Here is a 57,671-nt window from a genome sequence, read left to right on the forward strand (position 1 = left end):
TCGAGATGCACGAATGCCGGTCGGCACGCCAGCTGACCGGTGTGGTGAGCAGGCTGCTTCCGGTCTAGGCCGCGAGGAGGGATAGCGCACCGTTTGCCCGGGACCATCAGCGGCTGTTAAGCGCTTTCCAAGGCGGGCCGTCGATCATTCGCGCGTGCCGTGCCCATCGGGGGAGTTCGCCGACGAAATCCCCGTCGACCAGCCGAGCGCCCCTGCGGCGCAACGACATCCCCACGACCGGGATGCCGAGCCCCCCGAGTTACCCGATGGCGGGCCCCCCGATCCTGAGCGATCCGGCTCCGAACCGGCTGCGTCCGAATGCCCGGCATCCGCATCGGACGAGCCGGCGCCGGGAGATCTCCGGCTGCGGGCACGGGAACTGACCGAGACCGCGACCGCCCTGCTCGGCACCAGCCCTGCCGTGGCCGAACGAATGTTGTTGCAGGCTCTGCACTGTGGCACGGGCGTTCTCTCCGGTGAACAACGCGCGCGGCTGTGCTCGCTGGTGGTGACCGCGGTCGCCAACCAGCCGGGCCGTGAGCACGACCTGGCGGACGCGGCGGCCGCCGCGGCCGCGAGCTGGACCGGTATCTCCGCTGCCGACGCTGCCCATCACACGCTGCTCGCCGCCCGCGTCCACTACCGCCGCGGTCACCACCGCCGCGCGGCCACCCTGTACGCCGAGGCCCTCGGCTGCGATGCGCTGCCCTATCCGCCGGAAGAAATCGCGGTGCTGTACGAGCAGCTCGGACGCTGCTTGGGACGGTGCCACCGCCACCGTGCCGCGGCGCGGGCCTACACAGCGGGTGCGGCCGCCGTCGCCGGCCGGCCCCAGTGGGACGAACTGCACCGCGACCTGATCGAGGCCGCGACCCGGTCCCGGCGCGCGGCGCGCAACCCGGCCGCGATGGTGCGGGCGTATCTGTCGGCGCGGCGGGCGCGGTGAGCTCATCAGCATCGGATCGCCGACGAGACCCACCCCCGCCCGGGCCCGCCCAGTAAGCTCGGCATTCGTGCAAAACACAGGCCGGCGCAAACTGGGCGTGATGGGCGGTACGTTCGATCCGATCCATCACGGGCATCTGGTTGCCGCCAGTGAGGTCGCCAACCGGTTCGACCTCGATGAAGTGATCTTCGTACCCACCGGGCAGCCGTGGCAGAAGTCCTCACGCCAGGTCTCCCCGGCGGAGGACCGCTATCTGATGACGGTCATCGCCACCGCATCCAATCCGCGGTTCACGGTCAGTCGCGCCGACATCGACCGGGAGAAGGCCACCTACACCGTAGACACCCTTCGTGACCTGCAGAATCAGCATCCGGACGCCGATCTGTACTTCATCACGGGTGCGGACGCGCTGGCCAGCATCCTGACATGGCAGGATTGGGCGGAACTGTTCGAGCTGGCGAAGTTCGTCGGGGTGAGCCGTCCGGGGTACGAATTGAATGTCGACCACCTCGAGGAACATCTGCGGAATCAGCCGGCCGATGCGGTCACCGTCATCGAGATCCCGGCCCTGGCGATCTCGTCGAGCGAATGCCGTCGCCGCGCCGCCGAGGGGCGTCCGGTGTGGTACCTCGTTCCCGACGGCGTCGTGCAGTACATATCGAAACGGCACCTGTACGTGCCGGGAGGGAACGGGAAGGTGAGCCAATGACGGCATCGGCACAGGCGGTGGAGATGGCGCAGGTCGCCGCGCGGGCCGCCGACGAGAAGCTGGCGACCGACGTCGTCGTCCTCGATGTCTCCGATCAGCTGGTGATCACCGACTGCTTCGTCATCGCCTCCGCGCCGAACGAGCGTCAGGTCAACGCGATCGTCGACAACGTCGAGGAGAAGTTGCGTCTCGCCGGGCACAAGCCGGTCCGCCGCGAGGGCACTCGTGAAGGTCGCTGGGTGCTGCTGGACTACGTCGACGTCGTGGTGCACATCCAGCACAGCGACGAGCGCAATTTCTATGCGCTGGAACGGTTGTGGAAGGACTGCCCGCAGGTCGAGGTGCCGGGTCTGGCGGCTCCCGCGCAGGCTCCGGCGAGTGGTAGCGGGGACCCCGCGTGAACCGCAGGCCCGAAGGCGACACCGCGCGTGAACCCGAAGAGGCCGGCGAGCGCGGCATCGAATCCGGTGGGAGCGACGCGGCCGAAGGCGTTGCGGCGGCGGCCGGCTCGCGGGCGACGAAGTATCCGGGGGTGCGCCGGCTGATCCTGCTGCGACACGGACAGACGGAATGGAACGCCGCCGACCGGATGCAGGGCCAGATCGACACCGAGCTCAGCGAGTTGGGCCGGCGCCAGGCGAAAGACGCTGCGCGCGAGCTCGTTTCCCAGGACGCCGTCGCGATCGTCTCCTCGGATCTGCGCCGCGCCTACGACACCGCACTCGCCCTGGCCGAACACAGCGGACTCGAGGTCGTGCGGGATGCGCGGCTGCGGGAGACCAGCCTCGGCGACTGGGAAGGTCTCGACCATCTCGAGGTGGATGCGCGGTATCCGGGTGCGCGCAAGGCGTGGCGGCTGGATCCCACCGTGACCCCGCCGGGCGGGGAGAGCAAACTCGAGGTCGGCGCGCGGGCGCTGCCGGTGGTTCGCGAGCTGTTCGCCGAGCGTGCGGACTGGCCCGGCCGTACCATCATCCTGGTCGCGCACGGCGGGCTGATCGCGGCCCTGACCGCCGCGCTGCTGGAGCTGCCCGAGCACAAATGGCCGATCCTGGGCGGATTGGCCAATACCAGCTGGGTGCAGCTGAGCAGCCACGGTCCGGGCATCGAGCAGCCGGGTTGGCGGCTGGATGTGTGGAATGCGGCGGCGAAGGTAGCTCCTGATGTCCTCTGAACGCTCCTCCGACGACCGGGACGAACCGGTCCGGCAGGTATCCGACGAACTGTTGCGCAAGGCCTCCGAAGGGCCCGTCCGGCGGCTGCCGGACGCGCTGTTCGGCGGTCCGGTCGCGCCGGTGGAACCGGCCGGGGAATCCGATGCGGCTTCCGAATCGGACGCGGACGACGACGGCGGATCGACCGGTCCGCCGGCCGTTCTCGCGGATGTGCCCACCGAGGCAGAGGAGAATGCGGAACCGGCCGCGGACGCGCGGGAAGACAGCGTGCCCGGCGGTTCCGAGGCGACGCCGTCCACCGAGGCGGCAACTACGCACGCTGTATCCGGCGACGCGGCGGTAGCCGATGACGCCGACGCGGCGCTCGATGCGCACGGGAAGTCCGACACCGGTTCCGGCGCGGCAACTTCCGGCGAGCGGACCGTGTCGAGCGCGGCCGTCGACGCCGTATCGGGAATCGACGACGCGGTCTCCGCGGATGCGCAGCCGAGCATCGGCGACGCGGCCGGCACACCCGAGGCTCCGGCGCGCCCCGTGCTGGTCGTGATCGCGGATTCGCTGTCGTACTTCGGGCCCAAAGGCGGCCTGCCCGCTGACCATCCGCGCATCTGGCCGAATCTGGTTGCCGCGGAACTCGATTGGGACGTCGAATTGGTGGCGCGCATCGGCTGGACCTGTCGCGACGCCTATTGGGCACTCATCGGCGATCCCCGCGTGTGGGCCGCGGTGCCGCGCGCGGGAGCGGTCGTCCTGGCCACGGGCGGGATGGACACGCTGCCGTCGCCGCTACCGACGGCGCTGCGCGAATTGATCCGGTATCTGCGCCCGCCGGTGCTGCGCCGGCGGGTGCGTACCGGCTACCAGTGGCTGCAACCGCGGCTGTCGAAACTCGGTCGCCCCGTGGCGCTTCCGCCGCATGTGAGCATCGACTACCTGGAACAGTCACGGCATGCGCTGGCCCAGTTGCGGCCGGATCTGCCGGTGGTCTCGGTACTGCCCTCGGTGCACGATTGCGAGGCCTACGGCCGGGTCCACACCGGGCGTGCGCCCGCCGTGCGTGCGCTGCTGGAGTGGTCGGCGAAATCCGGTGTGCCGCTGGTGGATCTGGGCGAAGCCGTGCGCGACGACATCTTCTCGGGCGAGGCGAATCCGGACGGGATCCACTGGGGCTGGGAGGGACATGCCGCGGTGGCACGGGCCATGGTGAAGGTGCTGTCGGAGGTGCGTTCGGTCGAGGCCGGTGCATGAATCGGTTCGGATAGCCGATGACCGTCGTGGTGGTCACGGATTCGGCGGCGAGCGTTCCCGCCGAACTGGTAGCGGAGTTGGGCATCGTGGTGGTGCCGCTGCATGTGCTGGTCGACGATCGTGCGATCGCCGAGGGCGTCGACGAATGCGAGATCGACTACGGCGCGTCCACGGTGACGACCTCGTCCGCCTCCCCGGGTGAATTGCGCGCCGCCTATGAGCGCGCCCTGGAGCTCAGCGAGGGTGACGGTGTTGTGGCCGTGCATATTTCGCGTCAGCTCTCGGCGACCTGGGAAGCCGGGCGCCAAGCCGTGCAGGATATGGATGCCGCCGCTCGGGTGCGACTGGTGGATTCGCTGAGCGCGGGCCTGGGCACGGGGCTGCCCGTACTCGCCGCGGCCCGTCGCGCGAAGTCGGGTGCGGCGCTGGATGTCGTCTACGACACCGCGGTCGCCGCCGCCGGGCGATCTCGCACGTTCATCGTCGTCAATCGGACCGAGCAGCTGCGTCGCGGCGGGCGGCTCAGCACCGCGGCCATGTTCTTCGGCACCGAACTGGTGACCAAGCCGATACTGCAGATCGTCGACGGCAAACTGGAGCTGCGGGAAAAGGCGCGGACGCGATCCAAAGCCTTCGCGAAACTCGTTGCGGCAGCGGTCGATGCGGCCGGTGACGACGGGGCGGCGGTGGCGGTTCAGCATCTCGGTGCCGCCGCGGCGGCGGCCACGATCGCCGGACAGCTCGGCGAACTCATTCCCGGTATGCGGGAGCTCATGACCGCCGAATTCGGCCCGACACTCGGCGTGCACGTGGGCACCGGAGCGGTCGGCGTCCTGGTGGTCCCCGGCGGCTGCGGCTGAGCGCCTACCACCGCCGGCCGACGAGTTCCGCCCCCGCACCGGGGGTTGTCCACAGCTCGGACGCTGTCCCCAGACATTCCGAAACCCCAGTTCGCGCACCGAGTCACGGCCCGCCGCGCACATACGGTCACCGTCATGGCGCGACACGAGGATCGGACCCTACTGCGGCAGCGACTGCACGACGTATCACCCAGGCCGGCAACGCTCGGCACCCTGGCCCCCGGCCCGGGTGACCCGACCCACGACGGGCTGTGGGACCTCGCCCGATCACCCGCGGACTCGCCCGAACAGCGCCGTGCCCCCTCGGGCGGTCCCTCTGGGAGCCGGGATTTCGGCCCGCGCGGTAGCGAATCGGGTCCGCCCGCCGAACCGGTGAGCGGCTCCGACGGCGGCCGAACCATGGTCGCAACGCGACCGGGTGTGGACGTCGGCCTGGACGAGGATGCCGCCGGTGGGCGGGTCGGCGTACACGGCGGGACATGGCCGAAGCGGCCGCATTCGCCCAGCCGTATCCGGCAGAGTCGCGACGATGCCGCGGCGCGTCCTGGTAGTGCGGGAGCCCTCGACCGACGCGACGGTGACGGCCGGGACGGGGACGAAGGTCCCGCGGCGACTGGCGCGGCGGTGACCTTTTCCGAGGCGCCGGAGAGTCCGCGAATTCCGCAGTGGCTCAGCGAACCGGTGGGATCAGTGACGATCTGGCAGCGGCTGGTTCCGGAGCGATTCCGGGGAGTTCGCGTGGATCCCGGGCGCAAAGGAGTGTGGGTGCTGGCCGGTGCCGGCGTGGCGGCGGTAATCGTGGCGGCGGCCGCCGCGCATCGAGACGATCCGGTGGCAGCGCCGGTGGCGCCGCTACCGGCCGTGCATACGGCTGCCGAAACCTCGGCGGTCCCCGCACCGGCGGATGGCCCCGGACTGGCCGTGCGATCGGATCCGCCGAGCCGGGCGACGCCGTCGTCGGCTCCCGGCGGCGATCTGGTGGTCAGCGTCATCGGTTTGGTCGAACATCCGGGACTGTTGCATCTCGCACCGGGAACGCGGGTCGCCGACGCCGTCGCGGCGGCCGTCGCGCGGGACGGTGCGGACCTCGCGGGGCTGAATCTCGCCCAGCGGCTCGCCGACGGAGACCAGATCGTCGTCGGCGCGCCCGCTCCCGCGAGCGGCCCGCGCCTCGGCAGTGTGGTCGTTCCGGGGGGACCGCATCCGGCCTCGACATCGGGCGCCGTCGCGCCACCAGGACACAAGGTCAACCTCAACACGGCGACGGAACAGGATCTCGACTCTCTCACCGGGGTGGGGCCCACCACCGCCGCGGCCATCATCGGCTGGCGCACTCAGCACGGCCGCTTCACCAGCATCGACCAGCTCGCCGAAGTCACCGGCATCGGTCCCGCCAAGCTCAACCGTCTCCGCGATCAGGTCACCCTGTGAACCGCGGCGGATCGAACGGCGGTCGAATCCGGCCCGAGCGGGCCTCGCACTCCGCCCGCGGCGGTGCGGAACGGGGGATGGCCGGTCCCGGTGGCACTGCAGGGGACGCGCGGCTGCTTCCCGCGGCGCTGGGGTGCTGGGGCGTGACCGTTGCGGGCATATCGCTGGGGTGGCGAGCCGGTGTGTGGGTGTGCGCCGGGCTCGCAATCTCGGCGGCCGGAGCCGGAATCCTCCTGGCACGTAGCCGTTTTCGGGTACCGCATCGAGCGGTGTGGTGGGTGGTGCTGGCCGCGTTGCTGGCGTCCGCCGGGTTCGGGGTGGCGGCGTCGTGGGACGCGTATCGGGTGAGTGCGCACCCCCTCGGGCGGCTGGCGGCGGGCAGTGTGGTGACGGGCGAGATGGTGGCGGGGGATCCGAAACCCCTCCCGGCCCGTTCCTTCGGTGGACGGCAATGGACGATGCGCGCGACGGTGCGCGAATTCCGTTACGGCGCAACATCGGTGCACGGCGATGCGGCGGTGACGGTGATCATGCCGGAGCGGGTCTGGTCGGATCTGGTGCCGGGGCAGCACGTCACGTTCCGGGCACGGCTGGATCGCCCGTGGCGGCGGGATCTGACGGTCGCCGTACTGCGGGCCCAGGGTCCGCCGACCCGCGTCGGCCCGTGCCCGTGGTGGCAGTCGGCGGCCGCGACGGTGCGGGAGAATCTTTCCGAGGCAGCCCGGCGTGCACTGCCACCGGACGCGGCCGGAGTGCTGCCGGGGCTGATCGACGGCGACATCTCCCGGCTGCCGGATCACGTGCGAGAGGACTTCCGGGCGGTCGACCTCACCCATCTGGTCGCCGTGTCCGGAACCAATGTGTCGATCGTCCTGGCCGCCGTGCTGCTCGCGACCCGCGCTCTGACACTCGACCCGCGCTGGGGCGCGGTACTCGCCGGCCTGGCCCTCATCGGATTCGTCATTCTGGCGCGCCCGTCGCCGTCGGTATTGCGGGCGGCGGTGATGGGTGCGATCGCGGTGCTGGCAATGGTGACGGGACGCCGGAAACAGGCGCTCCCCGCCCTGTGCGCCGCGGTGATCGTGTTGATCGCGTTCTCGCCGCACCTGGCGGTCGATCTCGGCTTCGCCCTGTCGGTGCTGGCGACCGCGGGTCTGATCCTGCTGGCGCCGATCTGGTCGGAGTGGCTCGAACAGCGCGGCTGGCCCCCGCTGGTGGCCGAGGCGTTCGGTGTCGCGGCGGCGGCCTTCGCGGTCACCACGCCGATCATCACCGCGCTCACCGGCCATGTCAGCGGTGTGGCGATCGTGGCGAATGTGCTGGTCGAGCCCGTCGTCGCGCCGATCACGCTGCTCGGTGTCGGCGCGGCCGCCCTGTCCTGCTGCTGGCAACCGGCGGCGATCGTGGTGCTGAACCTGGCCGAGCCGCCGCTGTGGTGGTTGCTCTTCGTCGCCGAACGCGGGGCGGCGCTGGGGATTTCGCTGCCGTTGCCCGCGGGTGCGACGGGCGCGGCACTGGCAGGAGCGCTCATCGGCTGTGGTGTCGCCGTGCTCGCCCGGCTCGGCTCGCGCCGCACTCGCACACATGCGGGCCCGGCGCCGCCACCCGCACCCGGCGACGGGTCGGTGAACCTGTCACCGGCCACCCGTAGGATCGTGCCGTGACCGATCACCTGGCTGCCTTACATCTGGTACTCGGTGAGGAGGAACTGCTCATCGAACGGGCGGTCGCCTCGATCGTGGCGCAGGCGCGGGCCGCGACCAACAATCCCGACGCGATGCCGGTGGATCGGCTACGGGCGGGGGATGCGAGTGCCGCCGAACTGGCCGAACTGCTGAGCCCCTCGCTGTTCGCCGAGGATCGGGTGATCGTGCTCGAGGCCGCCGCGGAGGCCGGTAAGGACGCGGTGGCGCTGGTCACCGCGGCCGCCGGTGATCTGCCCGAGGGAGTTGTGCTCGTGGTTCTGCATTCCGGCGGCGGCCGGGCCAAGGCGCTTGCGCCGGCTTTGCAGAAACAGGGCGCCGAGGTGCACAACTGCGCCAAGATCGGTAAGGCTAACGAGCGAAACGAATTCGTGCGCAACGAGTTTCGCACCGCCGGCGTGCGAGTTTCGGGTGACGTGGTGCAGGCCGTGGTGGAGGCGATCGGATCGGATCTACGAGAGCTGGCCGCGGCCTGTTCCCAGCTGGCCGCCGATACCGGCGGCAAGGTGGATGTCGACGCGGTGCGCCGGTACTACTCCGGTCGTGCCGAGGTCACCGGATTCGAGGTCGCCGATCTGGCCGTAGCCGGTGACCGCCCCGCGGCCATGGAGGCATTGCGCTGGGCGACCGACCGTGGCGTTCCCGCCGTTCTGCTCGCCGACGCGCTCGCCGATTCCGTGCACACCATCGCGAGGGTCGGATCCGCCGGACGTGGCGATCCGTTCGCGCTGGCCTCGCAACTCGGCATGCCGCCCTGGAAGGTGAAGAAGGCGCAGACCCAGGCGCGCGGCTGGACCGCCGCCACCATCGGCAGCGCCCTGCACGTGGTGGCCGCCCTCAATGCCGACGTCAAAGGCGGTGCGGCCGATACGGATTACGCGCTCGAACACGCCCTGGCCGCGATCCTGGATCTGCACGCCGCCTCGCACTGAGCCGCCGCGGCCGCCGCGCTCGTGCGGTGCGCTGTCCGGATCTAGCGGTGGTTGTGCGCGATGATCTCGCCGACCAGTGCGGGCCCCGGGAAGTCGGTCATCACGACGCCGGTCGCCGTGCCGGGACGGGAGCGGAGATAGTCGAGTGCGCGCTGATTCTCGTATTCGGCGTAGCGGTGGGGAAATTTCGCCGGGTCCGGCACCCCGGAGGCCGACAGGAAGTCCATCGACAGGGCGTGGGCGCCGATGGCCGGGGCCTGCGCGAGGTGGCCGGCGACGGCCGCCCATTTGTCCTCGCGCGTGGGTTTGTCCCACCGGTCCTGTGCGTCGATCGGCAGACCGCGGTCGTCGATTCCGTCGGCCCGGATGACGACGATGGCGCCGCGCACCTCACCCAGCCGGGGAAGCGCGACCGGTCCGGTCGCTGCCGGTCGCCACACCCGCGGATGCGCGTTCAGGTACCGATCCAGCAGCGGTGGGTCGGGCGGTAGCCCACCCGCGTCCTCGCACTGGAACGTCATGTCCTCGTTCGTGCATTCGGCCTTCACCCGCATCAGGATCGTCTCGCGCGGATGCCGATTCAGGAATTGCTCGCCGGCCCGCAGCACGTCGTCGAGACCGGCCTGCTGATAGAAGCTGCCGTGCTGTACGCCGAGATTGCCGGCCTCGTCCCGCCGGACACGGATGTCGAGCGCCCGGATGCCGGCCTCGAGCTGGGTGCTCAGGGTTCGTTGCGAGGCGCAGGTCGGCTCGGCGCAACCGGTATCGAATTTCTCCTGGGTGACCACGGCCGGTCCGGCCTTACCGCCGTGGATCGAGAGCGTGTCGTGGGTGCCGGGAACGGACATCTCGCCGAGCGAGGTGCTGTCGGGCAGTGCGCCCATCCAGTCCGGATTGCTCGCGGAGTCGAGGTGATCGATTGCGCCGGCGGTGGCTGCTCGGGGCATCCCGGCGGCCTCGGTGCCCGGCGCGGCCGATGCCGACCGCGTCGCGGCGGCGGATCGTGCGGTCGGCACCGATTGATCACACCCGGTCAGCAGCGCGCTCGACACCGCCGCCACCGCGAGGAAAAGGCCCGTGCTTCTGCGAATCTCCCCACCCCACACCCGCACCACGCTAGCGGACCCGAATCAACGACAAAAGCCGCCGTGGTCATCTGCGATGCAGATCCTCTGCCACGGCGGCGTTGCGAATGCTGTTGTGCGGCAAAATCAGCCGCGTCGGTTCCGGCCGCGGCCGGAACCCGGGAAAATCAGCCCAGCTTGTTGAAGGCCAGCGAGAGGGCCGACTTCTTGTTGGCGGCCTGGTTGGCGTGGATGACGCCCTTCGAGGCGGCCTTGTCCAGGCTGCGGCTCGCCGAACGCATCAGCTCGAGCGCCTTGTCCTTCTCGCCCGCCGCAGCGGCCTCGCGGAACTTGCGGATCGAGGTGCGCAGCGCGGACTTCACCGACTGGTTGCGCACCCGCGCCGCCTCGTTGGTGCGGATCCGCTTCATCTGGGACTTGATGTTGGCCACGCCTGTTCCTCTGATTCCTTCTCGTCAGTTGATGTGCTCTTGATGTTCGTGAAAAGTCTCTGGGCGCACTACACCGAAACGGGTAGCGCCGCGCCGACGATCGAGGTTACCAGCTGAGGCGGTGTGAAGTGAAATCGCTGTACCTGCCCAGGTGGTCCGGCAATAGGCCCGAGTCTGCGCGGACCGCCCGCGGCATGCGAAGAGACGCCGTTGTGATCCGTCGGCCGCTGCCGTAACGTCCGAACTGGACGACCGTACCGGTTGTTCTGCGTTATTCCTGAATCTCCGCGTAGTACCGGCTCGAAGCACAGCTCGACAAAGGGAAGGTGGCAGATGTCTCCGACTGCTCAGGAAGTGCTGGAAGATGTGGTCGAGCAGCGGAAAGTACCGCTGGCTCGAAAATTGGGGGCCGAGCTGATCGGCACATTCGTCTTGGTCTTCGGCGGCGTCGGTACCGCCGTCTTCGCCGGAAGCCGGGTAGGGGCGCTGGGAATCGCGCTCGCCTTCGGCTTCAGTCTTTTGTTCCTGGTGTATGCGATCGGCCCGATTTCGGGAGCGCATGTCAATCCGGCGGTGACCATCGGTCAGTTGGTGATGGGCAGAATCAGCTGGCTGACCGCCGGCTGCTATTGGATCGCGCAACTGGTGGGCGCGTTCGTCGCCGGTGCGGTGATCTTCGCCATCGCCCAGGATCTGCCGTCCTACGACCGCGCCTCCGACGGTCTGGCCGCCAACGGCTGGGGTGCGCACAGCCCGTCGAGCGTGCAGATGCGCGGACCGATGGCGACGGTCACGCGCGAGGGGTACGGCCTGGCGGCTGCCATCACCGTTGAGGTGGTTCTCACCGCGCTGCTGGTCTTCGTGGTCCTGGCGTCGACCGACCGGATCTCGCATGTGCGGATGTCGGGGCTCAGCATCGGTATCACCCTCGCGGTGATCCACTTGATCTCGATACCGATCGACAACACCTCCGTGAACCCGGCCCGCAGCCTCGCGGTCGCGCCCTATCAGGACGGCGCCCTCGCGCAGGTCTGGGTCTTCGTGGTGTTCCCACTGGTCGGCGGTCTGCTGGGCGCGCTGATCTACCGCACGCTGTTCGGCCGCACCCGGCATCTCACCGACTGATTCGCCGCCGACGGGGACGACCGGTGGCTGCGGGCCGGAGTCCTCGGCGGCGGGAGCTCAACCCCAGTTGTACTCCGCGCACAGCCGGTGCGCGACGAGATCGAAGGTCTTCCGCGGCAGGATGGCCCCCTCACGGCGAATCCCCGCCTCGGGCACATCGAGTACGCGATCCAGCCGGACCCAGCTGTCACGCCCCTCGTAATCCCAAGGGCCCGAACCGATTCCGATCCAATTGTGCTCTGCGCCGCGCGCCGGATTCGAGGAGAGCATCAGCCCCAGCAGAGTCTTGCGCTCCCGGCCCACGACCAGCACGGGGCGGTCCTTGCCGTTGGCCGGATCCTCCTCGTACGGCACCCAGGTCCACACGATCTCGCCCGGATCGGCGCGGCCGTCGAGCTGGGGGCAGTAGACGATCTGGCGGGCACGTTCCCGGGTGGGCACCGGAGTCGAGGCCGCCGGCCGCACCGCGACCGTGTCCTTGCGGCGGCCGCCGAGAGCGCGGTCCCACATCGAGGAGCGCTGCATCCGGTCGACGAGCTTCGGCGCCTGCTTCTTGACGATCCTGGGCCCCTGCTCTTTGGCAATGGTCCCCAACTGCTTGCCCAGAGAGCTCCATGTGCTGGCCATATCGGCAGAGCTTAACGGCGAACCGCGCTCGGCTCATCCCTGCCGGATTCGCCTGTGCCAGGCGGGGAATCGAGTGTGCCGCCGCTCACATCCGGGTCGCCGGCCCCGGGAACTGCGTCGTTGCCGCCGATGCCGGCCCGCCGGTGCGTGCACGACCACGCGGTATGCGCACGTAGACTGCCGCATGGCGACTTATCGACTTGTTCACGGGTAGGAGTGTCCCATCAGCACGTTTGCCGACACGACGTTCACCGATCCCTCGCGGATCCGGAACTTCTGCATCATCGCGCATATCGACCACGGCAAGTCCACGCTGGCCGACCGCATGCTGCAGTTGACCGGGGTGGTCGAGGAACGGCAGATGCGTGCGCAGTATCTGGACCGGATGGATATCGAGCGCGAGCGCGGGATCACCATCAAGGCCCAGAATGTGCGGCTGCCCTGGAACGTCGATGGCACCGACTACGTCCTGCACCTGATCGACACCCCCGGCCACGTGGACTTCACCTACGAGGTCTCGCGGGCGCTCGAGGCGTGTGAGGGTGCGATTCTGCTGGTCGACGCGGCCCAGGGCATCGAGGCGCAGACGCTGGCCAACCTGTATCTGGCACTGGACAAGGATCTCGAGGTCATCCCGGTGCTGAACAAGATCGACCTGCCCGCGGCCGATCCGGACCGCTACGCCGCCGAGCTGGCCCATATCGTCGGCTGCGAACCGGAGGACGTGCTGCGCGTATCCGGCAAGACCGGCGTCGGCGTGCCCGAACTGCTCAACAAGGTGATCGAGACGGTCCCGCCGCCGGTCGGCGAGGCCGATGCCCCGGCCCGCGCGCTGATCTTCGACTCGGTCTACGACACCTACCGCGGTGTCGTCACCTACGTGCGTGTGGTGGACGGCAAGCTCACCCCGCGCCAGAAGATCAAAATGATGTCCACCGGCGCCACCCACGAACTGCTGGAGATCGGCATCGTCTCCCCCGAGCCCAAGCCCACCCAGGGCCTCGGCGTGGGTGAGGTGGGCTATCTCATCACCGGTGTGAAGGACGTCCGGCAGTCGAAGGTCGGTGACACCGTCACCACCGCCCGCGACGGCGCCACCGAGGCGCTGACCGGCTATCGCGAGCCGCGTCCGATGGTGTACTCCGGTCTCTATCCGGTCGACGGTTCGGACTATCCGGACCTACGTGACGCGTTGGACAAACTGCAGCTCAACGATGCCGCGCTCACCTACGTGCCGGAGACCTCGGTCGCGCTGGGCTTCGGTTTCCGCTGTGGCTTCCTCGGACTGCTGCATATGGAGATCACCCGGGAGCGGTTGCAGCGCGAATTCAACCTGGATCTCATCTCCACCGCGCCCAACGTGATCTATCGCGTGATCATGGAGGACGGCACCGAACACGTCGTCACCAACCCGTCGTTCTGGCCCGAGGGCAAGGTGCGCCAGATCTTCGAACCGGTGACCAAGTGCACGATCATTGCGCCGAGTGAGTTCGTCGGCACCATCATGGAGCTGTGCCAGTCGCGCCGCGGTGAACTGCTCGGCATGGACTATCTGTCCGAGACCCGCGTCGAGATGCGGTACACCCTGCCGATGGCGGAGATCATCTTCGACTTCTTCGATTCGCTGAAGTCGCGCACGCGCGGTTACGCCTCGCTGGACTACGAGGAGGCGGGCGAGCAGGAGGCCGCGCTGGTCAAGGTCGACATCCTGTTGCAGGGCGAGGCCGTGGACGCCTTCTCGGCCATCGTGCACAAGGACGCCGCCCAGGCCTACGGCCACAAGATGACCACCAAACTGCGCGAGCTCATTCCGCGGCAGCAGTTCGAGGTGCCGATCCAGGCGGCCATCGGCTCGAAGGTCATCGCCCGCGAGAACATTCGCGCGATCCGCAAGGACGTGCTGGCCAAGTGCTACGGCGGCGATATCTCGCGTAAGCGCAAGCTGCTCGAGAAGCAGAAGGAGGGCAAGAAGCGGATGAAGACCATCGGCCGGGTCGACGTTCCGCAGGAGGCCTTCGTCGCCGCGCTCTCGACCGATTCGTCATCGGACAAGCCGAAGAGGTAGTCTCCAAGGTTCCGTGAGATCAGTTGGACCGTTGACCGAGTCAACTGCCGGTTGATCTTGGGGCTTTCCGGTCACGACCGCCGGTGGCAAGCTCAGAAAGTACCGCTGTGGCCTGTCATCTGTCCGCCTGAAAGAAACCTGAAGGATGTGACAGGCAAGTTTTCCGGAAATAAGGTGTAAAAAGACCCAAATTCGGTAACACCCCGTTCGGTTTCGCCAGCCGAACGCTGAGAGCGGAGTTTGTATGACGCGTGAGCTGCCCTTCGACGATGATGCGGACGCGGGCGATCATGCGAACGATGCCGCATATCGCGTGGCGACCGGTGTCGCGCGGGTGGCTCGGGCCGGTGCGTACGTCACCGGCGGCGCGCTGATCGCCTCCAACGGGTCGCCCGCACCGGAGAACGAATCGCACAACAGCCACATCACCGGCTGGTCCACCGCCGATCCGCATCCCGATGTGCCGAGTCCGGTGGTGACCTATCCGGATCCGTCACCGGACTCCGTCCCGCCGACCCTCGGGAACTCCGCGCCGCACGCCCCGGCCGCACCCGCGCCGGGACTGGCGCTGCCGGAACAGCACGGCACGGATGCCTATCCGGGGCTGCAATTGCCCTTCGCCGACGGTGGCCAGCCCGCGCCCGGTATCGGTGGCCTGCCCGGCTCGCCCGACGGCGGGTCGACCGCACCGCCCTTCTCGATTCCCGGTTCCCCCTCGCACCCGGGCAATCCGCATTCGGACCACGGTGGTTTCAGCAATCCGGGATTCGGTGGGGGACAAGGCTTTGCGATTCCCGGGACGCACCATGCCAGTGCCCCGGCCGGTTTCGGCCTGCCCGGTGTGCCGGAATCGGAGACCTCGGGAGGCTTCGGATTACCGGGTCAGTCCCACGCGTCGGGGGCCTTCGGGCTGCCCGGTGCCGAGGACGAGGTGGATCAGCGGCAGGCCGATGTCGACACGGCCGGCGCCGATCCCTACCCCACCGCGCCGCTGTCCGGGCACGGACTGGGCCTGCCCGGCACCAACGGACTCCATCTGCCCGGGATGAACGGGTTCGGCCCCGGCGGGTTCGGCGGTCTGTCGGATCCGCACGACGGTCTGTCGGATCCGCATCCCGGTGCCTTCGACGGCATCGGTGACGGCGGTAATCCCGGCATCTTCCTCGGCACCGAGATGAAGATCGACGCGCACGTCGGATTCGACGGAATCTGGGTGACAACCGAGACCAAGGTCGATTTCGCCGTCGGCGACGTCGGGCACCAGCTCGACGACTACGGGCAGTGGCTCGGCAGCGGCACCCACCAGATTCCCACTGGCGCAAGCGAATCGGACGCCTCCGGCTGGGCCGGCCAATTCGGTGGCCCGACCTCGAGCGCCCACGCGTCCGGTAGTGCGGCCGACGGTGTGGCCCCGGGTGCGGCGGTGGCGTCCCCCGGTGCGGCCACGGCCGCGGCGACGCATGCCGGAGCCGCGAACGGTCCCGCGGGCGCGGCGGTGAACGGACCCGCCGGCGCCACCCCGAACGGACCCGGCGCCGCGGTGCCGGGCTCGTCGGCGTTCGCGCCGCAATCCGGGCCGATCGCCACATCGGCCGCCCCCGGCTCGACGCCGTTCGCCACCGCTCAAGCGTCCGCGCCGGTGACGAATGTCGCGGCGCCGCAACCGGTTTCGACCGCACCGGTCGTGGCCGCGCCGGCACCGGTCGCACCCGCTCCGGCGCCCGCGCTCGTCCAACCGGTCTCGGCGACGCCCCTGCAGACCACGATTCAGCCCGAGGCCGCTACCCACCCGATCGCGAACGTGATCACCACGCATGCGGGACCGTCCCCGCTGACCGCGCCCGCGGTGGCCGTTCCGGCGCTGTTCGACGATCGGCCCCGCCATGCCGGTACCGATGCCGGACTGCCGGGCGGTGCCGACGATCCGTCGGAATCGGGCGCCGGTCGGACCACCACCCACGCGCCGACCACCACATCGCACGGCACCACCACGACCCACGACGCCGATGCGACGAAGACGCCGACCGCGCCGAGCACCTCGCACGCGCCGGGGACCACGCCCGGCGGCGAGCACACCACCACTCGTCCGGGTACCTCGACCGATCACGATTCCGTCGACCGGCCCACGCCGACCGTGACGGTGCCTCGCGACACCGATTCCGGCCATCCCACCCGCACCCCCGGTACGACGCCGTCGGATACCGACAGCGACTCCGGGCCGTCGACCTCCGCCGGCGCGGACGCGTCGACGCCGGGCCATACCGCGACGCATACACCGGGTACCTCCTCGGGGGCGGACACCTCCGCCACCGGCAACGCCGACGATCCGACCGCGCCGTCACGAGGTTCCCAGGTGCCGACCCACGATCCGGATTCCGTACCGACGCAGCAGGTTCCTACCCAGCAGGTACCGACCCAGCATGCGACGCCGCCGAGCCACGACCAGACCCTCCCGACACACGAACCGACCGTGCCGACCGCGCAGCACACCGCACCCGTGGAGCCGCCGACCGTGATCAAACCGCCGACCACCATCGATCCCGCGCCGAATGCGCACGTTCCGGTGAAACCTGTTGCGGCCGTGACCGATTTGTACGACACCTCGCTGTGGACCGACCCTGGCCACGGCCTGACGAGTGTGTCCGCCGCCGGACTGTCCGGCGGTCTGCACGAAACCACCTTTGCCGAGATGCACCATCCGGTGGACCACCCTGTCGTCGATTTCCACGTGCTTCCGCTGTGACGGCGGTGGAGTCGCCGGGTGCCAAACACCCCGACGAGATGGCCCCGCTGCTCGCGCAGCTCGACGAATTGCTCGACCTGACCCGCGCCGCGGGCCGGGCCGATCTCACCGCACGACTGGGGATGTCGCGGGCTCGGGTGGCCGATCCGCGCGTGCGGCTGGTGGTCGTCGGCGAACCCAAGAACGGGATGAGCACGCTGGTCAACGGCCTGGTCGGCAGCGTGGTGAGCGCGACCGGCAGTCCGGTCAGCGTTCCGGTGATCGCGGAGTACGGCCCGGAGGCGACCGCCACGCTGGTGCGCTCGCTGCCCGGCGGCCGCACCGAACGCCAGCCCGTCGACCCGCTGAACCCCGGTCCGGCGCTGAGCGCGGCCGGCGTGATCCGAGCCGAATTCACCGACCCGAGCCCGCTGCTGGCCGAGGGGTTCGTAGTGATGGACGCGCCCGGCGCCCCCGCCGACGCGCCGACCACCTGGTCGCTGATCGCCGCCGCCGACGCCGTGCTCTACGTCAGCGACGCGGCCGCGGAATACACCCCCGAGCAGATCGCCCTGCTGCAGCGCATCCGGCAGGTGTGCCCGACGGTCGTCTGTGTGCTGAACAAGATCGATCGCTACAGCCATTGGAGCCGGGTGCAGCAGCGCAATCGCGAGCTGCTCGACGCCGCCGGCCTGGGTTTCGCGGTGGCCCCGATCTCCGCCGAGCTGCATCTGCGTGCCGGTGACGATCACCGCCGCGATATCGAATCCGGTGTGCCGCAACTGATCGACCATCTGCGCGGATACGTCCTCGCCCGCGCCGACGCCGTCGCCCGGGAAGCGGCGCTGCGCGACATCCGCACCATCACCGATCATCTGGGGCTGGCCCTGCGCAGTGAGGCCGAAACCCTGCGCGACCCGCAGCGCTACACCGCGATCACCGATCAACTGCGCACCGCGCGGGCCGAGGCCGACGATCTGCGCCACCGCAGCGCCAACTGGCAGGTCACCCTCGCCGACGGCTGTTCGGAACTGATGGCCGATATCGAACACGATCTGCGGCACCGGCTGCGCGTACTGGTCCGCCACGCCGAATCGGAGATCGCCAAGCGCGATCCGGCTCGCAGCTGGGACGAATTCGGCGCCGATCTGGATTCCCGGATCTGCGAGGCGGTCGAGGAGAACTTCGTCGTCGCCCACTATCGGGCGGTGGAACTGGCCGAGCAGGTCACCGCGAAGTTCCCCGCCGACTCGCGCGATGTGCCGCTGCCCGATCTGCGGCTCGAGGATCCGGGAGACGTCCTCGAACCGGTGGCGTCGCTGGAGCCGCTGGATACCGCGAAGGTGGGTTTCACCTCGTCGCTGCTGAACGTGATGCGCGGCTCCTACGGTGGCCTGCTGATGGTCGGGTTGCTCACCAGTTTGCTGAAAATGCCGCTGGTGAACTGGTATTCGGGTGCGGCGGCCGCCCTGCTGGGTATCAACGCCCTGTGGGAGGACCGCAAGCTGCGCCGTGAGCGCCGCCAGTCCGAGGCCAAGGTGGCGGTGGCTCGCCTGATGGACGATGTGATCTTCCAGGTCGGCAAGGAATCACGGCAGCGGCTGCGGGCCATGCAACGCATGTTGCGCGACCACTTCACCGATCTGGCCGATCAGACGCTGCGATCGGTGGACGAATCGCTGCGCGCGGCCGAGGAGGCGGCGGCGATCAACTCGCCGGAGAGTCGCGAAAGGCGTCTCACCGAAATCGAGCGATCGATGGTGCGGTTGCGGGAGATCCGCGAAAACGCCGACGTGCCTTAACGTTCGTGCTGTGCGCATTCGTGGCGGGTGGTCCGGGGCACACCGGACCACCCGCTTCTTCGTCAGCCCGCGGGATGAGCCGGATGGAATTCACCTGCGCCGGTGGAGTGTTCGGCCCGGATCACGTGCATCACCGCGTTGATCAATGCCAGGTGGGTGAACGCCTGCGGGAAGTTACCGAGATGCCGTCCGGTGTAGGGGTCGATCTCCTCGGCGTAGAGCTTGAGCGGGCTGGCGTATCCGAGCAGCCGTTCCAGCAGATGCCGCGCCCGGCGCACCTCGCCGATCTCGACCAGCGCCGACACCAGCCAGAACGAGCAGATGGTGAATGTGCCCTCCGCGCCGGACAATCCGTCGTCGGTGGTGTCGGTGCGGTAGCGCAGCACCAGACCGTGCTGGGTCAGGTCGGAGGCGATGGCCAGGACCGTCGCGCGCACCCGCGGATCGGTCGGCGGCAGGAAGCGCAGGAGTACGACCAGCAGCAGTGAGGCGTCGAGGCTGTCGCCACCGTAGGTCTGGGTGAAGACGCCCTTGTCGTTCACCCCGTGGGCGAGTACATCGGCGCGGATCTCTTCGGCCAGCGCGGCCCACTTCTCGGCATAGTCGGTCTCGCCGTGCAATTCGGCGAGTTTCGCGCCGCGGTCCAGCGCGACCCAGCACATCACCTTGGACGAGGTGAAATGCTGCGGTTCGCCGCGCACCTCCCAGATGCCGCGGTCGGGTTTGCGCCAGTTCTCGATCGCCGCCTCGACCTGCCGCTTCAACATCGGCCACAACGTTTCCGGGACTTGCTGGCGTGATTTCACGTGCAGATAGACCGAATCCAGGATGGTGCCCCAGATGTCGTGCTGCTGTTGCTGAAACGCGCCGTTGCCGATGCGGACCGGCTTGGCGCCGTCGTAACCGTGCAGGTGCGGGATCTCGGACTCGTCCAGATCGCGTTCCCCGCCGATGCCGTACATCACCTGAAGCGGTTGCGCCTCACCGTCTTTCGCGGTCGCGACATCGTGCAGGAAGGCGAAGAAGTCGTCGGCCTCCCGGTTGAGGCCCAGCGTGTAGAGGCCCCACAGAGCGAAGGTGGAGTCGCGCACCCAGCTGTAGCGGTAGTCCCAGTTGCGTTCGCCGCCCGGCGTTTCCGGCAGCGAGGTGGTGGCTGCCGCCATCAGGGCGCCGCTCGGGGAGTAGATCAGGCCCTTGAGCGTGAGCGCGCTGCGCTGCAGATAGCCGCGCCACGGATGATCCGGGAACTTGCCCAGAGTGATCCACTGCCGCCAGCATTCGGTGGTCTGCCACATCTTCTGCGCCGCTTCGGCGAAGGTGCGCGGGGCCGGCAGCGGCGACCAGGACAGGGCCACGAACAATTCGTCGCCCTCGCGCATGCGGGTGCGGGCGCGTGCCTCGCGCCCCTCCAGCCCCAGCCGCATATCCGTGGTGAGAACCAGTTCGCCGCAGGGCAATTCGTCGTGGGCGCAAGTCGCGGTGGCGGTGGCGCGTTCGTAGACCTCGCCGGTGTATTCCCAATTCACGGGCGCCCGGTGATAGTCGAAGGCCGGTTCGCAGCTCATCTCCAGTTCGACCACGCCGCTGACACATTTCACCGTGCGCAGCAGGATGTGCTCGGCGTCCCAGTCCTCCGGGGTGCGGCGGTAGGTCCGGCTGCGCCGGTCGGTGTTGTGCCAGGGGCCCAGGACCAGCGCATCGCGGACGATGATCCAGCCGGTGTCGGTCTGCCAGGTCGTCTCCACGATCATGCCCCCGGGCAGATAGCGCCGCGCCGCGGGCACGTTCACGCCGTAGGGGCCGAGCCGGAAGTGGCCGGCGCTGCGGTCCAGCATGGCGCCGAACACACTGGGCGAATCCGGCCGCGGCAGGCACATCCACTCGACCGCACCGTTGCGCGCGATGAGGCAGCAGGTCTCGCAATCGGAGAGAAAGGCGTAGTCGTCGATCGGCGGATACGACGACTTGTGCACGACGCCCGCCGAAATGGGCAGGTAGTTCGCCGAGATCTCGGCATCGGAGATATCGGCCAGGGCATCGCGCGGCGGCGACATGTCGTCGAGCGTCTCGATGAGCGGTTGTTCGGTGATCGGTTCGTCGTAGGACGCCATACAGCCATCATGGTGGATTCCGGTCCCGTTCGCCGGGACTGTCGACACCTCGCGACAGCCGGTCGGCATGCCCTGCGGCCGGCGCACCCGTGACCTACTAGGCTGGTGGTTGTGCATCATGTCGCGGGCTGGTGGGACGGCTTCGAGTTGTGGGTGGCCGGATTACCGTTCATCCCGCAGTTCGTCGTGGTTCTGGTCGGGGCGGTGCCGGTCAGTTTCCTGATCGCCTACCTGCTCGATCGTGGATTGCGGATCGTGCTGCGGCTGCTCGGCCGCGACCGCTCGGCCGTCGCCGAGACCGACATCGTCGCCGGCGACGCGGCCTCCGAGATCGCGCCCGATGCGGCGACCATCGCACCGCCCGAACCGGCGCTGGCCGGCGCCTCGATGCGTGTTCCGGGTCCGATGCCGAAGGAAGCGATCTGATGCCACGCTCACGGGTCCAGTTGGCGCTGATCGCACTGCTCGTGCTGATCGTCGTCGCCTGGTTGCTGACGCGATAATCCCCCGCTGTCGGAGGTTGCAGGTACTGTGCTGCCCATGCCAACCGATGAGGAATTCGTCGACCTCGAGCAGCTTCTGGAGATCGAGGACGGACCCCGACTGATCGCGACCCACTACACCACCGCCGACGAGGCGATCGAGATGGTGCGCGCCGCGCAAATGCTCGGCCTGGGCGTGCGGCTGCAGAACCGGCTGCGCGCCGACGAGCCCGACGAGGACGGTGAGGACACCGCCGTCGAGGAGTGGGTGCTCGACCTCTACGAAAGCCCGCCCGAGTCCGCCGACGAGGAGTAGACCGGCCACCGATCGGCTGGTGCCGGAACGCACGCACCGGGGTCCGGGCGACTGTGGTCTTCACCACGGTTCGCCCGGACCCCGGTGGTCGTTCCGGTGTCGGCGCGGTGGCGGTCGGGAATCCGAAATATGAATACTTCCCGCCGGTCATGGGCGGTTTTCTCGAATATCGGGATCTTCGGTGGATTCCGCTTCGACCGATTCGCGCGGTTCCGGGTGCTCTGTTAGAGTCTGCCCGTGTCATCGAGCGTTGTTCCGCAGGTCCGCCATGAGTTGGCGTTGATCGCGGTCGGCTGTCTCGTCGTCGCGGACATTCACTGTCGTCGATAGCTGATCGGACACGCTGCGCCCTTTCCATGGGACCGGCGCACATCTTTTCCGCAGCGTCTCCGCCCCTCGCGGCTCAGCCGCACGCGCCTGTCTCCGGTATTCACCGGACAGATCTACCGCTCAATCACAGTTACTTCCGACCCGGCAGCAGTGTGCGCCGGGGGCGGGCGGCAGGAAAGGTCAGTTCCATGTCTCGCAGATCGTCCAGCAGATCCTGGTTCTCGGTGCGCCGAGGACGCATCGCCGTCGCGCTCACCGCGCTGGCGGCCGTGGGACTGACCGCCGCCTGCAGCGGTGGCTCGAGCGACACCGTCGGCGGCGACGCCCACAGTGGTGGCGGGCAGCTGACACTGTTCGCCTACTCGGTCGCCAAGCCGGGCTACGACAAGGTGATCGGTGAATTCAACAAGACCGAGGCCGGCAAGGGCGCGCAGATCCAGCAGTCCTACGGCGCCTCCGGCGACCAGTCCCGCAAGGTCAAGGACGGAGCCCAGGCCGACGTCGTCAGCTTCTCGGTCGAACCCGACATCACCCGGCTGGTGGATGCCGGGCTGGTCGACTCGACCTGGAATGCCGACGCCAACAAGGGGGTGCCGTTCGGTTCGGTCGTCGTGATCGCCGTCCGCAAGGGCAACCCGAAGGGCATCCACGACTGGAACGATCTGCTGAAGCCCGGCGTCGAGGTGGTGACGCCCAATCCGTTCAGCTCCGGCTCGGCCAAGTGGAACCTGCTGGCGCCCTACGCCGCGGAGAGCGACGGCGGCAAGAATCCGCAGGCGGGCCTGGACTACCTGGGCAAGCTGATCTCCAAGGACCACATCAAGGTGCAGCCGAAGTCGGGCCGGGAGGCGACCGAGACCTTCCTGCAGGGCACCGGGGACGTACTGCTCAGCTACGAGAACGAGGCGATCTTCTCCGAGCGCAGCGGGGATCCGATCGAGCACGTCATCCCGCCGACCACCTTCAAGATCGAGAATCCGGTGGCGGTGACGAAGAACGCCAAGAATCCCACCACCGCCGTGGCGTTCAAGGACTTCCTGTACTCGCAGGCCGGCCAGAAGGCATGGGCGGAGGCCGGTTTCCGTCCGGTCGATCCGCAGGTCGCCGCGCAGTACACCAAGGATTTCCCGGCGCCGCAGAAGCTGTGGACGATCGCCGATCTGGGTGGGTGGAAGCAGGTCGACAAGGATCTGTTCACCCCCAATACCGGCAGCGTCGCGGTGCTCTACGACAAAGCCACCAAGTAAGCCGGTGGCTCGGAGCGCACGGAATACTGGGCAACTGTGACTGACACCCGTACGAAGGCCGACACCGGCGGGAGTATCGACGCCGGGACCACCACCGGTCCCGGCGTCGTCCGGCAGCGGTCCGCCGGACCGGCCTGGCGGTCGCGCCTCACCGGATCGGCCGGCTCGCTCGGTCTGGCGATCACGGTGCTGTGGCTGAGCATCATCGTCTTGCTGCCGCTGGCCGCATTGACGGTCCATTCCTTCGACGACGGGTGGTCCGGCTTCTGGGATGCGGTCACCGCGCCCGCGGCACTGGACGCGTTGCGGGTGACGGTTCTCGTATCGGTGGTCGTCGCCGTGATCAACGTCGTCATGGGCACCGTGGTGGCGTGGGTGCTGGTGCGCGACGATTTCCCGGGCAAGAGCTTCGTCAACGCCCTGATCGATCTGCCGTTCGCGCTTCCGACGATCGTGGCGAGCATCGTGCTGCTGTCGCTGTACGGGCCGCAGAGCCCGGTCGGTATCCACCTCAACGCCACCCAGCCGGGACTCGTGGTGGCGCTGGCATTCGTGACACTGCCGTTCGTCGTGCGCTCGGTGCAGCCGGTGCTGATCGAAGCGGATAAAGAAGTCGAGCAGGCCGCGGCCTCACTGGGCGCGAACAACTTGACCATCTTCCGGCGCGTGGTGCTGCCGTCGCTCGCGCCGGCCATCATCTCCGGCGGTGGCCTCGCCTTCGCGCGCGCCATCGGCGAATACGGGTCGGTGGTCCTGATCGGCGGCAACATTCCGCGCCGCACTCAGGTCGCGTCGCAGTACATCCAGCAGCAGATCGAGGTGGACCGTCCGGTGAACGCGGCGGCGGTTTCGGTGGCGCTGCTGGCGATTTCCTTCGCCACCCTGCTGATCCTGCGCATCTTCTCCGAACGCACCGCCCGCAAGGAACAGGCGAGCCGATGAAACTGTCCGCCCCGTCCCGGATTTCGTTGCGCGTGATCGCGCTCGCGTATCTGATCGTGTTGTTGGTCGCTCCGCTGGTGATCATTCTCTGGCGCAGCTTCGAGCACGGGATCGGCGCGTTCCTCGATTCGATCACCACACCCGCCGCGATCTCGGCGTTCAATCTGTCGCTGTTGATCGTCGCGATCGTGGTGCCGCTCAATGTGGTCTTCGGAGTCATCACCGCCATCGCCCTGGTGCGCGGAAACTTCCGCGGGCGCACGCTGATTCAGGGTGTGGTGGATCTGCCGTTCGCGGTCTCGCCGGTGGTGGTCGGCGTATCGCTGATCATGCTGTGGGGTGTCGGTGGCTGGTTCGGCGGCCTCGACAGCTTCGGCTTCCGGGTGATCTTCGGCCTGCCGGGCATGGTGATCGCCACGCTCTTCGTCACGCTGCCCTTCGTGGTCAGTGAGGTCGTCCCGGTCCTGCACGAGATCGGCGACGATCAGGAGCAGGCCGCGGCGACGCTGGGCGCCAGTCGGTGGCAGACCTTCTGGCGCATCACCCTGCCGGCCATCCGGTGGGGCCTGACCTACGGCATCGTGCTCACCGTCGCCCGCGCCCTCGGCGAATTCGGCGCCGTGATCATGGTGTCGTCCGGACTGCCCGGCATTTCTCAGACCCTGACGCTGCTGGTGCACGGTCGTTATATCAACGACCACAACACCTTCGGCGCCTACTGCGCGGCGACCCTGCTCATGGCCATGGCGCTCGTCACCCTCGTCCTGATGACCCTTCTCGAACGCAAGCGGGGCACTGCCAAATGATTACCGTCACCGACGCGAACAAGCGTTATGGTTCGTTCGCCGCCCTCGACAACGTCAGCCTGGACATCCCCTCCGGTGAGCTGACCGCGCTGCTGGGGCCCTCCGGTTCCGGGAAATCGACGCTGCTGCGTTCGATCGCCGGCTTGGAATCGTTGGATTCGGGCATCGTGACCATCGCCGACCGCGACGTCACCCGGGTCTCGCCGCAGAAGCGCGATATCGGCTTCGTCTTCCAGCACTACGCGGCGTTCAAACATATGACCGTGCGCGACAACGTGGCGTTCGGGCTGAAGATTCGCAAGCGCCCGAAGAACGAAATCCGCAAGCGCGTCGACGAACTGCTCGGCATCGTGGGCCTGGACGGTTTCCAGCATCGCTATCCGGCGCAACTGTCGGGTGGTCAGCGGCAGCGCATGGCGCTGGCCCGGGCGCTGGCCGTCGACCCGCAGGTGCTCTTGCTCGACGAACCCTTCGGCGCCCTCGACGCCAAGGTGCGTCACGACCTGCGCACCTGGTTGCGTCGCCTGCACGAGGAAGTGCACGTGACCACCGTGCTGGTCACTCACGATCAGGAGGAGGCGCTCGACGTGGCCGACCGGATCGCGGTGATGAATGCCGGTCGCATCGAACAGGTCGGAACGCCCGAAGACGTATACGACCGTCCCGCCAACGAATTCGTCATGTCCTTCCTCGGTGCGGTGGCCAAGTTGAACGGACATCTGGTGCGCCCGCACGACATTCGCATCGGCCGCGATCCGGGTATGGCCCTGGCCGAACACGAGGGCACCGCGGAGTCGGCGGGTGTCACCCGCGCGACCGTCGAGCGCGTCGTCCGCCTGGGTTTCGAGGTTCGCCTCGAATTGCGCAATGCGGCCACCGGCGACCTGTTCACCGCGCAGGTCACTCGCGGTGATGCGGAGGCTTTGCGGTTGGCGGAGGGTGAGACCGTCTTCGCCCGCGCCACCCGCATCCCGGAACTGCCGGCGGCCTGATCTTCCCTGCCGGCAGGCTGATCTCTCCCTGCCGGCGGTGCCGGTCGCTCGTGCGGCGTTGGGGGAGTAAGTGTTTCGCCGGATGCGCCACCGTTGCCGGATCGCCGGTATACGGTGTCCGAGGATATTCGGACGATTGCTGGCAAACCCGTACCGGTCGGTCGGTGTCGCGAAATGTCCACTGCGCGTATGAATTGCCTGATTTGTTACCGCAGGTGAAGGGGTATATCTGCGGTATCGGCGGCGTCGTCGCGGAGTGCGGCGGTTGAGCGGACAACCGATTGTCCGGTGCTTGGCAAGTTCTCAGCACAGTGGTTGCCTGATGCCGGATCGAGACATGTCAGCGAACGTACGCTCGTCGATCGAGGGGAATTGTGATGACGGTTGGGCTCGGAGTGAGTATCGGCACGGTCAACACGGTGTGCGCCATCGATACTGCTGAGAGCGGAAAGAACGCGCGTGGCCGCGGGCGCAGCGCGGCCGGCGAATTCGGTGGGCGCGCGGCGACCGGCCGGCGCAAGCGGGCCTCGGGCCCGAAATCCGCGCTGTCGCAGCAGCGCACCGCGCCGGGAACCTGGCGCACGACACTCACTTTCGACAGCAGCGGCACCGCGCGGGTCGGCCGGATCCCGCGCCACGGCCGCGCCGTGACCGACTTCGCCGATCTGACCGAGCCTGGCCGGAGCGCCCGCGTACGTCATCGGTCGCTGTCCGCGGCCGATCTGGTGGCGACGGTCGCGCGCACCGTGGTCGCGGACGTGTCCGCCCACGTGGTGGCCACCGCCGAGGGCCGCAGTCCGGAAACCGCTGTCGCGGTGACACATCCGGTGAGTTACGGCGAGGAGCGTGTGCTCGAACTGCGCGAGGCCCTCGATTCGATCGGACTGTCCCATGCCGCCCTGGTGGCCGAACCGGTGGCAGCCGCGGCGTGGCTGTCGGTGGCGCACGGTCCGCTGCTGCCGGGCCTGGCGCTGGTCTACGACCTCGGCGGATCGGGGCTGACCGTCACCCTGGTGCGCATCGGCCCCGGTACTCCGGCCCGGCCGGTGTTCGGGGAACCGTTGCGCTCCAACGCTTTCGGTGGCCGCGCCTTCGGTGCGAAGATGGCCGCGCAGCACAACTGGCGCGCCGGTGCTTCGTCGGCCGCCGACTCCGACGCCGCGATCACGGCTTTGCGCACCGCGCACATCCGCGAGTCGCTCGATGTGGTGTACGAATGCCTCGGACGAGCCCGCGTCACGATGGCCGATGTCGACTGTGTGCTGGTCGTCGGCGGCGCCGCTCGTCCGCCCGAAGTCGCCGCGGTCCTGGCCGCGGCACTGGCGCGGCCGGTGATCGTCGCCCCGGATCCGGAGCGCACGATCGCCGAGGGTGCGGCCGTCTTCGCGCGCCGCGCCGCCGAATCGGTCCGGGAGAGCGAGGTCGCCGAGGCGCCCGAGCCACCCGAGCCGCCGCGCGTGCTGCGCCGCCGGCTGACCCGGGTCGCGGTCACCGTCGCGGTCGCGGCCGGTGGCGCGCTGTTCGCGGCGACTGCCGTGGTGGGGGACGAAGCGGGAGCGCAATCCATGGGCGCCGGGATCGTGCACGTACAGCACTGACGGCGTGCCGCGCAGGCGGACCACCAACCCCGCGACTGCGCCCGCCCGCAGCGGGTGCAGTCGCGAGGCGCGTTGTATGCCCGGCCCGCGATGTCGCGGGTCCAGGTGAGATGTCGCGGCCGCACGGCGGCTTTCGCCGGCCGCCCCGCCCTGCCCGACTCGACCTATCGGCTGATCCGCTGCTCGACGGCAGTCTCGCTGTCCGGATCGCGATAGTTGTTGAGTACCACCGCGAGACATCCGAGGGCGATGACCGCGCCGGCCGCGAACATCACCGGATAGCCGATGCGCACGGCGTTGTGCAGCAGCGACAGCAGCGCCGGTGAACCGAATCCGAGGTAGCTCACCGAATAGAACACCGCGGTCAGCCCGGCCAGATCGTCCGGCCGGGCGATCCGCTCGATCTCCTGCAGTCCCGCGACCATCCCGATGCCGAATCCGAAGCCGAGCACGGCAGCGGTCGCGACGACCGCCCACAGCTGTAGCGATGCGGCCGCGTAGACGGATGCGGCCATGCCTGCCGTGGTGAGGATCAGCGACAGGGCCGCGATCCGCGCGGTACCCGGCAGGTCGATCCGCCGCGCCACCGACTGGATGGCGAAACCACATCCCAGCGTGATCACCGTGATCAGCGCGGAGAAGGCGATCGGGGTTCCGGCGATGCGGTCGGCGGCCAGCGTCGGCAGGATCGCGTATGCGGTCGCGGCGGAGGTGAACAGCCACAGCGCCAGCGGCAGTGCGATGCGGCGGAAACGCCGGTGGCCGGCCGCCGGAATCCGCAGATCCTCACGCAGTGGCTTGCGAATCGGTTGCGGTGCCACGGTTTCCGGTGCGCGTAGCACCCAGACGGCCGCGATCAGGCACAGTGCCACATTGATGAGATAGGCCAAAGTCGCGGGCCACGGCGCCCACTGCGCCAGCACCCCGGCCACGCCGGCTCCGATGGCGAAACCGCCGGTGAGGCTCATCGCCGAGCGGCGAGCGCCGGTGCCGGGAGCCGACACGGGCCCGAACGGCGGCTGCGACAGCTCCTTCAACCAACTGCTGCCCACGGCCATCGCCAGCCCGAGACCGACTCCGCACAGCACGCGCCCGATCGACAACATCGGCACCACGCCGGAACCGAAGGCCAGCAGCGTCGATCCGGCCGCGGTGATCAGCGGTGCGGGCCGCATCAGCCGCTGCCTGCCGTAGCGATCCGACAGCGGCCCGCCGATCAGCAGCGCGGGCACGATGCCCAGGACGTATTCGAACAGCAACAGATCGACCGTGGTGACCGGCAGGCCGTCGTTCTTGTACATCACCAGCAGCGGGGTGAATTCGTTTCCGCCCCAGGCGATCGCGAAGACCGCCGCGGCCACGCCCCACCACACGCGCGGGATGGTGGCGACCCGTGCCGGGCGGATGTCGACGGCGCTCGGCGCGGTCATCACAGTCCTCTCAGTTCGAGCTGGTGCACACCCGAAAGGTGTTCGGCCAGTGCGGTATCGAAGCCCGCGGTATCGCCGGCGGCGATCAGATCGGTCAGCTGCGCATGCTGTTCCACGATCCGGGCGGTATTCATCGGCGCGCGATGCAGAGCGACGCTGTTCATCCGCCGCTGGCGTTCGCGCAGCGAGTCGTAGAACCCGGTGAGCAGCGGGTTGCCCGCGGCGACCACATAGCCGCGATGGAAGTCGGTGTCCTCGGTGGCGAAGTGGGACAGCGCCCGGCCGTCGGACGCGGCGAGGTTCGCGACGAGTTCGCGCTGGCGGGTCAGCGAGTCGCGCAGGGCGTCGATCAGCGCCGGCCGGTCGTCGGCGGTGAGGGCGCGCACCGCCGCGGTCTCCACGACATAGCGAGCATGTGCGACGTGTTCGGCCTCGTGTGAGGGAATAGGTACCACCAGCGCGCCGCGTTTGGGATACAGCCGCATCCAGCCCTCGGTCTCCAACCGCAGGAACGCCTCCCGGACCGGAGTGCGTGAGGTGCCCAGATCGGTCGCGATCTCACCCTCGCTGATCAGCTCTCCGCCGGGCAGTGCCCCGGTCAGGATGCGCTCCTTGATCTCCCGATAGGCGCGCTCCGCGGCTGAATACGTCTTAGACATAAGTTGTAGCTTAGCGGGAACATGGGATGAATTGCCATGTGGGTGCCGACACGTACGACCGGCCTCGGGTGTGGGTGGTGACGGCCTTCTCGCCGATGTGACGCCCCGCACAGTACTTCCCGGTAATGCCGTTTCGGTTGCTGCTGAGCTGGGAATTCGGCGGACTATCGGCGAGGTTGCGCGATGGTGCCCGGCGCGGCCGGTCGCCGGTGTTGACCTCCGCCGCTATAGGTGTAACTATGGGAAACAGTTACCCATGCGAGATGGAGAGGCTGTGACGACGATGTCCGTTGCCGCGACGCCGGAAGTAGACCCTGTGGTCGCCGAGGCCATGGAATACGCCCAGAAGCTGCTCCTGCTGTCCGAGGGTTCGGTCAACAAGCACTTCGATCCGTTCACCGACATCGATTGGGACAACCCCGACTTCGCCGCGACCGCCGGCGAGAAGCGGTGGATCCTTCCGGAATCCGCCGACCCGCTGGGACGTCACCCCTGGTACCAGGCGCTGTCGGACGAGCAGAAGATCGCCATCGGCAAGTACCGCCAGGCCAATGTCGCCAAGGTCGGCCTGCAGTTCGAGTCGATCCTGATCAGCGGCATGGTCACGCACAACTTCAGCCTGCCCAACGGCTCGCCCGAATTCCGGTACTGCTCCCACGAGATGATCGAGGAGCACAACCACACCCTGATGTTCCAGGAGATGGTCAACCGGATCGGCATCGATGTGCCGGGGATGGGCCCGCTGGTCCGTAAGTTCCGCTACATCGCCGCGCCGGTCGCCGCCCGGTTCCCGAATCTGTTCTTCATGGCGGTGCTCGCCGGTGAGGAGCCGATCGACCACATCCAGAAGCAGATCCTGCGCTCCGGCGAGGAAGTGCATCCGATCATGCGCGGCGTCATGGCGATTCACGTCGCCGAGGAGGCGCGCCACATCTCCTTTGCGCACGAATTCCTGAAGAAGCATGTGCCCGAGTCGAATCCGGCCGCGAAGTTCGTGCTGTCGCTGGCCATGCCGATCGTGATGTGGATCCTCGGCCGGTCCATCGCGACCCCGCCGAAGTCCTTCTTCGAGGAATTCGACATCCCGGAGGAGGTGCGCAAGGAACTGTTCTACGGCTCCGCCGAGGCGCAGCAGACCTTCGCCGACTACTTCATCGACGTGCGGGCCCTGGCCAAGGAGCTGGGCCTGATGAACCCGATCTCGAAGAACGTCTGGAAGCTGCTGAAGATCGACGGCCCGGCCAGCCGGTACCGCTCCGAGCCGCAGCGCGCCAAGACCAAAGCCGCCTGAAGGGTATCCATACAGTGCCGTATGTAGTCACCCAGTCGTGCTGCAGCGACGCCTCCTGCGTTTACGCATGCCCGGTCAACTGCATCCATCCCACGCCCGACGAACCGGATTTTCTGACGGCGGAGATGCTGTACGTCGACCCCGCGGCATGCGTGGACTGCGGCGCCTGTGCCACGGCCTGTCCGGTGGACGCCATCACCTCCTCGAAGAAGCTCACCGCGGAGCAGAAGCCGTTCATCGAGATCAACGCCGACTTCTATCGCCAGGCGCGGCCGCGTCCACTGCTGGCCAAGCCGTTGCCGGCCGCCGAGGTGGACACCGAGCGCGGCCCGATGCGCGTCGCCATCGTGGGTTCGGGCCCCTCGGCGATGTACGCCGCGGACGAGCTGCTCACCCAGCCCGAGGTGACGGTGACGGTCTTCGACCGGTTGCCGGTGCCCTACGGCCTGGCCCGCCACGGCGTCGCGCCCGACCACACCCGGACCCGGCAGGTGAGCCGGTTGTTCGATGTGATCTCCGCGCAGCCCGGATTCGGGTCGTACCTGAATGTGGCGGTGGGTGCGGACATCTCGCACGCCGAACTGCTGGACCATTTCGATGCCGTGATCTACGCCGTGGGCGCCTCCTCCGACCGCAAGCTCGGTATCCCCGGCGAGGGTCTGCCCGGCAGCCTGTCCGCGACCGAGTTCGTGGCGTGGTACAACGGCCATCCCGACTTCGCGCAGCGCAGTTTCGATCTGTCGCAGCGGCGCGCGGTGATCGTCGGCAACGGCAATGTCGCGCTCGACGTGGCCCGGATTCTCACCATGGATCCCGAACTGCTCGATGCCACCGAGGTGTCGCCGACGGCGCTGGCGGCACTGCGGCGCAGCAAGATCGAGGAAGTGGTGATCGTGGGCCGCCGCGGTCCCGCCGAATCCGCCTTCACCGTCCCCGAATTCGTGGGCCTGCTCGGATCCGATCTCGACATCGTGGTGGAAGCTGATGTGCCGGAACCGACTCCGGATATGCCGCAGAAGGTGGAGCAGAAACTGAAGCTGCTGCGCAGCGTGGCCGACCGTCCGGTGGGCGCGCGCAAGCGCATCGTCTTCCGCTATCTCTCCTCGCCGGTGGCGCTGGTCGGCACCGACCGGGTGACCGGAATCGAGTTGGTGCGCAACGAACTCGTGACCGACGAGGCCGGTATCACCCGCGCTGTCGCGACGGACGAAACCGAAACCCTGGATACCGCACTGGTTCTGGCTTCGGTGGGTTACCGCGGCGTGGCCGTGCCGGGGGTGCCGTTCGACGAGCGCGCCGGCGTCATCCCGAACGCCGACGGCCGGGTGCTCGAATCCGCCGGCGGCGCGGTGGTTCCGGGAACCTATGTGACCGGCTGGATCAAGCGTGGTCCGACGGGCTTCATCGGCACCAACAAGTCCTGCGCCCAGCAGACGGTGCGACAGTTGGTCGACGACTTCAACGCCGGGCGTCTGCGCCGGCCCACCGTCGACGCCACCGATTTCGATCGGCTGGTCCAGCGCCGACGCCCCGATGCGGTGCGCGGCGGCGCCACGGCCCAGCCGTGGTGGAAGCGAAAGCTGCTCGCTCGCGCCTGAGCCGGATCTTTCGACCGAATGCCCCGATCCGCCCGGATCGGGGCATTCGGCGTTTCGGCAACCATCCAGTCATTCGGAACGGCCGCGCGGATTTCAGTCTCGTGAATGTCATTGTCGCAATTCCATAGAAAACCGGTCGGTATTCCGCGTGATCAACTGTGAAATGGCCAGTTTTGCCAGCTATTCTCGTGCAGTAGCCGAATTCGGCCTTTCGAACTTGCCGAAGATCGAGGTCTATCAGGTGTTTTGATCGATCGAGCGGTGGGTGTGAAAGCTTTTCCGCCCATTCGGTTTCCGTGATCGAGACCGACCAGCTAACCTGTGTTCGCTATTTGGTAAACGACCGCGACCACATGGTTGAACCACCTGGGGCCGTGGTCTCGGTGCGTTGACGGGATGGCAATGACGGTTGGCTTCGGCATGAGCATCGGCACAGTGAATTCCGTGTGGGCGGCAACTGCCGGTGATCGCGGCCGTCCGGCGGTCCGCGTGCGTCGCACCGCGGTCACCTTCGACCGCTCCGGCGATGTCCGAGTCGGGGTAGTGTCTCGATTCGCGCCGGTGGTCACGGATTTCGCCGATCTCACCCGCCCGCGCGAGCCGGTGTCGCCGGGCGGCCGGATCCGGTCCTCGGCCGACCTGGTCGCTTCGGTCGCCACCTGCCTGATCGAGGGCAGCGATCCCGAAGCCGGGCCGGTCCTCACCTATCCCGCCTGTTACACCGACCGGCAGATCGCATCGCTGCAGTACGCGCTGCACCGCTGCGGCGCCTTCGACGTGATTCTGATGCCCGAACCGGTGGCCGCGGTGGAATGGCTGGACGACGAATACGGTGTTTCCGCAAGCTGTTCCACACTCGTCTACGACCTGGGCGCCAACAACCTGGACGTCGCGGTGGTCCGGACCGAGGCCGAATGGAATCAGCGCGGAGTGCTCGGCTCGGCCCTGCGATCCGATGCCTTCGGCGGCCGGCCGCTGGGTGCCGTCCTGGCGCGCTACGCACGGACGCTGGCTCCGGACGTGCCGGCACCGGTGTCGACGGTGGTGCCGGCCGAGGACACCCGCCGCTTGCGCGCCTGGCATGTCCGCAATTCCCTTCGGGTGGTGCGCGATTGCCTGCAACGTGCGCGGGTGACCATCGACGACATCGATCGCGTGCTACTGATCGGTGGCGCCGCGCGACCGGTCGAGGTGGCGGAGGTGCTGGCCGAGTTGGGTCCTCCGGTGATCGTCCCGCCGGATCCGGCGCATACGGTCGCGACCGGAGCCGCCATCGCCTCGGCTCGATTCGCCACGAGCAACAGCAGTGCCGGGCGATACGCCCGGGGCGCCGCGGTCGTATCCTCCGCCGCGGTCGTCTCCGCCCTCGCGATGTCGGCGGCGACCATGATCGGCGGTGGCCCGCTCGGTACCGACGGCCCGATCATGGAATTCGCCCCCGTGCTGGCCGGCCCGGCGGATGCGTTGCGCGAACAGGTCGGCGACCTGCCGCAGACACCCGGCTTCGGTGTCGGATTCGCTGCGCTGGCGGCCCGCGCCGACACTTTGATGGGCACCCCGCTGTCCGGAATGCGCGGCGACGCCGGTGCGGCGCACGACTTTTCGCATGCCATGACCGATCGGGTCGAGAACGCGCTGCGCGACTACGGCGCCGTCAGGCCCTGCGTGCCGCCCCGCGCCCGGACCTACTCCGATCCGGCACGTTTCACCAACCCCATGCCGTTCGTGAACTCGGGTGCGGCGGCGCTCCTGGCCGCCGGCGCCGCCGCCCGCAACCTGCCCGGCACGGGGCATCCCGGTCAGCCGGGATCCGGTGATCAGGGCACCCCGCCCGGCGGCGGCTCCACACCCGGGGACTCGTCGAAGCCCGGAAATCCGGCGCCGAAACCGGACGGTTCGAGTACACCCGCATCCGGCACGAACCCCGCGCCCGCCGACAAGACGACCGCGGCTCCCGGTGCGTCGTCCGGGAATTCGCATAACGGCGATGCCGCGTCCACTGCGCGGCCCGGGCACTCGAGCGGCACCGCGGACAGCGGTGACGGCTCGGGTACCACGTCTGCCGAGTCGAATTCGGCCGGTGCGACCGGCGGGTCGAGTGCGTCCTCCCATGGCTCGGACTCCGACAGCCCCGATACGCACGGCTCGCACGCCGACGACTCCGCGAACTCCAGTGGTACGAACTCGGATCCGGCGAAACCGGGGGCGGCGAACTCGGGCCCGGCGCACTCCGGCGACGCCACGAACTCCGACACCGGACCCGATGCCGGTGGTACGACGAATTCGGGCGACGGTTCCCACTCGAGCGACTCCGCGAATTCGAACGGCGCTGCCAATTCGAACGGCACTGCGAACGCCGGGAACAACGCGAAGCCCGGCACCTCCGCCCCCGCCGGTGGCGGCACCGATTCCGCGCCGACCGGTGGTGCCCGATCCGCCCCGGGCACAACGTCTTCCGATACCGCTCCGGGTGCCGGAACCGCCCGTACTCCCGGCCTCGGGGGCAGCACGGCCACACCTCCCGGCGGCGCTACCCGCCCCGGTGGGACGAACCCCGCACCGGTCGCCCCCGCCCACCCCGGCGCTGTCGCGCCGAGCCACCCCGGCCTCGGCGCCACCCCCGGTGGCGGCTTCCATGGGGGTGGCCTGGGCGGCGGCTTCCACAGCGGTGGTTTCGGCGGTTTCGGGCGCTGACCGGGGTCACCGACAGGGCTCGGCCCCGATATCGCGCCGAACCGGCGAGGACGAGTCCCGACGGCTGTCCAGGACGTCGAGGTAGTGCTGGTTGGACATGATGCCGAGCAGATTGCCGAAGGGGTCGACCACCGAGGCGGTGACGAAGCCCGGACCGCGTTCGGTGACGGGTTGGTGTTCGGCCGCACCGAGTTCGCGGAGCCGCTGCAGCGCGGCGTCGAGATCGTCGACGTGCCAGTACAGCAGTGCGCCGCCGGGGTCGTGGGCGGGGTCCGGGCAGTAGCGGCGATCGATGATGCCGAGTTCGTGCCGGTAGTCGCCGATCCGGAACTCGATATACCCGGGAATCTCGAAATACGGTGTGATATCCAGCAATTCGCTGTACCAGCGCTTGGCGGCCGCCAGGTCGTCGGCATAGTAGGACACGGTCGTCATTCCACGCAGCATCGGTCTCTCCTCGTTCGTTGCGGTCTTCGATACGATCCTCGCGCCCAAAGTGCTCACCGAATGAGCACTTTTTTCGGCAGAATTTCCGTATGCGCGCCGACCGTCTGATTGCCACGCTGCTCCTCATGCAGGCGAGGGGTCGAGTCACCGCCGCCGAGCTCGCCAGGGAACTCGAGGTGTCCGTGGCGACCGCGCGTCGCGACCTCGAGGCGCTGTCGTCGGCAGGGGTTCCCGTCTACCCGCAGCCCGGCCGGGGCGGGGGCTGGGCGCTGATCGGTGGTGCCCGGACCGACCTCAGCGGAATGACGGCCGACGAGGCGCGGGCGCTGTTCCTGCTGCTCGGTCCGGCGGCCTCGGGCTCGCCCGCCACCCGCTCGGCGCTGCGAAAGTTGTTGCGAGCCTTGCCGGAGACGTTCCGCGAACAAGCCCTGGCCGCCTCGGCGGCGACGCTGATCGATCCGGTCGGCTGGGGCCGGCGGCCGCGATCCGAACCGGCGGAGGTCGAGTTGCTGCAACAGGCCGTCGCCCGGCGACGGCCGGTCCGCTTCCGCTACGGCTCGGCCGGTCGTGAGCGAGCCGTCGATCCGTGGGGCGTCGTCGACAAGGACGCCGTGTGGTATCTGATCGCCGGGACCGACCGCGGGCGCCGGACCTATCGCGTCGACCGGATGAGCGAGCTGACCGTCGAAGACGGCGTCGCCGACGTCCCGGCGGATTTCGATCTGGCGCAGGCGTGGTCGGAGATCGTCGAACAGATGGAACATCGCCGCGGCGAGGTGTCGGCGATCGTGCACGCCGATCCCGGGATCGTGCCGGTCCTGCGCGATCGGCTGGGCAGGCACTGCGCCGAGGACGGTCCGGTCGACGGCGGCCGGGTGCGGCTGCGGATCAGCGCCCATCTGCCGCGCGCGATCGCCGAACAGCTCGCCGGATTCGGGGGACGCCTCGAAGTCGTTGCTCCCGAATCGATTCGGCGTGAGCTGGCCGCGCTGGCGGCCGAGCTCACCGCCATCTACCGCTGATCCGCGTTACCGAGCGGTGAAACCGCCGTCGACCGCGACCGCCGCGCCGGTGACGAAGCTCGCCTCGTCGGAGAGGAGGTAGGCGCACAGCGAGGCGATTTCCTCCGCGCGGGCGATTCGGCCGAGCGGATGCAGCGCCGCGATCGCCGCCTCGCCTTCGGGTGTCGCACCCATCGACGCGCGAAACGCCGGGGTGTCCACCGCGCCCGAAACCAGCGCGTTGACCCGCACACCGGCGGCGGCCGTCTCCAGCGCGACCGCGCGGGTCAGGCCGACCACGCCGTGTTTGGCCGCGACGTAGGGAGCGACCGAGCCCATACCGACCACGCCGAGGTTGGAGGCGTTGTTGAGGATCGCCCCGCCGCCGGACTCCAGCAGCGCCGGCACCTGCGACCGCAGGCCGAAGTACACGCCGGTGAGGTTGAGTTCCAGATCTGCGCGCCAACCGGCTTCGTCGATGTCCTGCACCGGGCCGAAGGAGTTGACCGCTCCGGCGTTGTTGAAGGCCGCGTCCAGCCGGCCGAATTCGTCGATCGCGGCGTGGGTGAGCCGATCCACGTCCTCGGCCACGGTGACGTCGGTCGGGACGAAGACGGCCCGGCCGCCCCCGGCGCGGATATCCGCGGCGATCCGGTCCCCGGCCTCCTTACCCCGGGCGCCCAGCACCACCGCGGCGCCCTCCGCCGCCACTCGCCGGGCCACGGCCGCGCCGACCCCGCTGCTGGCGCCGGTGATCAGTACGACCTTCGATTCGAAGCGGTGGTGCACCGTCGTGTCCATCTCTGCTGCCCTCTCCATATCCGTTGTCTGCCACGCGATCTCGTGACAGGTGCCAGTCAAGTCGCGCGAAACCGGCAAAGCTGGCGGGATTCGGACCTGTAGTTGATGTGTCATCTAGCCGTGTGAGGGGCATACCGCCGGGTAATGGCGGCGGGGCTGTAAGCGCAGATGCACGATCGGTGACAATGATCAGGTGAACAGTCCTCGACTGATTGCCCTGGATGTGGACGGGACCATCCTGCAGGCGGGTGCGCCGATGAGCCCGCGGGTGCGTGCGGCGGTGCGTGCCGCGGTCGACGCGGGCGCCCATGTGGTGATCACGACCGGCCGCACGCTACTCGCCACCCGGCTCGTGATGGAGGAGCTGGGACTCGAGGAGGGCCAGGCGCTGTGCTCGAACGGCGCTGTGCACGTGGACATTTCGAACTGGGAGCCACTGGCGGTCCATACCTTCGACCCGGAGCCCGCGGTCGCGACACTGCGTTCGCTGCTGCCCGATATGGTGCTGTCGGTGGAGAAGGTGGGGGTGGGTACCTGGGCCACCGGCTACTACCCCGGCAGCTTCCGGCTCGGCGAATTCCGCTTCGTCGACGATGCCGAACTGAGCCTGGAGCCCACCACGCGGCTGAACGGCTGGTGGCCCGGCGGCAGCCTCGACGAAATGATCGACGCCGTCGGCGAACTCGACCTCCCCGGCGCCGGCTGGGTGCACGGCGAGGACGAACCGTGGTTGGTGGCCTCCAAACAGGGAGTGTCCAAAGGCTGGGCGCTGGAACAACTTCGCCTGGCCCTCGACATCCCGCTCGAGCAGACCCTGGCCATCGGCGACGGCTACAACGATATCGACATGCTTACCTGGGCAGGGCATTCCGTCGCCATGGGCAACGCGGTCCCCCCGGTCCACGAGCTTGCCGACGAAACGACCGCCGATATCAGTGAGGACGGGGCGGCCCTGGTGCTGGAGCGCTGGTTCGCGGGATGAACCGCGAAGCCGGCACGACCCACGTGGGTCCGGGCCGGGCCGAGACTGCCGGAAGGGCAGGCGGAATCAGGCCGAGAGATCGAGGGTCAGCCGGTCGGCTGCCTGATAACGCTCGAGCGCGACCTCGGTGAGGAACCGGTGCGGCCCGATCGCAGGTGCGTGCACGAGGCCGGGTTCGGCGACCGCCAGACGATCGATGAGCAACCCCGGGGCCAGGAACCACGGGGCGACCATCACCCGGCGGGCTCCCCGGCCGCGCAGATCCGAGACCGCCCGGCTCAGCGACGGCTGCGTGGTCGCGAAGCAGATCGCGGACCGCCAGCGGGTGCCGTGCGTGAGCGCCACGGCGACCTCGGCCGTGATCCGGTTGGCGGCCGCGGACGAGGATCCGACGGCCGCGACCGCGATACCCAGCTCGGCATCGTCGCGGTCGGCGCCCGCGTGCAGCGCTCGGTCCCGCAGCGCCGCCACCAGTCGTTCGTCGGTCCCGAGCACATCGGCCTGCGTGATCCGCAGCAGCGGATGCCGATGGCGGGCAGCCGCGAGCATGCCGGGCAGATCCACCCGGGCGTGAAACGCACTGCCCAGCAGCAACGGAACGACAACGGCCTCGGTATGTCCCTGTGCCGCAACGGCATCGATGACCTGTTCCACCGAAGGGGTGTTCAGGTCCAGGAATGCCAGGCGCACGTCGACATCCGGACGTTGTCCGGCGATCTCGGCCACCACGGCCGACATCGTCGCGGCGGACCGCGGATCACGGCTGCCGTGTGCCACCGCGATCAATGCCGGGGCGCGGCCGGTGGTGATACCGGCGAGCGACCGCTCGCCGTTCACGAACATCCCACCGGCCGAACCCATCTCAGCTGCCGACCTCGACGGAGGTCAGTACGTCGCCCACCAGACCCGCGGCCAGCGTGTTACCGCCCGCCGGGTCGATGAGCAGGAAGCTGCCCGTGTACCGGTTGACACGATAGTCGTCGGCCGCGATCGGCTCCGCGACGCGCACCGAGATGCGGCCGATATCGTTGAGCGCCAACGACTCCGGATTCGGATCGGCGGCCAGGTTCTGCTCGTCGAACCGCTCGATCAGCGCGCCGACGATGGCCTGCGTGGTCCGGGTGCCGTGCTTGAGCAGCAGGCGGGCGCCGGGCCGCAGCGGCTTGTCGCCGAGCCAGCAGACGGTGGCGTCGAACGCATCGATCGGTTCGGGCGCATCGGCGGCCGCGACGATGGTGTCGCCGCGGGAGATGTCGACATCATCGGTGAGCAGCAGGGTCACACTGCGTCCTGGCTGGGCGGAGGGCAGTTCGCCGTCGGCGGTGTCGATGCGCTCGACCGTGGTCCGGATGCCGGAGGGCAGCACCACGACTTCGTCACCCTTCGACACCACGCCCGCGGCGACCTGTCCGGCATACCCGCGGTAGTCCGGGTACTCCGCGGTCCGCGGGCGGATCACGTACTGGACCGGGAAGCGCAGGCCCACCTGATGGCGGCCGGTGCTGTCGGCATCGACCGGCACCGACTCCAGATGCTCGATCAGGGAGGGACCGTCGTAGAACGGGGTGTTCTCCGAGCGCGACGCGATGTTGTCACCGTGCAGCGCCGAGACCGGGATCTCCACGATGTCCTCGGCGGCCCAGCCGAGTTTGCTAGTCAGCTCGGTGAACTCGGCCACGATCTGCGCGAAGACCGCTTCCGCGTCGTCGACCAGATCGATCTTGTTCACCGCCAGCACCAGCTTCGGCACACCCAGCAGCGCCATCACGGCGGCGTGGCGCCGGGTCTGCTCGATGACGCCCTTGCGGGCATCGACCAGCAGGATTACCAACTGTGCCGTCGACGCGCCCGAGACGGTGTTGCGGGTGTACTGCACGTGGCCCGGGGTGTCGGCGAGCACGAAGGACCGCTTCGGCGTCGCGAAGTACCGGTAGGCCACATCGATGGTGATGCCCTGTTCGCGTTCGGCGCGCAGCCCGTCGACCAGCAGCGAGAGATCGGGGGTGGCCAGGCCCTTGTCGACCGAGGCCCGGGTGACGGCGTCGATCTGGTCGGCCAGTACCGATTTCGTGTCGTAGAGCAGGCGTCCGACCAGTGTGGACTTGCCGTCGTCGACACTGCCGGCGGTGGCCAGTCTCAGTAGGTCGGACATCAGAAGTAACCCTCTCGCTTGCGGTCTTCCATGGCGGCCTCGGAGACGCGGTCGTCGCCGCGGGTCGCGCCACGTTCGGTAAGTCGCGACGCGGCGACCTCGGCGAGGATGTCGTCGTTGGTCGCGGCATCGGAAAGTATTGCGCCGGTGGTGGATCCGTCGCCGACGGTGCGGTAACGCACCGACTTGACGACCAACTCCTCGTCCTCGCGCGGACCACCCCAGGAGCCCGGGGTCATCCACATGCCGTCGCGCTGGTACACGGGCCGCTCGTGCGCGTAGTAGATGGTCGCGAGCTCGACGTTCTCGCGCGCGATGTAGCGCCAGATGTCGAGTTCGGTCCAGTTGCTCAGCGGGAACACCCGCACATGCTCACCGGGCGCATGCCGGCCGTTGTACAGGTTCCACAGTTCCGGGCGCTGCCGCTTCGGGTCCCAGCGGCCGAAGGCGTCGCGCAGCGAGAAGATCCGCTCCTTGGCTCGCGACCGCTCCTCGTCGCGCCGTCCGCCGCCGAAGACCGCGTCGAAGCGGTTCTCGGTGATGGCGTCCAGCAGCGGCACGGTCTGCAGCGGGTTGCGGATACCGTCGGGCCGCTCGGTGAGCCGGCCGTCGGCCAGATACTCCTCGACGCTGGCGACGTGCAGCCGTAGCCCGTACTTCTCGACCACGTGGTCGCGGAAGGCCAGCACCTCGTCGAGGTTGTGGCCGGTGTCCACGTGCAGCAGCGAGAACGGCAGCGGCGCGGGCCAGAAGGCCTTGAGCGCCAGGTGCAGCAGGACCGTGGAGTCCTTCCCGCCGGAGAACAGGATCACCGGACGCTCGAATTCGCCTGCCACCTCACGGAAAATGTGGATGGCTTCGCTCTCGAGGGCGGCAAGGGTATCGAATTGTGTCTCGGTCACCGTTGAAGTCATGAGGCGTGCAACCCGCATTCGGTCTTGGCGAGGCCGGCCCAGCGGCCGCTTCGCGGATCGGATCCCGGTTCCGGCTTCCGCGTGCACGGAGCGCAACCGATGGACGGATATCCCTCCTCGACAAGGGGATTGACGAGAATGCCGTGCTGGTCGATATACGCGGCCATCTCGTCGTCGGACCAGGCGGCGATCGGATTGATCTTCACCAGGCCGAAGCCCTCGTCGAAGGAGATCAGGGGGGCGTTGGCCCGGGTGGGGGCCTCCACGCGCCGGATGCCGGTCACCCACGCGTTGTAGGGGGCCAGCGAATTCTGCAGCGGCACCACCTTGCGCAGCCGGCAGCATTCACCCGCATCGCGCGCGAACAGATCCTTGCCCAGCAGCTGATCCTGTTCGGCGACAGTGTGTTCGGGCCGCACATTGAGGATGTTCACGCCGTAGACGGTTTCGACCGCGTCCCGGGTGCCGATGGTTTCGGCGAAGTGGTAGCCGGTGTCGAGGAAGAGGACCTCGACCCCGGGCCGCACCTGCGCGGCCAGGTGCACCAGCACCGCATCCTGCATATTCGAGGCGACGATGTAGCTCGAACCGAAGGTGTCCTCGGTCCACTGCAGCAGCTCGGTGGCCGAGGCGTCCGGGCCCAGCTGCGCCGCGCCGTCCTCGGCGATCCTGCGCAGCTCGGCTTCGCTCAGCTTCGCCAAAGTGGTTGCCATACTGAATCTCCCGTTACCGAAGGTCGGCCTCGTCGGCGCGGACAGCCCATTGCGCGAACCGCTCACCGTCGTTGCGGTTCTTGACGAAATTGCGGACGACACGCTCGATATAGTCGCCGAGCTCCTCGCTGGTCACCTTGTGCTGGCGCAGCTTGCGGCCGAAGCCGCTGTCGAGCCCGAGGCTGCCACCGAGGTGAACCTGATAGCCCTCCACCTGATTCCCGTCGCCGTCGTCGACGAGCTGGCCCTTGAAACCGATATCGGCGATCTGCGAACGGCCGCAGGAGTTGGGGCAGCCGTTGATGTTGATCGTGACCGGCACGTCGAGCTGGGCGTTGATATCGGCCAGGCGCTGGTCGAGTTCGGGCGCCAGGACCTGCGAACGCTTGCGCGTCTCCACGAACGAGAGCTTGCAGAACTCGATACCACTGCAGGCCAGCAGGTTTCGCCGCCAGGCCGACGGCCGGGCCTGCAGGCCCAGCGGTTCCAGTTCGGCGATCAGTTCCTCGACCTTGTCGTCGGGGACGTCGAGCACGACGACCTTCTGATACGGGGTGAACCGGATCCGGTCCGCGCCGACCCGTTCGACGGCGTCGGCGACCTGCGTCAGAATCGTGCCCGAGACACGGCCGGCGATCGGGGAGAAGCCGATCGCGTTGAGACCGTTGCGCAGCCGCTGCACGCCCACATGGTCGATGGGCCGGGCCGGCTTCTCGGGCGCGGGGCCGTCGTTGAGCTTGCGCTGCAGGTACTTCTCCTCGAGAACTTCTCTGAATTTCTCGATGCCCCAGTCCTTGATGAGGAACTTCAACCGCGCCTTGGTCCGCAGCCGGCGGTAACCGTAGTCACGGAACAGCGAGACGACGGCTTCCCACACATCCGGCACTTCCTCCAGCGGCACCCACGCACCGACTCGCTGCGCGAGCATGGGGTTGGTGGACAGGCCGCCGCCGACCCACAGGTCGAAACCGGGGCCGTGCTCGGGATGTTCTACGCCGACGAACGCGACGTCGTTGATCTCGTGGACCACATCCTGCTGACCGGAGATCGCCGTCTTGAACTTGCGGGGAAGGTTCGAGTACTCCTTCTTGCCGATGTAGCGCCGGGTGATCTCCTCGACGGCCCAGCTGCCGTCGACGACCTCGTCCAGCGACTCACCGGCCAGGGGGGAGCCGAGGACCACGCGCGGGCAGTCGCCGCAGGCCTCGGTGGTCTGCAATCCGACCGCCTCGATGCGCCGCCAGATCTCCGGGACGTTCTCGATCTCGATCCAGTGGTACTGCAGGTTCTCGCGGTCGGACAGATCGGCGGTATCCCGGGCGAACTCGGTGGAGATCTGGCCGAGGGTGCGCACCTGCTCGACGTTGAGCGCGCCGCCGTCGCAGCGGATGCGCATCATGAAGTACTTGGCCTCGAGCAGGTCGATGTTCTCGTCACCGGTCCACGTGCCGTCGTAGCCCTGCTCACGCTGGGTGTAGAGGCCCCACCAGCGGAAGCGGCCGCGCAGATCGCTCTTGTCGATCGAGTCGAATCCGCCCTTGGCGTAGATGTTCTCGATGCGCGCACGGACGTTGAGCGGATTGTCGTCCTTCTTGCTCTGCTCGTTCGCGTTCAGCGGTTCCCGGTAACCGAGGGCCCACTGGCCCTCGGACTTGCGGCGGACCGGCTTGCCGGTGCGTTCGCGCGGGCCGGAAGCCTCCGGGCGGGGCCGGGCACGACGCTCCCGGGCGAGGCGTTCACGATCCGCGCGAACGGACTCGGGGGTGGGACCGGCGTCGGTACTCGACGTCATAGGGTCGCTCCTGAAGAAGATGGATCAGGCCTTGCGGCAGGCGGGAGGGGCTGGCTCGCGCCTTCGGAGTTCAGCGAATCGGACCGATGGGCATCGCGACGGATGCCGGGAATCGGGGAGAGGGGAGGCCGAGCTACCGGAGGCGATCCGGCAGACAACTGGCGCTGCAGACGCGCTTGAAGTCGACATGGCGGCGCGCCACGAGTCGTACTCCAAGTCCGGTCATGGAAGTCATTGTGCCATGTCAGGTGGGTCTTTCCGACCGGTGGGTCATATTCTCCGCAAAAAAGCGGGAAATTCCCTGGACGGCCGTCCTAATTTGTGAGATGCGTCATAGATCAAGCGGATTCGCCGATCCGATGCCGCCGGGGCCGTCCCGGCGGGCGCCGACGGGTCGGCTAAGGCACGATGACGAGCTTTCCGGTCGCCTCGGCGTTCTGCATCCGGCGGTGAGCCGCGACCACGTCGTCCAGTGTGAGGACGCGGTCGACATTCGGACGCAAGGCACCCGTTTCGACGGCGTCGACGAGGCGCTGCACAGACCGCCGCACGCATCGTCGTCCCACTCATGCGTTCACTGTCGTGGGCGACCGGGGCGGCCGACCACCGATAGAATGCCGATTCATGCCCGTTCGCCGCCAACCTGCCGAGGCGGCTTCTACGTCGCGGCTGTGGCCGTCCGGGGGCGTTCACCAGTGGGCGTCGGGAGCGTCGAGTTCGGTCCACGCGCATGCGCGCGGGCATCTGGTGTACGCCGCCCGCGGGGTGCTCTCCGTGCACACCGAACGCGGGACGTCGATCGTGCCGGCCAACCGAATCGGCTGGACCCCAGCCGGATTCACGCATCAGCACCGCGCCCACGGGCGAACCGACATGCGGATCGTCTTTCTCCCGGCGGCACCGGCCCGGCTGCTACCGGACCGCCCCGCGGTATTCGGGGCCACCGATCTGGCCCGCGAGGTGTTCCTCAGCCTTACCGGGCCCCGCGACCACGACCGCGGTGCGCGCGCCCGGCTGCATCGCGTGCTCGTCGACGAACTGCGGGAAGCGCACGAGCAGCCGCTGCAACTGCCGCAACCCCGCGACGACCGGTTGCGGGCCCTCGCGCGGATTCTGTACGACGACCCCGGCGACAACGCCGCCCTGGCCGAACTCGGGCGCAGGGTCGGCGCGGGAGCGCGAACGCTGAGCCGGCTGTTCCACGACGAGCTCGGCATGACCTTCTACGAGTGGCGCACCCAGCTGCGCATCTCACACGCGCTCGTCCTGCTCGCCGAGGGGCACGACGCGACATACGTCGCGCACGCCTGCGGGTGGGCGAATCCGAGCGGCTTCATCGCGGCGTTCGCCGACATCGTCGGCACCACTCCCGGAAAATACGCCCGTTCGTACCGAACTCGCGGGCAACCGGCGCCGGACGCGATCGACTAGCCGGTGTGCCGCCGGTCACTGCGCCGCACCGGGCACACTGGTGGGGTGACCGCACCCGCTCCCGAACACACCACCGCCGCGCCGACGCTGCGCGATTTCGGCGGCGGGCCGTTCGGGATCTACGTGCACGTCCCGTTCTGCGCGACGCGCTGCGGCTACTGCGATTTCAACACGTATACGGCAGGCGAGTTGGGTTCCTCCGCCTCGCCGGAGTCGTGGCTCGACGCCCTGCGTGGCGAATTGGCCACCGCTGCAGGGGCTTTCGCGGAACTGCCGAGCGCGCAACCGCCGGTGTCGACGGTCTTCGTCGGCGGCGGCACCCCGTCGCTGCTGGGCGGCGACGGCCTGGCCGATGTCCTCGACGCCATCCGTGCCGAGTTCTGCCTCGCCGCCGATGCGGAGGTGACCACGGAATCGAATCCGGAGTCCACCTCCCCGCAGTTCTTCGAGCGCATCCGAACCGCCGGATACACCCGCGTCTCCCTCGGCATGCAATCGGCCGCGAGCCATGTCCTGCGCATTCTCGACCGCACCCACACCCCCGGACGTGCCGTAGCGGCCGCCCGCGAGGCCCGGACAGCCGGTTTCGACCACGTCAACCTCGACCTCATCTACGGCACGCCCGGTGAATCCGACGCCGACCTCGACGCCAGCCTGGACGCGGTCCTCTCCGCCGGCGTCGACCACGTCTCCGCCTACTCCCTGATCGTCGAGGACGGCACCGCCATGGCCCGCAAGGTCCGCCGCGGCGAACTCCCCGCCCCCGACGAAGACACCCTCGCCGCCCGCTACGAACGCATCGACGCCCGCCTCACCGCCGCTGGATTCGGCTGGTACGAGGTATCCAACTGGGCCACAACATCTTCCGCGCGCTGCCGGCACAACCTCGGCTACTGGGACGGCGGCGACTGGCTCGGCGCCGGTCCCGGCGCGCACAGCCACGTCGGCGGCGTGCGCTGGTGGAACGTGAAGCATCCGGCCCGCTATGCCGAGCGCGTCGCAGCCCGCGCCGGACTGCCCGCCGCGGGCTGGGAGGCGCTGACCGACGCGGAGCAGTACACCGAGCGCGTGATGCTCGGCGTGCGCCTGCGCTCCGGACTCCCGGTCGGGGAATTGGATGCCGACGGCCGCGCGGCATGTGAGCGTGTGGCCGCCGACGGACTGGCCGTTGTCGACCGTGATCGGTTGGTGTTGACCGACCGCGGGCGTCTGCTCGCCGACGGAGTAGTCCGCGATCTGCTGGGCTGACCGGCTGGCGGTCGGCAGCGGCCCGGTGAATCGGTCTATTTCGCCCCGAATTCGGCGCTGCGGCCCGGGCGGGAGTCCGGACAGCGTAGGGTTCGAGGCAACTTGAGGAGATCCATGTCACAGGCACGCCACATCACACTTGTCCACGAGCAGAGCGAGTTCGCCGAAACGCGTGCCGCAGAGAAGGCCGAGGCCGCACGGCGCAGCGCGCTCGCCGCGCGGGCGGTGGCCAGTCATTCGACCGGAGTCGACGACTGCCAGTCGCTGCTGACGATGCTCGGATTGGATGCGGCGGCAGGCAAACTCGTCGCCGAATCGGACTGAGTTCGCGCCGCGGGCGCAAGACCGACGTCTTCGCCCGCGCCTTCCGTGGCTCCACCTCCGTTCCGCTGCGCGACCGGGTCCCCCGGCGCCGGCCCGGCATCACTGTGCGACCTCACACGCGGGAACTCGTGAGCACAGGAACTAAACTGGTGTCGGATCAACCGGGAATCCGCGTGGTCGATGCTGCCCGTGTGCGGCCGCGTGGACCCCGAAGGCGAACGAGGAGGTGGGGCCGATGTCGAGCACCGAGAAGCGGCGGCTGGAGGTCCTGCGCGCGATCGTCGCGGACTACATCGCGACCAAGGAGCCGATCGGGTCGAAAACGCTGGTGGACAAGCACAATCTGGGCGTCTCCAGCGCAACCGTGCGCAATGACATGGCGGTCCTCGAGGCCGAGGGATACATCACTCAGCCGCACACGAGCTCCGGTCGCATCCCGACCGACAAGGGCTATCGCCAGTTCGTGGACAACATCGCCGAGGTCAAGCCGCTGTCCAATGCCGAGCGCCGCGCGATCATGGAATTCCTGGAAAGCGGCGTCGATCTCGACGACGTCCTGCGACGCGGGGTGCGGCTGCTGGCGCAGCTGACCCGGCAGGTCGCGATGGTGCAGTACCCGACGGTCTCGGCGTCGACCGTGCGTCACCTGGAGGTCGTGGCGCTCAATCCGGCCCGGTTGCTGCTGGTCGTGATCACCGATACCGGGCGGGTCGATCAGCGGCTCGTCGATCTGGGGGCGGTGATCGACGAGGAGGATCTCGCCGCACTGCGCGGCATGCTCGGCAAGGCGATGGACGGTAAGCGTCTGTCCGCTGCCTCGAGCGCCGTCGCGGCGTTGCCGGAGAACGCCCCCGCCCGGCTGCGCGATGTCCTGGTCCGGGTGTCGACCGTTCTGGTCGAAACCCTGGTGGAGCATCCGGAGGAGCGGCTGGTGCTGGGCGGCACGGCCAACCTGACCCGCAATGCCGGCGATTTCGGCTTCCCGGGTTCGCTGCGTGCCGTGCTCGAGGCGCTCGAGGAGCAGGTGGTGGTGTTGAAACTCCTGGCCGCCGCGCAGCAGCCCGGCACGGTGACGGTGCAGATCGGTGAGGAGACCCGCGTCGAGCAGATGCGCGGCACCTCGGTGGTATCCACCGGGTACGGTATGCCGGGTACCGTGCTGGGAGGTATGGGAGTGGTCGGCCCGACCCGGATGGACTACCCCGGCACGATCGCCTCGGTCGCCGCGGTCGCCCGTTATATCGGTGAGGTGCTCGCGGAACGATGAGCCCGCCCCGGTAACCGGGATCCGCGCCGGTCGGCAACCTGGTTCGCCGGTCGGCCACAGTGAACATGGCAGCATCGGCTGTGAGCAGGGATGCTGGACGACACCCATTCGGAACAGGACTAGAGACTCAAGTGGCACGGGACTACTACGGAATCCTCGGCGTCGGGCGCAACGCGTCCGACCAGGAGATCAAACGCGCCTACCGCAAGCTGGCCCGGGAACTGCACCCCGACGTCAACCCGGATCCGGACGCGCAGGAGCGGTTCCGCGAGGTATCCACCGCTTACGAGGTTCTCACCGACTCCGAGAAGCGCCGCATCGTCGATATGGGCGGCGACCCGATGGAATCGGCGGGCGCGGGCGGCGGCTTCTCCGGCGCCGGTTTCGGTGGTCTGGGCGATGTGTTCGAGGCCTTCTTCGGCGGTATGAACGCCACCAGTTCGCGCAAACCGCGCGGCCGGGTGCAGCCGGGCGCGGATTCGCTGCTGCGGACCCGGTTGTCGCTGGCCGAATGCGCGGTCGGCGTCACCAAACACCTCACCGTCGACACCGCGGTGCTCTGTGATCTGTGCCAGGGCTCGGGCACCAACGGCAATTCCAAGCCGGTGCGCTGTGAAACCTGTGGCGGCGCGGGTGAGGTGCAGACCGTGCAGCGGTCCTTCCTGGGACAGGTGATGACGTCCCGGCCGTGCCCGACCTGTCGCGGCACGGGCGAGACCATCCCCGATCCCTGCCGCAAATGCGGTGGCGACGGCCGGGTGCGTGCCCGCCGCGAGATCGCCGCGCCGATTCCGGCGGGTGTGGCCAACGGCATGCGGGTGCGGCTGGCCGCGCAGGGCGAGATCGGCCCGGGCGGCGGACCGGCCGGTGATCTGTACGTCGAGATCGTGGAGCAGCCGCACGACACCTTCGTCCGCGACGGCGACGATCTGCACTGCACGATCCGGGTACCGATGGTCGATGCCGCGCTCGGCGCCACGGTGGTCATCGACACCATCCTGGACGGGCCCACCGAACTGACCATTCCGCCCGGCACCCAGCCGGGCGAGGTGTCGGTGCTGCGCGCTCACGGCATGCCCAAGCTGCGTTCCAGTGCGCGCGGTGATCTGGTCGCGCATCTGGACATCGTGATTCCGACCAAACTGGACAACAAGCAGTTCGACCTGCTGCGCAAGTACCAGGCGATGCGCAACGGCGAACACACCGAGGTGCTTTCGGCCCAGTCCGAACACAACAGCGGATTGTTCGCGCGGTTGCGGGCCTCCTTCAGCGGTCGCTGAAAACGCCGTGGCCGCAACGGTTTTCTATCTCGACGAGATACCGCCGGTCGGCGCGGTCGCGGTGCTCGACGGTCCCGAGGGACGGCACGCCGCGACCGTGCGCCGCATCCGGGTCGGCGAGCCGATCACGCTCTCCGACGGTGCGGGACTGCTCGCCGAATCCGAGGTCGTGGCCACCGGGCGGGATCGCCTGGATCTGAAGGTGCTCGACCGCGTGGTCGCCCCGCCCGTGTCGCCGGCGGTGACGGTCGTGCAGGCACTGCCCAAATCGGATCGTTCCGAACTCGCGGTCGAATTGATGACCGAGGCGGGCGCCGACGCGATCGTCCCATGGCAGGCCGCCCGGTGTGTCGCGAACTGGGAAGCCAAGGCGCGCAAGGGCGTCGACAAGTGGCGTGCGGCGGCCCGGACGGCGGCCCGGCAGTCACGGCGGGCCTACATCCCCGAGGTCGCCGATCTGCATCGCACCGCGGATGTGGCCGAGCTGGTCCGGAAAACCGTCGCGGACAACGGCATAGCGATCGCCCTGCACGAATCCGCGACGGCGCGATTCGCCGAGCTGGCGTTCCCGCGGACCGCGCCGATCGTGCTGATCGTGGGCCCCGAAGGCGGTCTGGACGACTCGGAATTGGATGCGCTCACCGCGGCGGGAGCTACCGTCGCGCTCCTGGGGCCGACGGTGTTGCGCACCTCCACCGCCGCGGCGGTCGCGCTCGGTGCGCTGGGGGCATTGACTCCGCGCTGGTAGGTCCCGGATCCGGCCGGCGTCCGCGGTCCACGGTGCGGTGCGGTCGTCAGGCGGGGCCGGAAGTTCCGATCTCGGACGGGCCGGCGGTAGGCCGGGACCGGGAGCCCTCGGTTCGCAACCGCAATCCGAGGCAAGCCACCAGACCCGCCGCCACGACGATCAGCACACCCACGTACAGCGCCAATCCGGCCCACCCGTGCCAGCTGTAGGCCAGGCCGGCCAACGCGCCGACGATCGAACTGCCGACGTAATAGGCGAACAGGTACAGCGAGGACGCGGCCGCGCGATTACCCGTCGCCGTGGCGCCGACCCACGCGCTGGCCACGGCGTGCGCGCCGAAGAAGCCCGCGGTGAACAACAGCAGACCCGGCAACAGGATCGCCAGATGATCCGGAATGGTCAGCAGCAGGCCGATGCTCATCGTCGCGAGAGAGATCGCCACCACCGGGAAACGGCCGAGCCGATCGGCGAACCGGCCCGCCGCGGTGGACGAGACCGTGCCCGACAGATACATCAGGAAAACCGCACCCGCGGTGGCCGCGGACAAACCGAACGGCGACTGGATGAGCCGGTAGCCGAGGAAGTTGTACACCGAGACGAATCCGCCCATCAGCAGGAAGGCCAACCCGAACAGCGGGAGCAGCGCGCGGTTGCGCAGATGCGTGGCGAGGTCGCCGAGCAGCGCGCCGACGCCGAGGGGCCGCGCGACGAAGTATCGGGAGGGCGGCAGCATCCGCACGAACCACACCGTGCACAGCGCGGCGGCCACCGCGAAAATCGCTGCGCCCCAACGCCAGGACGCCACCTCCAAGGTGAAGGCGGGAATCAGCCGGCCGGCCAGACCGCCGATGGTGGTGCCCGAGACGTAGATGCCCATCGCGGTGCCCAATCCGGCCGAACCGATCTCCTCGGCGAGATACGCCATCGCGACCGCGGGCACGCCGGCCACGGCGATGCCCTGGACGGCCCGCCCCGCGAGCATCAGGTCCAGACTCGGGCTGAAGGGCAACAGCAGACCGATGACGCTGGTCGCCACCGCGGACGCGATCATCACCCGGGTGCGGCCGTACCGCCCCGACAGCACGCTCACCGGCACGATCGCCACCGCCAGCAGACCCGTCGTCAGCGATACCGCCAGTGCGGCGTGCGCGGGCGTGGCGCCGAAGGCCGTCGACAGGCTCGGCAGCAGCGCCTGCGCGCTGTACATCGACCCGAAGGTGGTGAGTCCGGCCGCGAACAGCGCGAGGGTGATCCGCCGCTCGTGCCGCGCGTCCTCGGCCGTCCGGACGGGAGCGGTGGTCACGGTCGCGCTGGTCATGCCTCCACCGTGGCTCCACATGGCTGGAAAAGGAAATGCATAATGATCGGTAAGTTGATGCAATTTCCGCATTAGCTGAGCTGAGCGCGGGGAGCCTGCCGATGGCGAGTGACGATTTGCACTGGTTTCTGACCCTCGCCGAACTCGAACGCGTGGGTGCGGCGGCCGATCGGCTGCATCTGGCCCAGCCCACGCTGTCGCGCATGCTCGCCCGGTTGGAACAGCGACTCGGCACGCAGTTGTTCGATCGGCACGGTAAGCGGCTGACGCTCAACGAATCCGGGCGCATCTTCTACGAACACGCCCGTCGCGCCCAGGCCGAACTGGACGCCGCGAGCCGGGCGCTCGCGGATCTGGCGAATCCGGCCCGGGGGTCGGTGCGGCTGGCGTTCGTCCATTCCTTCGGCGGGCGGGTCGTGCCGGAGCTGATCGCCGGCTTCCGGCGCGTGTCGGGGCGGATCACGTTCCGGCTCGATCAGGGACCTGCCAACGTGGTGGCCGCCGAGGTGCTCGACGGTACGGCGGATCTCGGTCTGACCTCACCCGAACCGGCGCTGCCCGGGCTGGGCTGGCGCACGCTGTTCCGGCAGCGCCTCGCCCTCGGAGTTCCGGTCGATCATCGGCTGGCGGGCCGGCGGCAGATCCGGCTGGCGGAGGCCGCGGAGGCCGAATTCATCGCCATGCCCACCGGCTACGGGATGCGCAGAATTCTCGACGAGCTCTGTGCCGCAGCGGATTTCCGTCCGCGGATCGCGCTGGAGTCCAGTGATCTGGTGACCGTGTCGGGTCTGGTGGCGGCGGGGCTCGGAGTGGCGCTGCTGCCGTTGGAGGAGCCCGCGGTGCGGGGGCCGCAGCCCGGGCCGGTGCTGGTTCCGCTGTCGGATCCGGGTGCCTCCCGCGCGGTCGGACTGATCTGGTCGGCCGACGCGGTGCCCGGCGACGCGGTGCGCACCTTTCGTGAGTTCGCCGTCGAATGGTCGCGCGGGAGCGGGCGGTGAACGAACGGTGACGACCGCTCATCTTCCGGGCGAGCGGCCTCTGAGCTGGGGCTGGAGATCAAATAAGTGGGCGGTGTCGGTGCCGCGCGATAGACTTTGAGGAAAGGAGAGGATCCGTTCGAGACCGGAAAGCAGGCCATAGCCCCTTTTGCGAACATCAGGCGATATCGGCGACCCGACAACCCCCACGACCGGCATCGGAGCCGGTGCCCCCGGCAATGGTAACGGTTCGGGTCCAGCGGCCCGGACGGTGCGGTCCAGCATCGAACTAGCCCCGGAGTCCGTATTCGGATTCCTCGGTTCCGCCGATGCGAACCTGCGTGAACTCGAAGGTCTGCTCGACGCCGACATCCACGTGCGCGGGAATTCGGTCACCCTCACCGGTAAGGCCGCCGACGTGGCGCTGGCCGAGCGGGTGGTCGAGCAGCTCGTGGCGTTGACCGCGCACAATCGCGTCGTCACCCCGGAAGCGGTCCGGCACACGGTGTCCATGCTGACCGAGGGATCCTCCGACTCCCCGGCCGAGGTGCTGAGTCTGGACATCATCGCCCGGCGCGGAAAGACCATCCGCCCGAAGACGCTGAACCAGAAGCGCTATGTCGACGCCATCGACGAGCACACGATCGTCTTCGGCATCGGCCCGGCCGGTACCGGGAAGACCTATCTGGCGGTCGCCAAGGCCGTGCAGGCGCTGCAGAGCAAGCAGGTCACCCGCATCATCCTCACCCGTCCGGCGGTGGAGGCAGGGGAGCGGCTGGGATTTCTGCCGGGCACGCTGAACGAGAAGATCGACCCGTATCTGCGTCCGCTCTACGACGCCCTGCACGACATGATGGACCCCGAGGCGATTCCGAAGCTGATGGCCTCCGGCGTGATCGAGGTCGCGCCCCTGGCGTATATGCGCGGACGCAGCCTCAACGACTCGTTCATCATCCTGGACGAGGCGCAGAACACCACGCCGGAACAGATGAAGATGTTCCTGACCCGGCTCGGTTTCGGCTCGAAGATCGTCGTCACCGGCGACGTCACCCAGGTCGACCTGCCGGGCGGCACCCGATCCGGGCTGCGGGTGGTCAGCGACATCCTCACCGATATCGACGACATCCATTTCGCGGAGCTCACCTCCAGCGACGTGGTGCGCCACCGGCTGGTCTCGGACATCGTCGACGCCTACGACCGCTACGAGTCCGACGCCCGGCCGCAGGTGGCGCGGCACTACCCGGGCGGCAACCGCGCCCAGCGCCGCGCGGCGGACAAGGCGGCTCGCCGCTGAGTGGCCCGAGCGGCTCGCCGCTGGTGTGGTGGTGAGGCCATGCGCGGCCCCCATTAGGCTGGCAGGGTGAGTATCGAGATCGCCAACGAGTCGGGCATCGACGTATCGGAACCGGATCTGGTCAGCGTCGCGCGGTTCGCGATCGAGCGGATGGACGTGCATCCGGCGGCCGAATTGTCGATGGTGCTCGTCGATCTCGACACCATGGCCGATCTGCACATGCGGTGGATGGACCTGCCGGGTCCCACCGACGTGATGTCGTTCCCGATGGACGAACTCGAACCCGGTGGCCGTCCCGACGGCGCCGAACCGGGCCCTTCGATGCTCGGCGACATCGTGCTCTGCCCGGAATTCGCCGCCGCCCAGGCCGGTAAGGCCGGCCATTCCCTCGACCACGAACTGGCGCTGCTCACTGTCCACGGGGTGCTGCATCTGCTCGGCTACGACCACGCCGAGCCGGAAGAGGAGAAGGTGATGTTCGGCCTGCAGAACCGCCTGCTCGCCGAATGGTACGAAAGCCTGCGCGAGGCCGCCCGCCGAGCCGAACTGGCCGAACGCGACCGACGCCTGCTGGGGAAGACCGGATTCACGGCCCCGGGCGACCCCCTGGACCCCGCATGAGCGGTCAGGGCCGGAGGCGGCAGCGCAGCGTCACCACGCAGGCCCGAGCTCATGCGGCGGTTGAACACAGCATGAGCGGTCAGGGCCGGAGGCGGCAGCGCAGCGTCACCACGCAGGCCCGAGCTCATGCGGCCATCGAACACAGCATGAGCGGTCAGGGCCGGAGGCGGCAGCGCAGCGTCACCACGCAGGCCCGAGCTCATGCGGCCGAGGGTAGAGCGTGAACTGGCTGATCCCACTGTTGCTGGCGATTCTGCTGGTTCCGGTCGGCGGTGTCTTCGCGGCGATCGATTCCGCGTTGATGACCGTTTCGCCGGCGCGGGTCGACGATCTGGTCCGCGCCGACCGTCCGGGCGCCCGCCGGCTGGCCCGGATCACGATCGACCGGCCGCGCTATGTGAACCTCATGGTGTTGCTGCGGCTGACCTGTGAGATCGCGGCGACGGTCCTGCTGGCCGCCGCGCTGAGCGAGGTGCTCAGCTGGGGATGGGCGCTGGCTGTGACCGCGGTGATCATGGTCGTGGTCGACTATGTCGTCATCGGTGTCGGCCCGCGCACCCTGGGCCGCCAGCACGCGTATTCGATCTCGCTGGCGGCCGCGCTGCCGCTGCAGGCGATCGGGGCGCTGCTCGGACCGGTGAGCCGGTTGCTGATCATGATCGGTAACGCCATCACCCCCGGTCGCGGATTTCGCAACGGCCCCTTCGCTTCCGAAGTGGAGCTGCGTGAAATCGTCGATATGGCGCAGCAGAGCGGTGTGGTCGACTCCGAGGAACGCCGCATGATCCAGTCGGTGTTCGAACTCGGCGACACCGCGGCCCGCGCGGTAATGGTGCCGCGCACCGAGATGGTGTGGATCGAAGCGGACAAGGCGGTGGCGCAGGCTATGTCGCTGGCCGTGCGGTCCGGGCACTCGCGCATTCCCGTGATCGGTGAGAACGTCGACGATATCCTCGGCGTGGTCTATCTGAAAGATCTTGTGCCGTATGCGGATCGGGGCCGCAGCGTGCAGGTGCGGGCGGTGATGCGCCCGGCCGTGTTCGTGCCCGATTCGAAACCGCTGGACGCCTTGCTCGACGAGATGCAGCGTCGCCGTAACCATATGGCGCTGCTGGTGGACGAATACGGCGGAATCGCCGGGCTGGTCACCATCGAGGATGTGCTCGAGGAGATCGTCGGTGAGATCGCCGACGAATACGACACCGACGAGATCGCGCCGGTGGAAGAGTTGGGCGAGGGCGTCTACCGCGTCTCCACCCGGCTGCCGGTCGAAGATCTGGGCGAGCTGTTCGGCCTGGAGATCGAGGAGGAGGACGTCGACACCGTCGGCGGCATGCTGGCGCACACGCTGGGCCGGGTGCCGCTGCCGGGATCGGAGGTCGTCGTGCACGGGCTGCTGCTGCAGGGGGAGGGCGGCGCCGATACCCGCGGCCGGGTGCGGGTGCACACCGTCGTCGCGCGCCGCGCGGAGGAACCGGACGAAATGTCGGGCGCGCTCGCGGATGCGGTGCGCGGCGACCGTCAGGGGCGGGAAGAGACGTCGAGATACGAGAACGGAGATGGCGATGACCGAGGGTGAAACCGCCGATTTGAACGCCGAGGACGGCAAACTGCTGGTGCTGGCGCGCGGTGCGATGGGACGCACCGGCGGGGTGGCGGGCGCGGCGATCCGCGATACCGACGGCCGCACCTACGCCGCGGGCACGGTGGAGCTGAACGCGCTGTCGCTGTCCGCGCTGCAGGCGGCGGTCGCGGCCGCGATCTCCAGCGGTGCGGAGGGCTTCGAGGCGGCGGTGCTGGTCGGTGGTCAGGATTCCGATCCGGGGGTGGCCGCGGTGCGTGAGGTGAGCGCGTCGGCGGTCGTCATCGTCACCGATCGCAAGGGCGCCGGCTACCGCACCGTCGCCGCCGGAACCGAGTCGGCGCGATGAGCGTCCAGCAGCCCGGCGAGGGCGAATTCCGTTCCGGCTTCGTGTGTTTCGTGGGCCGGCCCAACACCGGCAAATCCACGCTCACCAACGCCATGGTCGGCCAGAAGATCGCGATCACGTCCTCGCGGCCGCAGACCACCCGCCACACCATCCGCGGCATCGTCCATCGCGACCATGCCCAGCTGATCCTGGTCGACACTCCCGGACTGCACCGGCCGCGCACCCTGCTGGGGCAGCGCCTCAACGATCTGGTGCGCGACACGTACTCCGAGGTCGACGTGATCGCGCTGTGCATTCCGGCCGACGAGAAGATCGGCCCGGGTGACCGCTGGATCGTCCAGCAGGTCAAGCAGATGGCGCCGAAGACGACGCTGATCGGCGTGGTCACCAAGATCGACAAGGTAGACAAGCCGCAGGTCGCCGAGCAACTGCTCGCGGTCTCGCAACTGCTGGGCCCCGAGGCCGAGGTGGTTCCGGTGTCGGCGGCCAAGGGTGAGCAGGTCGAGCTGCTCGTCGATGTGATCGCGTCCAAGATGCCGGAGGGCCCGGCGTTCTACCCCGACGGGGAGCTGACCGACGAGCCCGAGGAAACCCTGATGGCCGAACTCGTTCGCGAGGCGGCGCTGGAGGGTGTGCGCGACGAACTGCCGCATTCGCTGGCGGTGGTGATCGAGGAGGTCATGCCGCGCGAGGAACACGAGGACATGCTCGACGTACATGCCCTGCTGTACGTGGAGCGGCCGAGTCAGAAGGCGATCATCATCGGCAAGCGCGGCGCCCGGCTCAAAGAGGTCGGCACCGCGGCGCGCAAGCAGATCGAGCACATCCTGGGCACCCGGATCTATCTGCATCTGCACGTGAAGGTCGCCAAGGACTGGCAGCGCGACCCCAAACAGCTGCGCAAGCTGGGATTCTGATCGTCGTTCCCACGAGAAATCGGTCCGACCGGTGCGGCTCCGATCGATGACGTCGCCATCTGTGATCTCCGTCTCGGGGCGCGCGCGAAACCCAGCGCGAAGCTGGTCATCCGTCCATATCGGAGTCGCAGGTTGGCCGTAGTCGAATTGTGATGT

General features: G+C 68.6%; 55 protein-coding genes (1 of these 55 cut by a window edge). 39 read left to right on the forward strand and 16 right to left on the reverse strand.

The genetic code is table 11. The features are described 5' to 3' along the window. The 10 genes from NE2_RS08585 to holA form a co-directional block, all read left to right on the forward strand. Positions 1-68, forward strand: partial view of a vWA domain-containing protein gene (locus NE2_RS08585; RefSeq protein WP_106958613.1) — the final stretch only. 1,378 nt of this gene lie to the left of the window's left edge; 68 of the gene's 1,446 nt are visible here — the last part of the coding sequence; its start codon lies off the left edge, out of view; its stop codon occupies positions 66-68. Between the two features lie 86 nt (positions 69-154). Further along, positions 155-946: a hypothetical protein gene (locus NE2_RS08590; RefSeq protein ID WP_063025463.1), complete on the forward strand. Its 792-nt coding sequence runs from the start codon at positions 155-157 to the stop codon at positions 944-946. 67 nt (positions 947-1,013) lie between these two features. After that, the gene (gene nadD, locus NE2_RS08595; RefSeq protein WP_030512813.1) at positions 1,014-1,655 is read left to right on the forward strand and encodes a nicotinate-nucleotide adenylyltransferase; all 642 of its coding nucleotides are present in this window, start codon (positions 1,014-1,016) and stop codon (positions 1,653-1,655) included. Next, positions 1,652-2,056 (forward strand): ribosome silencing factor, encoded by a 405-nt coding sequence (gene rsfS / locus NE2_RS08600; RefSeq protein WP_030512814.1) that lies wholly within the window; start codon positions 1,652-1,654, stop codon positions 2,054-2,056. Before nadD ends, rsfS begins: the two co-directional genes overlap by 4 nt. Positions 2,057-2,187: 131 nt before the next feature. Further along, complete coding sequence (locus NE2_RS08605) at positions 2,188-2,829, forward strand: histidine phosphatase family protein (protein WP_030512815.1); 642 nt, start codon at positions 2,188-2,190, stop codon at positions 2,827-2,829. A 493-nt stretch (positions 2,830-3,322) separates the two neighbouring features. Continuing rightward, entirely contained in the window at positions 3,323-4,078 is a 756-nt protein-coding gene (octT, locus tag NE2_RS08610) for a diglucosylglycerate octanoyltransferase (RefSeq protein ID WP_063025561.1), read from the forward strand. 17 nt (positions 4,079-4,095) lie between these two features. After that, a complete protein-coding gene (locus NE2_RS08615) occupies positions 4,096-4,938 on the forward strand; it encodes a DegV family protein (RefSeq protein ID WP_063025464.1) in 843 nt (280 codons plus the stop codon). 135 nt (positions 4,939-5,073) lie between these two features. Continuing rightward, the gene (locus tag NE2_RS08620; RefSeq protein ID WP_233429716.1) at positions 5,074-6,369 is read left to right on the forward strand and encodes a ComEA family DNA-binding protein; all 1,296 of its coding nucleotides are present in this window, start codon (positions 5,074-5,076) and stop codon (positions 6,367-6,369) included. A 77-nt stretch (positions 6,370-6,446) separates the two neighbouring features. Continuing rightward, entirely contained in the window at positions 6,447-8,033 is a 1,587-nt protein-coding gene (locus tag NE2_RS08625; RefSeq protein WP_063909338.1) for a ComEC/Rec2 family competence protein, read from the forward strand. Next, positions 8,030-9,004, forward strand: coding sequence for a DNA polymerase III subunit delta (holA, locus tag NE2_RS08630; RefSeq protein WP_063025465.1), 975 nt, complete (start codon positions 8,030-8,032; stop codon positions 9,002-9,004). Before NE2_RS08625 ends, holA begins: the two co-directional genes overlap by 4 nt. 41 nt (positions 9,005-9,045) lie before the next feature. Here holA and NE2_RS08635 read toward each other — a convergent pair whose 3' ends face one another. Both NE2_RS08635 and rpsT read right to left on the reverse strand, forming a co-directional pair. Continuing rightward, positions 9,046-10,020, reverse strand: a complete 975-nt coding sequence (locus NE2_RS08635; protein ID WP_146165288.1) for a phosphatidylinositol-specific phospholipase C — start codon at positions 10,018-10,020, stop codon at positions 9,046-9,048. A 236-nt stretch (positions 10,021-10,256) separates the two neighbouring features. Beyond that, the gene (rpsT, locus tag NE2_RS08640) at positions 10,257-10,520 is read right to left on the reverse strand and encodes a 30S ribosomal protein S20 (RefSeq protein WP_039777096.1); all 264 of its coding nucleotides are present in this window, start codon (positions 10,518-10,520) and stop codon (positions 10,257-10,259) included. Between the two features lie 333 nt (positions 10,521-10,853). Here rpsT and NE2_RS08645 point away from each other — a divergent pair, with 333 nt between their 5' ends. Next, positions 10,854-11,645 (forward strand): aquaporin, encoded by a 792-nt coding sequence (locus NE2_RS08645; RefSeq protein ID WP_063025467.1) that lies wholly within the window; start codon positions 10,854-10,856, stop codon positions 11,643-11,645. A gap of 57 nt (positions 11,646-11,702) precedes the next feature. On the opposite strand, the gene NE2_RS08650 is transcribed toward NE2_RS08645, so the two are convergent. After that, on the reverse strand, positions 11,703-12,272 hold the full coding sequence (locus NE2_RS08650; RefSeq protein WP_063025468.1) for a type II toxin-antitoxin system PemK/MazF family toxin: 570 nt from the start codon (positions 12,270-12,272) through the stop codon (positions 11,703-11,705). Between the two features lie 223 nt (positions 12,273-12,495). Between NE2_RS08650 and lepA the strand changes: the two genes are divergently transcribed. From lepA to NE2_RS08665, 3 genes are all read left to right on the forward strand, one after another. Continuing rightward, positions 12,496-14,337: a translation elongation factor 4 gene (lepA, locus tag NE2_RS08655; RefSeq protein ID WP_084493896.1), complete on the forward strand. Its 1,842-nt coding sequence runs from the start codon at positions 12,496-12,498 to the stop codon at positions 14,335-14,337. Between the two features lie 244 nt (positions 14,338-14,581). Further along, complete coding sequence (locus tag NE2_RS35565; protein WP_063025470.1) at positions 14,582-17,080, forward strand: hypothetical protein; 2,499 nt, start codon at positions 14,582-14,584, stop codon at positions 17,078-17,080. Then, a complete protein-coding gene (locus tag NE2_RS08665) occupies positions 17,077-18,861 on the forward strand; it encodes a hypothetical protein (RefSeq protein WP_233429717.1) in 1,785 nt (594 codons plus the stop codon). The genes NE2_RS35565 and NE2_RS08665 overlap by 4 nt, the downstream gene beginning before the upstream one ends. A gap of 62 nt (positions 18,862-18,923) precedes the next feature. Here NE2_RS08665 and NE2_RS08670 read toward each other — a convergent pair whose 3' ends face one another. After that, a complete protein-coding gene (locus NE2_RS08670) occupies positions 18,924-20,972 on the reverse strand; it encodes a glycoside hydrolase family 15 protein (RefSeq protein WP_063025471.1) in 2,049 nt (682 codons plus the stop codon). A 105-nt stretch (positions 20,973-21,077) separates the two neighbouring features. Here NE2_RS08670 and NE2_RS34505 point away from each other — a divergent pair, with 105 nt between their 5' ends. The 8 genes from NE2_RS34505 (at position 21,078) to NE2_RS08705 (ending at position 27,685) form a co-directional block, all read left to right on the forward strand. Then, a complete protein-coding gene (locus NE2_RS34505; RefSeq protein ID WP_063909334.1) occupies positions 21,078-21,398 on the forward strand; it encodes a hypothetical protein in 321 nt (106 codons plus the stop codon). 114 nt (positions 21,399-21,512) lie between these two features. After that, entirely contained in the window at positions 21,513-21,770 is a 258-nt protein-coding gene (locus tag NE2_RS08680) for a hypothetical protein (protein ID WP_051755080.1), read from the forward strand. Between the two features lie 237 nt (positions 21,771-22,007). Further along, the gene (locus tag NE2_RS37645; protein WP_310400397.1) at positions 22,008-22,100 is read left to right on the forward strand and encodes an Ms4533A family Cys-rich leader peptide; all 93 of its coding nucleotides are present in this window, start codon (positions 22,008-22,010) and stop codon (positions 22,098-22,100) included. A 188-nt stretch (positions 22,101-22,288) separates the two neighbouring features. Continuing rightward, positions 22,289-23,347, forward strand: coding sequence for a sulfate ABC transporter substrate-binding protein (locus NE2_RS08685; protein WP_063025472.1), 1,059 nt, complete (start codon positions 22,289-22,291; stop codon positions 23,345-23,347). 174 nt (positions 23,348-23,521) lie between these two features. Continuing rightward, positions 23,522-24,289 carry a sulfate ABC transporter permease subunit CysT gene (gene cysT, locus NE2_RS08690; RefSeq protein ID WP_036522837.1) on the forward strand — a complete coding sequence of 256 codons (768 nt, stop codon included), beginning with the start codon at positions 23,522-23,524 and terminating at the stop codon, positions 24,287-24,289. Then, positions 24,286-25,095: a sulfate ABC transporter permease subunit CysW gene (cysW, locus tag NE2_RS08695; protein ID WP_063025473.1), complete on the forward strand. Its 810-nt coding sequence runs from the start codon at positions 24,286-24,288 to the stop codon at positions 25,093-25,095. Before cysT ends, cysW begins: the two co-directional genes overlap by 4 nt. Further along, the gene (locus NE2_RS08700) at positions 25,092-26,087 is read left to right on the forward strand and encodes a sulfate/molybdate ABC transporter ATP-binding protein (protein WP_030512833.1); all 996 of its coding nucleotides are present in this window, start codon (positions 25,092-25,094) and stop codon (positions 26,085-26,087) included. Before cysW ends, NE2_RS08700 begins: the two co-directional genes overlap by 4 nt. Positions 26,088-26,464: 377 nt before the next feature. Then, entirely contained in the window at positions 26,465-27,685 is a 1,221-nt protein-coding gene (locus tag NE2_RS08705; RefSeq protein ID WP_106958599.1) for an Hsp70 family protein, read from the forward strand. Positions 27,686-27,849: 164 nt separating this feature from the next. Here the strand turns inward: NE2_RS08705 and NE2_RS08710 are convergent, their stop codons facing one another. Beyond that, on the reverse strand, positions 27,850-29,115 hold the full coding sequence (locus tag NE2_RS08710) for an MFS transporter (protein WP_063025474.1): 1,266 nt from the start codon (positions 29,113-29,115) through the stop codon (positions 27,850-27,852). After that, positions 29,115-29,774 (reverse strand): GntR family transcriptional regulator, encoded by a 660-nt coding sequence (locus NE2_RS08715; RefSeq protein ID WP_063025475.1) that lies wholly within the window; start codon positions 29,772-29,774, stop codon positions 29,115-29,117. Before NE2_RS08715 ends, NE2_RS08710 begins: the two co-directional genes overlap by 1 nt. 283 nt (positions 29,775-30,057) lie before the next feature. Here NE2_RS08715 and NE2_RS08720 point away from each other — a divergent pair, with 283 nt between their 5' ends. The 3 genes from NE2_RS08720 (at position 30,058) to NE2_RS08730 (ending at position 35,357) form a co-directional block, all read left to right on the forward strand. Then, complete coding sequence (locus tag NE2_RS08720) at positions 30,058-31,065, forward strand: AurF N-oxygenase family protein (protein ID WP_063025476.1); 1,008 nt, start codon at positions 30,058-30,060, stop codon at positions 31,063-31,065. A gap of 14 nt (positions 31,066-31,079) precedes the next feature. Further along, positions 31,080-32,663 (forward strand): FAD-dependent oxidoreductase, encoded by a 1,584-nt coding sequence (locus NE2_RS08725; RefSeq protein ID WP_063909335.1) that lies wholly within the window; start codon positions 31,080-31,082, stop codon positions 32,661-32,663. A 420-nt stretch (positions 32,664-33,083) separates the two neighbouring features. Continuing rightward, positions 33,084-35,357 carry an Hsp70 family protein gene (locus NE2_RS08730; RefSeq protein ID WP_063025478.1) on the forward strand — a complete coding sequence of 758 codons (2,274 nt, stop codon included), beginning with the start codon at positions 33,084-33,086 and terminating at the stop codon, positions 35,355-35,357. Between the two features lie 6 nt (positions 35,358-35,363). Here NE2_RS08730 and NE2_RS08735 read toward each other — a convergent pair whose 3' ends face one another. Continuing rightward, positions 35,364-35,804, reverse strand: a complete 441-nt coding sequence (locus tag NE2_RS08735; protein WP_063025479.1) for a VOC family protein — start codon at positions 35,802-35,804, stop codon at positions 35,364-35,366. 89 nt (positions 35,805-35,893) lie between these two features. On the opposite strand from NE2_RS08735, the gene NE2_RS08740 reads away from it, so the two are divergent. Then, positions 35,894-36,826 carry a helix-turn-helix transcriptional regulator gene (locus NE2_RS08740; protein WP_063025480.1) on the forward strand — a complete coding sequence of 311 codons (933 nt, stop codon included), beginning with the start codon at positions 35,894-35,896 and terminating at the stop codon, positions 36,824-36,826. 6 nt (positions 36,827-36,832) lie between these two features. Here NE2_RS08740 and NE2_RS08745 read toward each other — a convergent pair whose 3' ends face one another. After that, positions 36,833-37,624 carry an SDR family NAD(P)-dependent oxidoreductase gene (locus NE2_RS08745; protein ID WP_228817948.1) on the reverse strand — a complete coding sequence of 264 codons (792 nt, stop codon included), beginning with the start codon at positions 37,622-37,624 and terminating at the stop codon, positions 36,833-36,835. Positions 37,625-37,799: 175 nt separating this feature from the next. Here NE2_RS08745 and NE2_RS08750 point away from each other — a divergent pair, with 175 nt between their 5' ends. After that, positions 37,800-38,588, forward strand: coding sequence for an HAD family hydrolase (locus NE2_RS08750; protein ID WP_030512843.1), 789 nt, complete (start codon positions 37,800-37,802; stop codon positions 38,586-38,588). A gap of 66 nt (positions 38,589-38,654) precedes the next feature. Here NE2_RS08750 and NE2_RS08755 read toward each other — a convergent pair whose 3' ends face one another. The 7 genes from NE2_RS08755 to NE2_RS34850 all read right to left on the reverse strand — a co-directional run bounded on the left by NE2_RS08755 (position 38,655) and on the right by NE2_RS34850 (position 44,710). After that, positions 38,655-39,431, reverse strand: a complete 777-nt coding sequence (locus NE2_RS08755; protein WP_063025566.1) for a sirohydrochlorin chelatase — start codon at positions 39,429-39,431, stop codon at positions 38,655-38,657. 19 nt (positions 39,432-39,450) lie between these two features. Beyond that, positions 39,451-40,740, reverse strand: a complete 1,290-nt coding sequence (locus NE2_RS08760; RefSeq protein ID WP_063025482.1) for a sulfate adenylyltransferase subunit 1 — start codon at positions 40,738-40,740, stop codon at positions 39,451-39,453. Next, positions 40,740-41,672, reverse strand: coding sequence for a sulfate adenylyltransferase subunit CysD (cysD, locus tag NE2_RS08765; RefSeq protein WP_104364755.1), 933 nt, complete (start codon positions 41,670-41,672; stop codon positions 40,740-40,742). The genes NE2_RS08760 and cysD overlap by 1 nt, the downstream gene beginning before the upstream one ends. Then, positions 41,651-42,367 carry a phosphoadenylyl-sulfate reductase gene (locus NE2_RS08770; protein ID WP_063025483.1) on the reverse strand — a complete coding sequence of 239 codons (717 nt, stop codon included), beginning with the start codon at positions 42,365-42,367 and terminating at the stop codon, positions 41,651-41,653. Before NE2_RS08770 ends, cysD begins: the two co-directional genes overlap by 22 nt. A 13-nt stretch (positions 42,368-42,380) precedes the next feature. After that, positions 42,381-44,159, reverse strand: coding sequence for a nitrite/sulfite reductase (locus tag NE2_RS08775; RefSeq protein WP_063025484.1), 1,779 nt, complete (start codon positions 44,157-44,159; stop codon positions 42,381-42,383). A 133-nt stretch (positions 44,160-44,292) separates the two neighbouring features. Next, on the reverse strand, positions 44,293-44,394 hold the full coding sequence (locus NE2_RS37650; protein WP_372464177.1) for an Ms4527A family Cys-rich leader peptide: 102 nt from the start codon (positions 44,392-44,394) through the stop codon (positions 44,293-44,295). Positions 44,395-44,557: 163 nt separating this feature from the next. Beyond that, positions 44,558-44,710: a zinc-binding dehydrogenase gene (locus NE2_RS34850; protein ID WP_218018577.1), complete on the reverse strand. Its 153-nt coding sequence runs from the start codon at positions 44,708-44,710 to the stop codon at positions 44,558-44,560. Positions 44,711-44,783: 73 nt separating this feature from the next. On the opposite strand from NE2_RS34850, the gene NE2_RS08780 reads away from it, so the two are divergent. From NE2_RS08780 to NE2_RS08805, 6 genes are all read left to right on the forward strand, one after another. Continuing rightward, positions 44,784-45,590 carry an AraC family transcriptional regulator gene (locus tag NE2_RS08780; protein ID WP_084493901.1) on the forward strand — a complete coding sequence of 269 codons (807 nt, stop codon included), beginning with the start codon at positions 44,784-44,786 and terminating at the stop codon, positions 45,588-45,590. A 45-nt stretch (positions 45,591-45,635) separates the two neighbouring features. Beyond that, on the forward strand, positions 45,636-46,838 hold the full coding sequence (gene hemW / locus NE2_RS08785) for a radical SAM family heme chaperone HemW (RefSeq protein WP_084493902.1): 1,203 nt from the start codon (positions 45,636-45,638) through the stop codon (positions 46,836-46,838). Between the two features lie 114 nt (positions 46,839-46,952). Continuing rightward, positions 46,953-47,162 (forward strand): hypothetical protein, encoded by a 210-nt coding sequence (locus NE2_RS08790; protein ID WP_062962660.1) that lies wholly within the window; start codon positions 46,953-46,955, stop codon positions 47,160-47,162. Between the two features lie 235 nt (positions 47,163-47,397). Then, a complete protein-coding gene (gene hrcA, locus NE2_RS08795) occupies positions 47,398-48,429 on the forward strand; it encodes a heat-inducible transcriptional repressor HrcA (protein WP_063014601.1) in 1,032 nt (343 codons plus the stop codon). 131 nt (positions 48,430-48,560) lie between these two features. Next, a complete protein-coding gene (gene dnaJ, locus NE2_RS08800; RefSeq protein WP_063025485.1) occupies positions 48,561-49,709 on the forward strand; it encodes a molecular chaperone DnaJ in 1,149 nt (382 codons plus the stop codon). A gap of 7 nt (positions 49,710-49,716) precedes the next feature. Next, positions 49,717-50,457 carry a 16S rRNA (uracil(1498)-N(3))-methyltransferase gene (locus NE2_RS08805; protein WP_063025486.1) on the forward strand — a complete coding sequence of 247 codons (741 nt, stop codon included), beginning with the start codon at positions 49,717-49,719 and terminating at the stop codon, positions 50,455-50,457. A gap of 46 nt (positions 50,458-50,503) precedes the next feature. Here the strand turns inward: NE2_RS08805 and NE2_RS08810 are convergent, their stop codons facing one another. Next, positions 50,504-51,775: an MFS transporter gene (locus NE2_RS08810; RefSeq protein ID WP_063025569.1), complete on the reverse strand. Its 1,272-nt coding sequence runs from the start codon at positions 51,773-51,775 to the stop codon at positions 50,504-50,506. Positions 51,776-51,876: 101 nt separating this feature from the next. On the opposite strand from NE2_RS08810, the gene NE2_RS08815 reads away from it, so the two are divergent. The 6 genes from NE2_RS08815 to era all read left to right on the forward strand — a co-directional run bounded on the left by NE2_RS08815 (position 51,877) and on the right by era (position 57,515). After that, on the forward strand, positions 51,877-52,773 hold the full coding sequence (locus tag NE2_RS08815; RefSeq protein ID WP_063025487.1) for a LysR family transcriptional regulator: 897 nt from the start codon (positions 51,877-51,879) through the stop codon (positions 52,771-52,773). Between the two features lie 196 nt (positions 52,774-52,969). Then, entirely contained in the window at positions 52,970-54,046 is a 1,077-nt protein-coding gene (locus NE2_RS08820) for a PhoH family protein (protein WP_063014712.1), read from the forward strand. Positions 54,047-54,112: 66 nt separating this feature from the next. Then, positions 54,113-54,667, forward strand: a complete 555-nt coding sequence (ybeY, locus tag NE2_RS08825) for an rRNA maturation RNase YbeY (RefSeq protein WP_030512859.1) — start codon at positions 54,113-54,115, stop codon at positions 54,665-54,667. A gap of 220 nt (positions 54,668-54,887) precedes the next feature. Continuing rightward, positions 54,888-56,246: a hemolysin family protein gene (locus NE2_RS08830; RefSeq protein WP_063025488.1), complete on the forward strand. Its 1,359-nt coding sequence runs from the start codon at positions 54,888-54,890 to the stop codon at positions 56,244-56,246. After that, the gene (locus NE2_RS08835; protein WP_063025570.1) at positions 56,233-56,598 is read left to right on the forward strand and encodes a cytidine deaminase-like protein; all 366 of its coding nucleotides are present in this window, start codon (positions 56,233-56,235) and stop codon (positions 56,596-56,598) included. The genes NE2_RS08830 and NE2_RS08835 overlap by 14 nt, the downstream gene beginning before the upstream one ends. After that, complete coding sequence (gene era, locus NE2_RS08840; protein WP_063025489.1) at positions 56,595-57,515, forward strand: GTPase Era; 921 nt, start codon at positions 56,595-56,597, stop codon at positions 57,513-57,515. Before NE2_RS08835 ends, era begins: the two co-directional genes overlap by 4 nt. The last annotated feature ends 156 nt before the right edge of the window (positions 57,516-57,671 follow it).

It is taken from the genome of Nocardia elegans NBRC 108235, assembly GCF_001612845.1.
GTDB classification, from domain to species: Bacteria; Actinomycetota; Actinomycetes; order Mycobacteriales; family Mycobacteriaceae; genus Nocardia; species Nocardia nova.

Bases quoted from the DNA above. Each gene is read 5' to 3' on its own strand.
- NE2_RS08720 (WP_063025476.1), top strand. From the start codon at position 30,058: ATGTCCGTTGCCGCGACGCCGGAAGTAGACCCTGTGGTCGCCGAGGCC.
- NE2_RS08775 (WP_063025484.1), bottom strand. From the start codon at position 44,159: ATGACGTCGAGTACCGACGCCGGTCCCACCCCCGAGTCCGTTCGCGCG.
- NE2_RS08755 (WP_063025566.1), bottom strand. From the start codon at position 39,431: ATGTTCGTGAACGGCGAGCGGTCGCTCGCCGGTATCACCACCGGCCGC.
- cysD (WP_104364755.1), bottom strand. From the start codon at position 41,672: ATGCGGGTTGCACGCCTCATGACTTCAACGGTGACCGAGACACAATTC.
- hrcA (WP_063014601.1), top strand. From the start codon at position 47,398: ATGTCGAGCACCGAGAAGCGGCGGCTGGAGGTCCTGCGCGCGATCGTC.
- cysW (WP_063025473.1), top strand. From the start codon at position 24,286: ATGAAACTGTCCGCCCCGTCCCGGATTTCGTTGCGCGTGATCGCGCTC.
- NE2_RS08835 (WP_063025570.1), top strand. From the start codon at position 56,233: ATGACCGAGGGTGAAACCGCCGATTTGAACGCCGAGGACGGCAAACTG.
- NE2_RS08735 (WP_063025479.1), bottom strand. From the start codon at position 35,804: ATGCTGCGTGGAATGACGACCGTGTCCTACTATGCCGACGACCTGGCG.
- NE2_RS08740 (WP_063025480.1), top strand. From the start codon at position 35,894: ATGCGCGCCGACCGTCTGATTGCCACGCTGCTCCTCATGCAGGCGAGG.
- NE2_RS08810 (WP_063025569.1), bottom strand. From the start codon at position 51,775: ATGACCAGCGCGACCGTGACCACCGCTCCCGTCCGGACGGCCGAGGAC.
- NE2_RS08650 (WP_063025468.1), bottom strand. From the start codon at position 12,272: ATGGCCAGCACATGGAGCTCTCTGGGCAAGCAGTTGGGGACCATTGCC.
- rsfS (WP_030512814.1), top strand. From the start codon at position 1,652: ATGACGGCATCGGCACAGGCGGTGGAGATGGCGCAGGTCGCCGCGCGG.
- NE2_RS08685 (WP_063025472.1), top strand. From the start codon at position 22,289: ATGTCTCGCAGATCGTCCAGCAGATCCTGGTTCTCGGTGCGCCGAGGA.
- NE2_RS08815 (WP_063025487.1), top strand. From the start codon at position 51,877: ATGGCGAGTGACGATTTGCACTGGTTTCTGACCCTCGCCGAACTCGAA.
- NE2_RS08625 (WP_063909338.1), top strand. From the start codon at position 6,447: ATGGCCGGTCCCGGTGGCACTGCAGGGGACGCGCGGCTGCTTCCCGCG.
- NE2_RS08615 (WP_063025464.1), top strand. From the start codon at position 4,096: ATGACCGTCGTGGTGGTCACGGATTCGGCGGCGAGCGTTCCCGCCGAA.
- NE2_RS08780 (WP_084493901.1), top strand. From the start codon at position 44,784: ATGCCCGTTCGCCGCCAACCTGCCGAGGCGGCTTCTACGTCGCGGCTG.
- NE2_RS08705 (WP_106958599.1), top strand. From the start codon at position 26,465: ATGACGGTTGGGCTCGGAGTGAGTATCGGCACGGTCAACACGGTGTGC.
- NE2_RS37650 (WP_372464177.1), bottom strand. From the start codon at position 44,394: ATGACTTCCATGACCGGACTTGGAGTACGACTCGTGGCGCGCCGCCAT.
- NE2_RS08770 (WP_063025483.1), bottom strand. From the start codon at position 42,367: ATGGCAACCACTTTGGCGAAGCTGAGCGAAGCCGAGCTGCGCAGGATC.
- NE2_RS08715 (WP_063025475.1), bottom strand. From the start codon at position 29,774: ATGTCTAAGACGTATTCAGCCGCGGAGCGCGCCTATCGGGAGATCAAG.
- era (WP_063025489.1), top strand. From the start codon at position 56,595: ATGAGCGTCCAGCAGCCCGGCGAGGGCGAATTCCGTTCCGGCTTCGTG.
- NE2_RS08700 (WP_030512833.1), top strand. From the start codon at position 25,092: ATGATTACCGTCACCGACGCGAACAAGCGTTATGGTTCGTTCGCCGCC.
- NE2_RS08790 (WP_062962660.1), top strand. From the start codon at position 46,953: ATGTCACAGGCACGCCACATCACACTTGTCCACGAGCAGAGCGAGTTC.
- NE2_RS08745 (WP_228817948.1), bottom strand. From the start codon at position 37,624: ATGGAGAGGGCAGCAGAGATGGACACGACGGTGCACCACCGCTTCGAA.
- NE2_RS08645 (WP_063025467.1), top strand. From the start codon at position 10,854: ATGTCTCCGACTGCTCAGGAAGTGCTGGAAGATGTGGTCGAGCAGCGG.
- NE2_RS08680 (WP_051755080.1), top strand. From the start codon at position 21,513: ATGCCAACCGATGAGGAATTCGTCGACCTCGAGCAGCTTCTGGAGATC.
- NE2_RS08730 (WP_063025478.1), top strand. From the start codon at position 33,084: ATGAGCATCGGCACAGTGAATTCCGTGTGGGCGGCAACTGCCGGTGAT.
- NE2_RS08760 (WP_063025482.1), bottom strand. From the start codon at position 40,740: ATGTCCGACCTACTGAGACTGGCCACCGCCGGCAGTGTCGACGACGGC.
- NE2_RS35565 (WP_063025470.1), top strand. From the start codon at position 14,582: ATGACGCGTGAGCTGCCCTTCGACGATGATGCGGACGCGGGCGATCAT.
- NE2_RS08670 (WP_063025471.1), bottom strand. From the start codon at position 20,972: ATGGCGTCCTACGACGAACCGATCACCGAACAACCGCTCATCGAGACG.
- NE2_RS08620 (WP_233429716.1), top strand. From the start codon at position 5,074: ATGGCGCGACACGAGGATCGGACCCTACTGCGGCAGCGACTGCACGAC.
- NE2_RS08710 (WP_063025474.1), bottom strand. From the start codon at position 29,115: ATGACCGCGCCGAGCGCCGTCGACATCCGCCCGGCACGGGTCGCCACC.